Raw genomic sequence first — 56,671 nt, 5'->3', positions numbered from 1 at the left:
TGAAAAAGATGCTGCCCGCCATCAGCTTGCCAACCGACCTGCGGGAAACTTGACGAGACGTGGCGTCCGCCAGATAGTGTGAGGGCCTACCTTTTAAATCCTCACGTTTCAGGATCCTGCCCGTGTCACACATCATTCGCTCCATCGATGCCTTGGAGAACATCTATGGTCACCCGCAATTGGCTTCCACGGCCAAGGTCAGTGACCGGATTACCCCGAAGTACCGCGATCTGATCGAGGCCTCCTCTTTTTGCGCGGTGGCCACCGTAGGCCCGGAGGGTATGGACTGCTCACCGCGTGGTGACGAGGGGGCCTGTCTGATCGTGGAGGATGAGAAGACGCTTCTGTTGCCGGATCGGCGCGGCAACAACCGCATCGACTCCTTGCGCAACATTGTCCGCGACCCTCGTGTTGCCCTGATGATGCTCATTCCAGGCTCAGGAACCACCGTGCGGGTCAATGGCACGGCAGAACTCACCACCGATCCAGAATTGCTTGCCCGCTTTGCCAAGGAGGGGAACGCGCCGCGCTGCGTGGTTCGGATCACCATCAATGAACTCTATTTCCAGTGTGCCCGTGCCGTCATTCGGGCAGGCCTTTGGAACATGGAGACCCATGTTGACCCCAAGACGCTGCCCACGCCCGGATCGATCCTTCAGGAAATGTCGCAGCGAGAGATTGATGGCAAAAAGTACGACCGCGAGTGGCCAGAACGGGCTGCGAAAACCATGTGGTGAGGACGGGCAGGACAGGCCTTTGAAGGCCTTTGCGGCTTAAAATCGCCACAAATGACCGAGCGTTTTCCTTGAAAAATCAGAGGTGATGCCAAAAAAGCATCACCAAGCGCCAAAATTAATTCTTTCTCGATCAGTAATTTTACGGCTAATCTCTTGGCTAGGAGAGAGACGCGCAGAAAGCGCGCTTGAAAACCTAGCCAAAGAGAGACTTCGATGGGGCGCATCACCACGCACGTTCTCGATACGGCCCTTGGGCGGCCGGCTCAGAACCTGAAGATTACACTTCACAGGCTTGAGGGAGATGACCGGGATCTTCTCGGCACATTCACCACAAACAGTGATGGGCGCGTGGATACCCCCTTAATTGAGGGCGATGCCTTGAAGAGGGGCACCTATGAGCTGACGTTTCACGCTGGCGCCTATCTGCGCCATACCCGCGAGGGCTGTGACGCGGTTCTGTTCCTTGATGAAATTCCAATTCGGTTTGGAATTGAAGCGGCGGATCAGCATTATCATGTGCCGCTTCTGCTTTCTCCGTTCGGCTACAGCACATATCGGGGGAGTTGATCATGCGCCACAACATCCGCTTCTTATGGTCCGGCCAAGTGATCGAACTGAAGGATGTTGGGCCAACTGAAACTCTACTGGACTACATTCGGCTGAGAGCGCGGCAAACCGGCACCAAGGAAGGGTGCGGCGAGGGGGATTGCGGCGCATGCACGGTGGCTCTTGGCCGGCTGCGCAACGGTCAGCTGGTCTACGAACCGGTGAACAGCTGCATCCTTCTTCTGGCGCAGATCGATGGGTGCGAGCTGGTGACCATCGAAGACCTGTCGAGAGATGGTACGCTGCATCCAATCCAAAAGGCCTTCGTTGACGTTCACGCCTCACAGTGCGGGTTCTGCACACCCGGGTTCATCATGAACCTCTTTACCCTCTATCATCGAGATACGCCGGGCCTTGACCATCAGGATGTGGCCACGTGGCTTGCAGGCAATCTGTGCCGCTGTACGGGATACCGCCCCATTGTTGAGGCCGCGCTTGAGACCTGCCGGGACGCTGCAAACGACGCGTTCAGTGCTCGTGCCTCCAAGACCATCGCGGCTCTGGAAGACCTGAACGACGGCGATGACATCTTCATCCGGTCCAAGGATACGGGCTTTACGGTTTCTCCCAGCACCATTGCCAGCCTGTGCGCGGTCTATCTGCAGCACCCCGATGCCACACTCGTGTCTGGCGCAACAGATGTGGGGCTTTGGATCACCAAGCACATGAAGGAGCTTCCCAAGGTGATCCTGTTGAACCGCATTGCGGACATGCAGGAGATTAAGGAAAGCCCGATTGGTACCCACATCGGGGCCGGTGTCACCTTTGCTCAGGCTGCAACGGTTCTTGCCAAGCAAGACCCTGATCTTGGCGAAGTTCTTCGCCGCCTTGGCTCTGTGCAGGTCCGCGCCTCCGGTACCATCGGCGGAAACATTGCCAATGGCTCTCCCATCGGGGACAGTCCGCCGCTGCTTATAGCTCTCGGTGCCCGCATTACCCTGCGGCTGGGACGTGTGGAGCGGGAACTGCCTCTGGAAGATTTCTTCATCGACTACGGCAAGCAGGACATCGCAGAGAGCGAAGTGCTGACCGGCATTTTCGTGCCGCGTCTTGATGCAAATCAGGTCTTCCGCGCCTACAAGGTTTCCAAGCGGTTTGATCAGGACATTTCGGCGGTCATGGCAGCCTTCCGCTTCTCTTTGGTCAAGGACCGGGTGGTGGATGCGCGGATCGCCTACGGGGGCATGGCAGGAACGCCCAAACGTGCGGCCCATTGCGAAACCGCTCTGATCGGGGCCTCCATAAGCAACGAAGCCTCGTGGCAAAGCGCCGTTACGGCGCTGGAAAGCGACTTTACGCCGCTCACGGATATGAGAGCGAGCAACACTTATCGGATGGATGTGGCCAAGGCCTTGCTCACCAAGGCACTGCTTGAGGTGGGGGGAAGCACAACAACGCAAACCCGCGTGACCGGGCACCGTGAACGGGAGGTGCGCGATGTTGCATAAGACCCACAGCACACAGGAAGCCATGGCCCTCACAGGAGGGCGCGAAACCGTCTCCGGCAAGGCTCTGCCTCATGACAGCGCCGTCAAACACGTTTCGGGCCACGCGACTTATGTGGACGACGTCCGTGAGCCGGAAGGGACGTTGCATCTGGCCCCGGCCTTTGCCCGCAACTGCGTTCACGGGCGCATTCTCTCGCTTGATCTGGACGCAGCTCTGGCAGTGCCCGGCGTTCTGGACATCCTCACCGCCAAAGACATTCCAGGTATCAACGATTGCTCGCCCTCCATGGGCGATGACCCGGTTCTTGCCGATGAGATCATCCACTTTCATGGTCAGGTTGTCTGCCTTGTTCTTGCAGAGACCCGAGAAGCGGCGCGCCGCGCGGCCTCTCGCGTTTCCATTGAAGTCGAGGACTTGCCAGCAGCTCTGACGGTTGATGATGCGCTGGCCAACAATGCGTCTCTTCTGCCTGATTATCAGTTCGAGCGCGGCGATCCTTCCGCAACCATCAAGGCCTCCGCATATCAAGTGGAAAGCCGGTTCTATATCGGCGGTCAGGAACACTTTTATCTGGAAGGGCAGGTGGCCATGGCGCTGCCCGGTGAAGATGGCGACATGACGGTCCTTTCGTCCACCCAGCATCCCAGTGAAGTCCAGCACTCCGTTGCCAAGGTTCTGAACACCATTGAGGCGGCGATCACCGTAGAGGTGCGGCGCATGGGCGGAGCGTTTGGCGGCAAGGAATCTCAAGCCAACCAATGGGCAGCGCTTGCAGCCCTTGCCGCTCACAAGACCGGACGCCCCTGCAAGCTACGTCTTGACCGGGATGACGACATGATCATGACCGGCAAGCGCCATGACTTTCGCGTGGATCTTGCGGCGGGGTTTGATGAAAACGGCAAGCTCACGGCCACCGAACTGCAGTTTGCCTCCCGATGCGGTTATTCGGCAGACCTGTCACTTGGCATCAACGACCGCACCATGTTCCACGCGGACAACTGCTACTATTATCCGCAAACAGCGATCCGCTCCAAGCGGCTGCGCACGAACACCGTCTCCAATACCGCGTTTCGCGGCTTCGGAGGGCCGCAGGGTATGCTTGCGGCGGAGCGCCTGATGGACACGGTTGCCATCACGCTTGGCAAAGACCCACTCGATGTGCGCTATGCCAATCTGTACAGCACGGGCCGTGATCTGACGCCCTATGGCATGGTGGTTGAAGAGCATGCCCTTTTGAAAGACCTTATGGAAACGCTGGAAGCGGACTGCGCGTATCGCACCCGCCGCGAAGAAGTCGCAGCATTCAACGGGGAAAACCGGTTTCTGAAAAAGGGACTTGCGCTGACCCCAGTCAAGTTCGGCATTTCCTTCACGCTCACCCATCTCAATCAGGCTGGCGCACTGGTCCATCTTTACAGGGATGGTTCGGTTCACCTCAATCACGGCGGCACGGAGATGGGGCAGGGCCTTTACCAGAAGGTCGCCCAAATCGCAGCGGACGATATGGGTGTCTCCCTGGACAAGGTGAAGATCACTGCCGCCAACACCTCGAAAGTGCCAAACACATCGCCCACGGCAGCATCCTCCGGCACCGATCTTAACGGTATGGCGGTGGTGCTGGCGTGCCGGGAGATCAAAGGGCGCATGCTCGCCTTTGCTGCCCGTCACTATGATGTGGTGGAAACCGAAATCCATCTGGAAGACAATCGGGTCTACTTTGAAGGTCAGGACAGCATGAGCGTGGCGGACCTTGCCCGCGCGGCTTACTCCGGCCGCGTGTCTCTGTCTGCTGCCGGATATTATGCCACTCCGAAGATCAACTGGGAGCGGGAGACCCAAAAGGGGCGGCCGTTCTTCTATTTTGCCTATGGCGCGGCCTGCGCCGAGGTCACAGTGGACACCCTGACCGGTGAGAACAGGGTCGACCGGGTGGACGTGATCCACGACGTTGGGCGCTCCATCAATCCAGCCATTGATATCGGTCAGATCGAGGGCGGGTTTGTTCAAGGCATGGGCTGGCTGACCACGGAAGAGCTGTGCTGGGACAAGCAGGGGCGTTTTCGCACCCATGCGCCGTCCACCTACAAGATCCCGACCGCCACGGACGTTCCAGAGGCCTTTCACGTCAAACTCTATGAATCCAAAGGCAACCCTGAGGAGACAGTGTTCAACTCGAAAGCGGTGGGCGAGCCGCCTTTGATGTTGCCAATATCAGTACATTGTGCCATCAATGATGCCATATCGAGCCTGAAACCCGGTTTCATCCCGCGTTTGAACGCTCCGGCAACCCCGGAAGCGATTCTTGCTGCTGTTCATGAGATTCGACGCGGAGTGGGCTCATGAACGTCTGGCAAGCTGTTTCACACGCATTATCCGTCGGCAAATCCTGTGCCCTTGTGACTATTTCACAGGTTCGTGGATCAGCCCCTCGTGAGGTTGGCGCGCGGATGGTGGTGCATGCAGACGGGCATTTTTCTGGCACCATTGGTGGCGGTCAGCTTGAGTATGATGTCATACATCAGGCTCAAACCTTGATGGCTAAAGAAGCCATCGGCCTCCACGCCACCAGCTTCTCTCTTGGGCCAGACCTTGGACAATGCTGTGGGGGTTGGGTTGAGGTCTATATTGAAATCGTCCCTCGCGTCTTTATTGGCTTAGCAAACAAACTTGAAGCGTTGGAGCAACGCGGTCCGTTTTCAACGCAGGCACAGATCCGCGAAGGCGAGCCGGTATTACGCGAAGTGACGCAGTGGGCACCACCTCGGGTTTTGAACCTTGAAAAGGGTGTTCTGAAAGAACAGTTCGGGCAAGCCTTCAGCCAGCTGTTTCTTTTTGGGGCAGGGCATGTGGGCCGCTCCATGATGCTGGCGCTCGCTCCTTTGCCGTTTAAGGTTCAATGGGTGGACAACAGGCGCGACCTTTTTCCCGCTCATGTCCCTAGCAATGTGAGCTGTATTCATCTAAACGACCCCGTAAACGCAATCGCATCGGTTCCAGCCGATGGATACGTTGTGGTGATGACGCATGACCACGCTCTGGATCAGAGATTGGCTGATGCAGCTCTTCGCCGGAACGACCTCGCTTACGTGGGGATGATTGGCAGCAAAACCAAACGAGCACGAGCACTAAGCAGACTTCGAAGCGCAGGCCTGACAGATGAGCAATTAGAACGGCTCGTGTGTCCTATTGGTATTCCCGGAATTTCCAGTAAGCAACCCGCCCAGATCGCCGCTTCAGTGGTCGCTCAGCTATTGCAGGTTGCTGATCAAAAACAGAGCAAGGAACGGTCAAACTTTGCGCTTGCCAAGTCGGGGACACCCGACCAATAAGGGCCTTTACGAAGGAGAGTTCGTGGCGTGAGCAAACAAGGGGTGCCTTCGTCGGATGCGGTTGACCAACCGGTTCTTGTGAAGGCTGTTTCGATATCCAAACGGTTCGGGGAAGTCCTGGCCAATGACAGTGTGGACCTGACAATCCGGGAGGGCGAAATTCACGCGCTTCTGGGTGAAAACGGTGCAGGCAAATCCACGCTGGTCAAGATCTTGTACGGCGCGCTGGAGCAAACTTCAGGTGATATCGTCTGGCGCGGAAATACCGTAAAAATAGCAAATCCTGCTGACGCCCGCACGCTGGGTGTCGGTATGGTGTTTCAGCATTTCTCGCTGTTTGAAGCTCTGAGTGTTGCTGACAACATCGCGCTCGCACTGCCCAAGGACACGGACCTCAAGGCCCTGCCAGAGCGCATCATTTCGGTTTCAAAGAAGTACGGCCTGCCGCTTGATCCCAATGCCATGGTGGCGGATTTGCCCGTTGGGGTGCGTCAGCGCATCGAGATCGTCCGCTGTCTGTTGCAGGAGCCGAGCCTCCTGATCATGGATGAGCCAACCTCGGTTCTGACCCCTCAGGAAGCTGACGAGCTGTTCAAGACACTTCAGCGTCTGGCCTCTGAAGGCTGCGCAATCCTTTACATCTCGCACCGGCTTGAGGAAGTGCAGCGCATCTGTCAACGTGCCACCATCATGCGGCACGGCAAGGTGGTGAACGAGTGCGATCCCCGTCAGGAAACGCCTGCAAGTCTGGCGCGCATGATGGTGGGTGCAGACGTACACGCAATTAAATCTACCTCTGAAATAACCACAGGCAACCCATTGATCACGCTGCGCGATCTGAACCTGCCAGCAGACAACGCCTTTGGTATTGAGCTCAAGGACATCAACCTTGAGGTCTTTGCAGGTGAGGTGGTCGGCATTGCAGGCATCGCGGCCAACGGTCAAAGTGAACTGTTCGATGCGATCTCTGGCGAGCGCCGTGTTGAGAACGTTCATGCCGTCAATCTTCTCGGCGTTCCGGTCGGCAAGAAGAAGATCAACCCACGGCGCAAACTGGGCGCAGCTTTTGTTCCTGAAGAACGTCTTGGCCATGGTGCTGTGCCGGGCTTCCGGCTGTCCGACAACGTGATGCTGACCCGGTTCAGCACCGAGCCCAGCCTGCTTTTGCGTGGCATCCTGAAGCGTGGCAACGCAGCGGAGATGGAACAGCGCATCAAGGTGAACTACGACGTGCGCATGACTCACGACAACCCCGAGGCACGCTCGCTGTCGGGGGGCAATCTGCAAAAGTTCGTTGTGGGTCGTGAACTGGACCGCAAGCCGCGCGTCATGGTCATCAACCAACCCACCTGGGGTGTTGATGCCGGTGCTGCGGCGCTGATCCGGCAAGCGCTGATTGATCTGGCGCGCACGGGGGCGGCGGTTCTCGTTATCTCTCAAGATCTTGATGAAATTTATGAGGTGAGTGATCGGATTGCGGTCATCTCCCGTGGCCAACTGTCTCCAGCAGAGCCTGCGAACGTGATGACACGCGAGCGCATCGGCATGCTGATGGCGGGCATGGGTGAAAAGAACGCCTCAAAATCGGACGAAGGGCAGGCACATGCGGCTCGAGCTTGAAAAACGTTCCGAGCACTCCGCGTTGATGACCGTGCTGTCGCCGGTCGTCGCTCTGGGTCTCACAGTTGTCGCGGGCGGCATCCTGTTTGCCGCCATGGGGTATAACCCCGGTGAAGCGCTTTATGCATTCTTCATTGAACCACTGACCAACCAGTGGTCCATTGAAGAGCTGCTGGTCAAGGCCGGTCCGCTCATCCTCATCGCGGTGGGGCTATCGGTCTGTTTCCTTTCAAACAACTGGAACATTGGCGCAGAGGGTCAGTTCACCATCGGTGCGCTTGCCGGGTCCATGATCCCAATTCTGTTTCATGAATACACCGGGCCAATGGCCATGCCTCTCATGGTCCTCATGGGGGCGCTTGGCGGCATGGTCTGGGCTTCCGTACCCGCGTTTCTGAAGACGCGGTTCGGCACCAACGAGATCCTGACCAGCCTCATGCTGGTCTATGTGGCTCAGTTCCTGCTCGACTATCTGGTGCGCGGCCCATGGCGCGATCCGGATGGCTTCAATTTCCCCGAAAGCCGCATTTTCGACGATGCACACACGCTCATGACCCTTGGGGATGGCCGTTTGCATCTGGGCTTCGTGTTTGCGCTCGTGGCTGTCTTCGTGATCTGGTTCATGCTGTCGCAGACCCTGAAAGGCTTTGAAATCAAGGTCATGGGTGAAACGCCGCGGGCAGGGCGCTTTGCGGGCTTTTCCCATAGGGGCATTGTGTGGTTCGGCTTCATGGTTTCTGGCGCTTTTGCCGGCATTGCTGGCATGGCCGAAGTCTCCGGTTCCATCGGCCAGCTCACTCCCGTCATTTCGCCGGGCTACGGCTTTACCGCGATCATCGTTGCCTTCCTTGGCCGTTTGAATCCGATCGGGATCGTGTTTGCAGGCTTGCTTCTGGCGCTGTCTTACATCGGTGGTGAATCCGCGCAGGTGGCCCTCGGCCTGTCTGACAAGATCACGCGCGTTTTCCAGGGCATGCTGCTGTTCTTCGTTCTGGCCTGTGACACCCTCATTCTTTACCGCATCCGGCTGATCAAGTCGGCACCAAAGGCAGGAGGCGCTCATGAGCGCGCTTGAACCTATTCTGCTGACCATCATCACCGCATCAACGCCGCTGCTGCTCGCCGCTATCGGTGAACTCATCACCGAGCGCTCCGGGGTTCTCAATCTGGGCGTCGAGGGCATGATGATCGTTGGCGCCGTCATGGGCTTTGCCATCACCGCCATGAGCGGCTCGCCTTACCTTGGCGTGGTGGCCTCCATGTTCGCTGGCATGGCCATGGCCTTGCTGTTCGGGTTCTTGACCTTGAACCTCATGACCAATCAGGTGGCAACCGGTCTGGCGCTAACCATTCTCGGTCTTGGCCTTTCGGGCATGCTGGGTGAAGCGTTCATTGGCCAGCCGGGCATCAAATTGCCGGTGCTGCACATCCCCGGTCTTTCCGATATCCCGTTTATCGGCACGGTGCTGCTGTCTCAGGACATTCTGGTTTACATCTCGCTGGCGCTGGTCGCGGCTGTTTACTACTTCCTGTTCAAGACGCGGGCAGGGCTTGTCATCCGCGCTGTGGGTGACAACCACACCTCAGCCCACGCTCTTGGCTACTCCGTATTGAAAGTACGCTATCTGGCGGTTTTGTTTGGCGGTGCGTGTTCCGGTCTTGCCGGCGGCTACCTGTCTCTCGTCTACACCCCGCAGTGGGTGGAGGGGATGACCGCAGGCCGCGGCTGGATCGCGCTGGCGCTTGTTGTGTTTGCAAGCTGGCGCCCGCTGCGTCTTCTCGTTGGTGCTTATCTGTTTGGTGCGGTTTCGGTGCTTCAGTTCCACGCCCAAGCGGCTGGCATCGGCCTGCCGTCTCAGCTCATGTCGGCTCTGCCATATCTGGCGACTATCGTTGTTCTGGTCATCATCTCCCGCAATCAGGCGGTGACCCGAGCCAACACGCCAGCCTGCCTTGGCAGACCATTCTCGCCCGATCGATAGGGCCCTCACTGGCCAGCGGTACGGTCCATGCCGGTGGCCAGCATCTTCCTCCAGTGGACCCAATGACTAGATGGGATCGTGCATCCATGCGCAAACTATCAAAATTTCTCGTTACTGCTGCACTGGCACTCGGTTTGGGTGCCGGAACATCCGTTGCCGACGAAGCGCTGAAAGTCGGCTTCGTTTACGTCGGACCGGTATCCGATCATGGCTACTCCTACCAGCATGACCTTGCCCGCAAGGCCGTTGAAGTCCATTTCGGCAACAAGGTGGAAACCACATTCATCGAGAACGTGCCGGGTGGCGCAGACGCCGAACGGGCCGTTGAACGCCTTGCGCGTTCTGGCCACGACCTGATTTTCTCGACTTCCTTCGGTTTCATGAACCCGACCCTGAAAGTGGCGAAGCGGTTCCCGAAAGTGAAGTTCGAGCACGCCACCGGCTTCAAGCGCGCCAAGAACATGGCGACCTACAATGGCCGCTTTTACGAAGCCCGCTATGTGATGGGCCAGATCGCGGCCAAAGCCTCCGAAACCGGAACGGCTGGCTACATTGGCGCCTACCCAATCCCAGAGGTGGTGCGCGGCATGAACGCCTTCATGCTGGGTGCTCAGTCCGTAAACCCTGAGTTCAAGGTTAAAGTTGTTTGGGTCAACTCCTGGTATGATCCGGGCCGTGAAGCTGATGCGGCCAAGGCTCTGGTAGATCAGGGCGTTGATGTCATTCTCCAGCATACGGACAGCCCGGCACCATTGCAGATTGCGCAGGAGCGCGGCGTTCTGGCATTTGCGCAGGCCTCTGACAACATCAAGTTCGCAGAGACCTCTCAGGCTTCTGCACTCCTTAACGACTGGACGCCATACTACATCGAGCGTGTACAGGCGGTGCTTGATGGCACATGGGAGCCGACAGACACTTGGGGTGGCATCGACACCGGCATGGTGAAACTGGCCCCGATCCGCAACGTGTCCGATGAGGTCAAGGAAGCGGCAGAAGCAACCATTGCCAAGCTGGAATCCGGCGAGTTCGAGCCCTTCACTGGTCCAATCTACAAGCAGGATGGCACGCTGTTTCTCGAAGAAGGTGTTACAATCACCGATGAGCAACTGCTAGGCATGAACTTCTTCGTCAAAGGTTTTGACGCGGCCCTGCCGAACTGATCGAGAGCTGCCCCAAGCAGCCCGAACGACATGGTCCCAAAGGACTGCCCCGCGCGGTCCTTTGGCACCCGAAACAACAAAAGACCGGCTCACGTTGATGGCGAAGGAGAGCGCTCATCCGTGACGATAAGATCGGTCTCAGGAGATTTGGCTATTCTTCCCGAACCGGGTTGCAGTCCGACTGGTTCAGGAAGGCCTCAAAAATTTTGGACTGCCGTTTAGAGAGGGGAGGCGCATAATGCGCAAACTGTTGAGCCTGGCCGCAACGGCTACTCTTGCACTTGGTCTTACTGCGGGTATTGCCTCTGCAGAAGATCCACTCAAGGTTGGCTTTATCTATGTTGGTCCGGTTTCCGACCACGGTTGGTCTTACCAGCACGATCAGGGCCGTCTAGCGATCGAAGAGCACTTCGGTGACAAGGTGGAAACCACCTTCATCGAAAGCGTGTCTGAAGGACCAGATGCGGAACGTGCGATTGAACGTCTTGCTCGCTCCGGCCATGATCTGATCTTCACCACTTCCTTCGGCTACATGAACCCGACTGTGAAGGTTGCCAAGCGTTTCCCAGATGTGAAGTTTGAGCACGCCACCGGTTACAAGCAGGCTGAAAACGTCGCCACCTACGGCGCCCGTTTTTATGAAGGCCGCTACATCATCGGTCAGATTGCAGCAAAGGTTTCTGAAACCGGCACTGCAGGCTACATCGGCTCATTCCCAATCCCGGAAGTTGTGCGCGGCATCAACGCCTTCATGCTGGGTGCTCAGTCTGTAGACCCGGACTTCAAGGTGAAGATCGTATGGGTAAACTCCTGGTACGACCCGGGCCGCGAAGCTGACGCTGCCAAGGCACTGGTTGATCAGGGCGTGGACATCATGGTCCAGCACACCGACAGTCCTGCGCCGCTTCAGGTTGCTGAAGAACGTGGCATCAAGGGCTTCGGTCAGGCATCCGACATGATCAAGTTTGCGCCAAACGCGCAGATGACAGCCATTGTCGATGACTGGTCCGAGTACTACATCGCACGCGTTCAGGCGGTGATGGACGGCACTTGGGAAGGTGGCGACACCTGGGGCGGTCTGGACCAGAAGCTGGTTCACATTGCACCCTTCACCAACCTGCCAGAAGAAGTGGCAGCAGAAGCTGCAGCAACCACAGAAGCAATCCGCAAGGGTGAACTGGTTCCGTTCAGAGGTCCAATCACCAAGCAGGACGGTTCTGTGTTCCTGGAAGAAGGTCAGCAGGCGACCGACGAACAGCTTCTGGGCATGAACTTCTACATCAAAGGCGTTGACGACCAGCTTCCAAAGTAAGCTGCTCAACCAATCTACATTCCAGTTTCAAAAACAGCCTGGGCGGCGTACCACCGCCGCCCTGGATCTGGACCATGCCAAGTTTCACAGAAAAGCAGAGCCATGACCGTCACATTTGCTATGGACTGGCTCAATCTGCTGTTCCGATGGGCTCACTTGATCGTCGGCGTTGGTTGGATTGGGACGTCCTTTTATTTCATTGCACTGGATCTCTCCCTCAAAAAACGGGAGAAAATGAACCCGGGTGTCGCAGGCACCGCTTGGGAAGTTCATGGTGGCGGCTTTTATCATGTCGAAAAGTACATGGTCGCGCCGAAGGAGCTTCCAAGTGACCTGATCTGGTACCGCTGGGAAGCCTATCTGACATGGGTCACGGGCTTTGCGCTTTTGGTTGTGCAGTACTACTTCAACGCCACAGCCTATCTGATCGATCCGAGCGTGATGGCAATCCATCCGTCAGAAGCAATCGTGATTTCCATCTTTTCCCTAGGCGTGGGGTGGGTGATCTATGACTTTTTGTGCCGCTCGCCAATTGGTCAGAACACGCCTGTATTGGCTGCCTGTCTTTTTGTTCTCATTGTCGGCGCGGCCTGGTTCTTCTCCCACGTGTTTTCCGGGAGAGGCGCACTTATCCACGTAGGGGCACTGGTCGGAACGATCATGGCCTTCAATGTGTTCCGGGTGATCATCCCGAACCAGAGGAAGATTACTGCAAGCCTTCTGGCGGGCCATGACCCTGACCCGCGTCTGGGACAAATTGGCAAACAGCGCTCCGTTCACAACAACTATCTCACGCTGCCCGTGTTGTTGATGATGGTCTCCAACCACTATCCCATGCTCACGGGCCATCCGCAGATCTGGCTTGTCACTGCGCTCATTCTGATCATGGGCGGGATGCTGCGCCACTTCATAAACCGCCACGATGCGCACGACAATTTCGCCCGGTTCTGGTGGAGCTTGCCAGCGGCGGCCGTGGCGCTTGTTGCCGCCATCATCTACACCGCACCGCGAGATGTCAGCTCAGCAGAACGCATTGCCGACATTGAGGCGGTTTCACTGGCCCAGACCCATTGCGCTGCCTGTCACGCGGCCTCACCAAGCGATCCGGCCTTCGAGGAGGCACCCAAGGGCATTGTTCTGGAAACCGCGGCGGACTTGCGACGCTACAGCGATCTGGTCATGGCCCAAGCAGTTCATTCCGATGCCATGCCCCTTGGCAACATGACCGGCATGACACGGGAGGAGCGGGACAAGCTTGGCGCTTGGCTTTTGAGCAAGTAAGCTGGCCGGGTTAGCCGGACAACAAAATCAAGTCGGCGAGGAGGGGCATGAGCTATTCACTGGTTGAAGTCAATCAAATGGACAAGGAAACGTTCGTTGCTGACTTTGGGCACGTGGCCGAACATTCCCCCTGGGTCGCAGAAAAGGCTTATGAGCTGGGACCATTTCGGGTCCGTGATGATCTGGCGGACGCTTTTACCAAGGCGATGGACACAGCCCCGCAAGCTGACCAGCTGGCGCTTATACGCGCCCATCCTGATCTTGCAGGAAAAGCTGCGCTGGCGGGAGAGCTTGCGGAAAGTTCGAGAGACGAACAGGCCGGAGCCGGGCTGGATCGGCTCACCCGGGAAGAGTTCGCGCGCTTTTGCGCGCTTAATGACGCGTACAAGAACAGGTTCGGCTTCCCCTTCATTTTTGCGGTAAAAGGCGCAACCAAGACGCAAATCCTTGCAGCGTTCGAGCCGAGGTTGCACAATAGCCCGTCTGAGGAATTTTCTGAAGCGCTTCGGCAGATCGCCCGGATCTTCCGCTTTCGTCTGGAAGCGCTTGTCGAGGCTCCCCACTAGAGAGGATCGGAAGGATGACACTGGCTGTATCGGAGACCGTCCGCGCGCTTGGCAATCGCTCTGAAGAGATGATCCGCGCCCTTGCAGAGATCACCGAAACGGAGGGCCAGATCACCCGCCTTTTCCTGAGCCCTGAACACAAGCGGGCCGCCGCTTTGGTTTCCGACTGGATGGAGCAGGCGGGCTTGACGGTGTCCCACGATGCCATTGGCACGGTGTGTGGCATCCTTCCTGCCAACAGGTCTTCTTCCAACAAGACGCTACTGATTGGCTCCCACATTGATACCGTGATCAACGCGGGCGCTTATGACGGCCCGTTTGGGGTGGTGGCCGGTATTCTGGCTGTGAGTGAAATCCAGAAGCGCGGCATCGAGCTACCGTTTGCCCTTGAAGTGCTTGCCTTTGGCGACGAGGAGGGCGTGCGTTTTCCATCTACGCTGCTGTCCTCCAGCGCGGTTGCAGGCGTGGCAAAGCCCGAAGATCTGGAAGCCACCGACGCCGACGGCATTCGCCTTTGCGATGCCTTGAAGGACTTCGGAGGCGATCCTGCTGCCACAGCTAAGGCGGCTCGCGACCCTGACAGTGTGCTTGGCTACCTTGAGGTTCATATCGAGCAAGGCCCAGTGCTTGAAGCTGAGCGCCTGAGCGTTGGGATTGTTACGTCCATTGCCGGTGCCAACCGCTACCGCGTTACGCTCTCGGGCATGGCCGGGCATGCGGGCACTGTTCCCATGCATTTGCGCAGTGACGCCCTTGTGGGGGCTGCAGAGCTGATTTGCGCCATCAATCAGATCGCCCACGAGGCCAATGATCACGGTGTTGTTGCCACCGTGGGTGAGCTTTCCGTGGAGCCGGGCGCTGTGAACGTGATCCCGGCGGAAGTGGTGCTGTCGCTTGATCTGCGCGCAGCAACTGACGAACCGCGCCATGAAGCGGCACGGGCGATCAAGCAAGCGGCGGACAAGATTGCGGCTAAGCATGGCCTTTCTGTCGGCTTCGAGCAGTATCATGAGGTCAGCACATGCTTGTGTGCGGATCGTTTTCAGAACACCGCCGAAAAGGCGATCAAGTCGCTGGGGCTGCGCCCGCTGCGCCTCATGTCCGGTGCCGGGCATGATGGTCAGGCCATGTCCCAGCTAACCGATATCGGTATGATGTTCGTCCGTTGTCAGGGCGGCATCAGCCACAACCCGCTAGAATATGTAGAACCCCACGATATGGGGCTCGCCGTCGAGGCTCTGGTTCGATGGATCGAGACGATTGCCGAGGAGGAAAGGGCAAAATCATGAAGGCCTTAATAGAGGCGCGCTTTGAAGAGCAGGTGAAGTTCCTGCGCAAGCTGGTCAAGGTACCGAGCGACAATCCCCCCGGTGATACAGAGCCCCATGCAATGAAAGCCGCCAAGCTTCTGGAAAAGCTTGGTTTTGTGGTCGAGCAACATCCGGTACCGGAACCGTTCGTGCGCCAGAACGGCATGGTCTCCGTCACCAACCTGATTGTCCGGGAAACCTTCGGCAAGGGAAAGGGGCCGGTGATTGCCCTTAACGCCCATGGGGACGTGGTGCCTCCCGGCGATGGCTGGACCAAGGATCCCTATGGCGCGGAAATCGACAATGGCGCAATGTATGGCCGCGGTGTCGCCGTCTCCAAGTCTGACTTTGCCACATACGCCTTTGCGCTTCTGGCGCTCAAGGAAAACGCCAAGCGCCTTAACGGCACCGTCGAGCTGCACCTGACCTATGATGAGGAAGCTGGCGGGTTCGTTGGGCCGAAATGGATCCTGGAGCAGGATCTTTCCAAACCCGACATGGCGATCTCCGCAGGCTTTTCCTACGCCATCACCACAGCCCACAACGGGTGCCTTCACATGGAGGTCATCCTGCGAGGCAAGCAAGCCCATGCGGCCATGCCTGAAACCGGTCACGATGCACTTGAAGCGGCCACGCACGTGCTTCAGGCGGTCTATAGCGAGCGCGCCCGCCTTGCCAAGATCAAGAGCGCGCAGAAGGGCATCGATACGCCCAAAATCACCGTGGGCCTGATCTCGGGCGGCATCAACACCAACGTGGTGCCAGACCGTGTTGCCCTGCGCCTTGATCGCCGGCTGATCCCGGAGGAAAACGGCGAGCAGGTCGAGGACGCTTTGATTGAGCTGATCGAGGGTGCGTTGCCGAAAGGCTCCAAGGTTGAGGTGGAGTGCCGCCGCATCATGTTGGCGGAGCCTTTGCGTGAGCTTCCGGGCGTTGAGAAGATGGTCGCGGCCATTCAAAAGCCCGCCAAGGCAGAGCTCGGCGTGAAGGTGCAGCCCACAGGGGTGCCGCTTTACACCGATGCCCGGCATTACAGCGAGGCTGGCATTCCGACGATCCTTTACGGGGCTGGTCCGCGCTCGATCCTGGAGGCCAATGCCCATGGCGCGGATGAACATCTGCAGCTTAGCGACCTGAAGTCAGCAACGGTAATTGTGGCGGAGGCCTTGTCTGAACTCTTGAAGTAGCCACAACGGGCGCGGCGACAAAGTGGCGGACGCCGCGCCCTCATCAGCCCTTGCCATCAGCCCGTGCATGTCACAGGGGCCTGTCAGACAGCACGGCGCATGCCAATGGCAGAGCACTTCCTGCGGGCTGTTGGTTGGCTTTCTGGTGTGTTGCCTTGGGCGAGGGGGCATTTGCCTTGCAGCCCCCAATGCGCCCCCCGAGGCGCCCGCCATGTACCCCAATGCACCTAGGTGGATCAGCGTCTTCAGCTGATCAGCGCGCGAACCGGCGTTTAGTGAACGACCTTGGCCACCAGTTCAGCGACGGGAACAAAATGCTCCTCACGGATCGGCTTGTTTGCGTCCACGCTGGTGTAGAGCTGCATGGCAAGCCCTGTGCTCTTGAAAACCGGGATGTCCAGTTCACGTGCGATTTCGAGGATCTTTACGCCCTTCACCTCTTTGCCCTTGATGGTTACCAGCGGCGTTGCGCTGCTTCCATGTTCATACCGAAGGGCAACTGCCGTGTGGTTTGGCGTCGCAATGACAATGGTGGAGCGGTTCAGGATTTGCTTGTAGCGTTTACGCTCTTCCTTGCGCAGCTTTTCAGTGACCGGATGACCGGCATGAACCGGATCATAGTTGCGCCGAGGGCGCTGACTGCCTGCAAAGGAGCGAGGGCCGTTGTGGCGTGGCCCAGAAGGAAGAGGGGCCGCCACGGTTGCCGCGCGGGTTTTCACGATGTGCGTTACCATGAGTGCACATGTCATCAGACCAAGTGTGGCGATGACGAGGAATTCACCAAGAGACTCTGCCAGTTCTATGATCATGTTTGTACGCCGCCCATAACGTAAAACTCAATGAGGCGCCCAGATGGGTCGGACACCTGCTGGTCAGAGACAGTCCCGAAAGTGGTTCTTCCGCTTCTCGGGATGCTTTCGTTTTGCGGGGCTCTCAAACCTTGAACCAAACGATTACAATTTGTCTCAAGTTTAAGAGGCTTTCTGCAAACGTCAGCTATTTGCCTCGATTTTTAATTTATCTGTTTGGAACCGACGATAAAAGTAAACCAAAACCTAAATTCACATAATAATCTTGAATGTTTGGCCCCAAAATTACGTAGAAAAATCAAATATGTATCAAAATGAAGCAAAAATAGGGCAATTACAATTTTAATAAAATGCAATTACAAATATTTATCTCTAATTTTCTTCAATATATGCACTGAACAGGCTTCAAGACTTGTTTCACCTCAGAATCATCAGGCTTTCTTCGCCCTCTAACCTCGAAAACATTGAGTTTTCGATGGTTTCTCTCCGGGCTCCTCAGCAAGAACAGGAGGGGTCAGGCGAGGGCTCCTCAAAATAGACCAATCAGTCTATAGAGCTTGACAAAAAGTAGACGACTGGTCTATTTTGGATCCCGGACGCAGGTTTTGCCGCGGGGATTGATGCAAACCACCGCGCCAAGGCCGCACAGACCCAGGGGCTGTGGAGGCACCTTTCAAGCAAAGACCTGGTCGGAGCAGGGAGCGTGCGCTCCCAAGGAAACCGAGAATGCGCCAGAAGGAAGCAAGGTGTTTTCATGCCGACAGGCGTAAAAGAAGCCCAAAACACAGCCAAGGGACTGCAGACCCGAGAGAAGATTTTCGACGCGGCCGAGCAGTTGATCCTTGCCAAGAGTTTCAATGGCATTGGCCTCTCTGAAATCCTGAAGGCATCGCACATACCAAAGGGCTCGTTCTATCACTACTTCGCGTCCAAAGAGGACTTCGGCGCTCGGTTGATAGAGCACTACGCAGCACAGAAGGGGCCGCAGGTACACAAGCAGCTTTTTGAGGCCGGCGGCACCGCGCGCGATCGCGTGTTGGGCATCATCAAGGCCGAGATGGAAAAGACAAAGAGCGCGTCGTTCCGGATCTCTTGTCTGGTGGTCAAACTCTCTGGTGAAATTGCCACGACGAGTGAACCCATGCGCACAGCGCTAGAGGAGGCATCCGCCAGCTGGATCAAGAAGTATGCAGATGTGGTGCGACAAGGCCACCTTGATGGTTCCATGCCATCTGCACTTGATCCAGATGCAACTGGTCAGGTGATCCACCTGGGCCTTTCAGGAGCCATGATGCAGGCGTCGATCCAGAACTCAACCGAGCCTTACGACGCCTTTATGAAGACAATGGAGCGGTTGACTGCGGCTTGAAGCCCCGTCTTACTCAACCGGGCTTGGACACCACCTCAAGTGGCCCATGATCATCGCAGTGGCCATCATGTGGGTGGTGGAGGCGCCCATTGACGAGATAGCAGATGTGGCCGCCGTGCGGCACTGCTTCATGGCCGCATCCGGGTCCATGCACATGGCCTGGCTCATGCCCCAGATCATCTGCGCTCAGGGGCGCACACTTTTCAGGGTTCTTGTCGGAGACCTCGATAACGTGCTCTTCAACATCATCGCCATTTTGGTGATGCAGGTGGCCATCGTGCAGATAGTCCACGTGGTCACCGTGCCTTACGGCCGTATGCCCACACTTGGGTCCATGCACATGATCGTGGTGTGTATCCTTGGTATGTTTGGTGCTCACTGCGTTCTCTCTGTTTTTGTTGTTGTCGAGCGCATCTCTAAGTCATCCAAGAAGGCTTAGTGCCCGTCTGTTACGATAGTGACCGAGAAGCACAGTCTGCTTCCAATCCGAATTCGTTGCAAGTCCATCAGGCGAAGGCTCGAGAAACGATCAGCCAGACTTGGTGCGCACATGAGAGATCAAAACTATGATCCGCGAAGACCATAGAGCGCCGTCGCAGCAACACATTTGTAAGGAGAGCAAAGTCTTGTTTGAGAGGCAGAAAAGGCAATTCTGGTACAGCAAGAGTGGACCAACAACCGATAAGACCTCGCCAAATCCATATTTCGCATAAGCTAGATTATGGAACCTAAGCATATCATAAGGATATCTGAGCGCTCATTGTGCCTAGGATTGAGCTTACGAGGATAACACTCTTTGAAGCTGTCAGACTACGGCGCCAACAGACTGGACATGAGCCAACTGTCAGGATCACACAAATCATCGATCACCGTGAAATGGTTCTTGCCGATTGCTTCGTGCTTGGACACGGTCATATCAAAACCACGCCACACTTCGTATAGCGCCGCATTCTGACGACGGAACTCATAGAGCTCATCGGCACCCACCCAACACATCAAGGATGAGCCTTCGACTGGGTCGCACAATATGGGGCTCTCAGATCGGGCGTCCTCAGGGCTCAAGCCCAGGACCTCGTTCATTTGCGTCTTGAGCAACGGCCTGAGGTCCTGAACACCGCTAATGGAAACCACTCTGCGAAGCCGTGCTGAAACGTCATCGGACAGTTTTACATCCTTACACAACAAACGGCTGACCAAATGTCCACCTGCTGAGTGTCCAGCCACGTAGATGGGTCCATCTACCTTGCGGGCGGCAGCTTCCAAAGCCATGACAATTTCGGCAGTAATCTCAGAGATGCGCGCTTGCGGACACAAGGTGTAACTGGGCAAAACCGCAGTAAACCCGCGTTTTACAGCCCCTTGTGCCACGTGACTGAACGCGTTTTTGTCAAGCGCCTTCCAGTAGCCGCCATGGACATAAAAGAACAGTCCTCGCGCCTTGTGCTCAGGTCGGAACAGATCAAAGCGATGGCGCTCTCCTGGGCCATACGGACAATCCGCAGATTTATTGGCGGTTGCCTTGAACTCGATTGCCATGGCTTGCCGCTGGGCAAAATAGGCGTCGACTTCCGGAAATGCGCCGCTGTTATCGTAGGCCCTATCCCAATCTCGCACGGTCATCCGATCAACTCCCGAAAATGTTCACGTTTTGTCTGTGCCATCATCTGGGGTTGCTGTCAACGCGCTTGAGCTATCTAGGATATCGATCTCAGGGTCTTGTTGAGGAACTCGGTTTCTGCCCCATCAAAGCAACCAAGCAGTTCGTCCACCCAGCATTCATAATGGGCAGAAATGATCTCATAGCTTCTGCGGCCTTCTGCTGTGAGACGCACCAGATGCGTACGCTTATCTCCATCACGTGAGCGTCTTTCAGCTAAACCGTTGCTAACCAGCCGCTCAACGATGCCAGTAACGTTGCCATTGGAGACCATCAGGCTCCTGGAGAGCTGAGACATCAAAAGCCCCTCCGGCTCCTCATAGAGAGCGGCCAAAACGTCATAGCGCGGCAATGTTACGCCTGCGAAATGAATTCGCATACGTTCACGCAGTTCAGCTTCAATGCGCGCACTTGCACGCGACAGGCCAGACCAGAGCCGTAGGCGTTCATGTTTCAATTTCTGTTGGTCCAGAGACTGACCGGCAACGTGGTTCTCTCTCATGGTCTCCCTTCCGAGGGGCAAATTCAGCCCCAAGACCCCAATGGGCATTTATTTCAAAAATTGCATGAATAATGCAAATATAAAATCAATTATGGCCATTAGGATAGCCAAAATTTGCGCAACCGCTGCGCACATGGCGCCCATCAACAAGTAATGATCTCCTTGCGGCATCATCGGTTTTGCAGAGGTTGGAAAGCGAAAACCCTGAACTGCCTTTCTAAATCACCGAAAACATGTAGGTATTAGTCGCTGAACGTGCCATTCAAACGCTCCCCAAAACATAATCAATAATCGATCCTTGTTTCGGAATGTTCTCAGGGTCATCCTCCGGGTTCACCCAAAGGAATCAGCAGTTTGTCACTGACAGAAGCGCGAGATTTTATCATCACAAAATTCATTTCGAATACGGTATGATGTGAGCTGAAAATCGTTTGGCGGAACCTTCAAAGCCCATAGATGCAACAAGCATGAGTTTGATCTGATGCGTTGATTAGACGCCTATATAAATGCACTTGGTTTTTGTTGCAATCGACGTAAATCGCAGACGCGACTCACGGCTTCTGACTGGCAGAGGCGTAAATCATGGTCAGAACGGCGTTTTCCGGCTGTTGGACAGATGATCCTGTGCGTTTTTGAAAGCCGCCTCAAGATTTCTTCAAATTCATCTATATTTTTTTAGCGTATCGCCTAGCTGATGTCCTGATAAAGGGTCATACCGTCAAATGCGGGCTCCACCCCCTCGGGGACCTCTGCCGATAGCGCGTTGTAGTCCAGATCGCAGTGCAGATTGGTCAGAACTGTATGCCCTGGTGCGAACCGTGCTGACCATCTCAGCGCGTCTTCCACGTTGAAATGCGACTGGTGCGGCTTGTGGCGCAGCGCATCGATGATCCAGATGTTCAAGCCCTCCAGCGCGCTAAAGGCGGCCTCGGGAATGTCGTTGACATCCGGCGAATAGGCCAGATCGCCAAACCGGAACCCGAGAGCGGTGATGTCGCCATGTTGAAGCCGGAATGGGAGTGCCTGGATTGAACCACCCTTCCCTTCGACAACGATGGGCTCGCCCTCCGTTATGCGGTGCTCCTCAAGAATGGGCGGATATCCGGAACCGGGAGGTGTTGTAAAGCAGTACTCAAACGCGGTGCGCACCCGGTTGGAGGTTGGTTCATCCATGTGAACGGGTACGCGTGCGCGCTGCATCAGTGCAAAGAAGCGAAGATCGTCAATGCCATGAATGTGGTCTGCATGCGGATGTGTGTAGAGCACCGCATCCAGCGCCTTCACATCCGCGGATATCATTTGTTCCCGCAGATCAGCGCCCGTGTCCACGACCAAGGTAGTGCGGCCGGTCTGCGAGATGCGCTCCACCAGCAAGGAACATCTGCGCCGGCGGTTCTTTGGCTCCAGTGGGTCGCATGCGCCCCAATCCCCGCCAATGCGCGGCACGCCGGTTGAGGATCCGCATCCAAGTATCGTGAATTTCAGCTGATCGGCCATATGGAGTTTTATCCTTCAGAGCGAATGTGCAGCTCCTGAGGCACCTTCGAGAAGAGCTTAAAGAAATTATCGGTTGTTTGGGTCGCCATGGTTTCCTCAGAGACACCATGGACCTGCGCCAAAATCTTGTTGGTGTGGGCAACATAAGCTGGCTCGTTCCGCTTGCCGCGCCACGGCTGCGGCGCCAGATACGGCGCATCGGTTTCAACGAGCAACCGATCCATCGGCAGGTCAGCAACGATCTCACGCAGTTCCGCAGACCTCTTAAAGGTCAGAATACCGGAGAGCGAGTAATAGGCACCCAGATCCTTTGCACGCATGGCCAGCTCACGGCCAGAGGAAAAGCAGTGCAGCAGGAACTTGAACGCCCCCTTCCCCATTTCCTCTTCCAGGATGCGCGCCATGTCCTCGTCCGCGTCGCGGGTATGAATGGCAAGCGGCAATCCGGTCTCGCGGGCAACGGCAATGTGCCGGCGGAACACGGTCTGCTGTTCATCACGCGGAGAGTTGTCGTAGTAGTAATCGAGACCCGCCTCACCGATCGCGATCACCTTCGGCTCCGCGCTCAGTTTCAAGATCTCGTCGGCGCTCACATCGATCTCTTCTGCGGCGTTGTGGGGGTGCGTGCCCACCGAACAGAAGACCGACGCATAATTATTCGCAATCTCACGAATTTGTTCAAACCGACGCACGCGCGTGCAAATGGTGACCATCAGCTTTACATCAGCTTCATGGGCGCGCGTGATGATCTCATCGCGTTCTTCGGCAAAGTCCGGAAAGTCCAAATGGCAATGGCTGTCGATCAGCATGGTCGAAGTCGAGTCCTATCAATTCCAAGGCCCATATGCGCCGAAATGCGCGCAGTTTCCAGAGGCCCATCCGTGTTTACACGCAAAAAAGGGGTGTCGGAACACCCCTTCAATAGTTGCAGGAAACCAAAGGGCGATTACTCTGCAGTTTCCGATTCCACATAGCGTGGGAACACGCCCTGTGGCTTTGGCAGCTCCTTGCCCGGCACCAGACGGCCCTGCGCTCCCAGCTTGTCAAACTGACGTTCATCTTCAGAAAGAACGAGCAAATCCAACAGCTTGGAAGCTGATCCCGGCATCACAGGCTGAGCCAGAATACCCACCTGGCGGATGATTTCAGCCGTGACATAAAGCACGGTTGCCATGCGCTCAGGGTCGGTTTTCTTCAGCGCCCAAGGTTCTTGAGAGGCGAAGTAGCGGTTCGCTTCACCCACAGTTGCCCACACACAGCCAAGCGCCTGATGGATTTCCTGACGCGCCATGGCAGCACGGCAAGTCTTAAGCATCGCATCGGCCTGATCCAGAATGGCTTTGTCAGCCTCTTGCAGTTCGCCAGGCTGCGGCAGCTTCGCCTCACAATTCTTGTGAATCATGGAGAGCGAGCGCTGCGCCAAGTTACCGAGATCATTGGCCAAATCCGCGTTGATGCGATTGACCATGGCCTCATGATTGTAGTTGCCGTCCTGTCCGAATGGTACTTCACGCAGGAAGAAGTAACGGATCTGATCCAGCCCGTAGTTCTCCACCAGATCAGCTGGAGCGATCACGTTGCCCAATGACTTGGACATCTTCTCACCAGAGTTGAACAGGAAGCCGTGAGCGAACACGCGGTTCGGCACAGGAACACCGGCGGACATGAGGAAAGCCGGCCAGTAAACAGCATGAAAGCGAATGATGTCCTTGCCGATGATGTGAACATTGGCAGGCCAAAACTTATCCATCATGCCATCCATCTCTGGATAGCCGAGCGCCGTGATGTAGTTGGTCAGGGCGTCAACCCACACATACATCACGTGTTTTTCGTCACCGGGAACCGGGATACCCCAATCAAACGTGGTGCGTGAAATAGAAAGGTCCTTCAGGCCACCCTTGACGAAGCTCATCACTTCGTTCCGGCGTGTAGATGGGCCGATGAAGTCTGGCTGGCTTTCATAAAGCTCGATGAGCTTGTCCTGATAGGCAGAGAGACGGAAGAAATAGCTTTCTTCTTCCACCCACTCAACAGGTGTTCCCTGCGGCCCATAGCGCACGCCATCTTCGCGCAGTTCCGTTTCGCCTTCCTGATAGTAGGCTTCATCGCGCACGGAGTACCAACCGGCGTAGCTATCCTTGTAGATGTCGCCGTTTTCCTGCATTTTCAACCAGATAGCCTTGCTGGCCTCGTAGTGGCGCGGCTCATTTGTCTGGATGAAATCGTCGTTGGAACACCCCAGAACCTCTACCATTTCGCGGAAGCGCTTGGAGTTCATATCAGCGAGATCGGAGGGTGACATGCCTTCCTTGACGGCGGTCTGAAGCATCTTCTGGCCATGTACATCGGTACCGGTCAGAAAGTGTACTTCACGGCCGTCCAGTCTCTGGAATCGGGCCAGCACGTCAGTTGCGATTGCCTCATAGGCGTGGCCGATGTGCGGCGCGCCATTGGGGTAGGAAATCGCTGTCGTAATATAGAAAGGCGATTTATCTGTCATGTTGTTCGATCGATCTCGAAGGGTTGGATCGTAAGGCACTAAAAGCTCCCGCGTTTTATACGGAAGCCTTCGACGAGGGATTGACCGGCGTGCAGAAGCGAATCAGCCCCGCAGATCCTTCAGGAAGTTGAGGACAACCTGCTTACGATCAAGGTTCAAAGCATCAGCAGCTGCCGCCGCTTGGCCCACCTTTTCCCACACCTCGGCCCACCTGACAAGAGAGCGTGCCCCGTGTTGCGCATCTTTCCGGACCTGTTCCGATAGAAAACTGCGAGCCAAATCAAGGAAGGTAGCCCAGGCATCGTCAGCTCCCCGGCTCGCAACCAGATCTGCAAACCGGTGCCCTTCACTCATGTCCACATGCGGTAAAGAAGAGACTAGCTGGAAGAACCTTGTTGCCACCTCTTGCCCCTCACCGCCAATGGCCAGCATGGCGTGGCGCGGACTGCCATCGGCCATTGCCATCAGTGCCTCCGAGTAGGTTTCGCCGGAATCCGGCGGAAAACCGAAGGTATGGAGCGCCTTATACATCTCCTGATTTTCAAGGCGGCGCAGTTCAAGTCGACGGCAACGAGACCTGATTGTTGGCAGCAACCGGCCCGGATTGTGGGAGAGCACAAGGAACAAGCAGCGTTCGGGCGGCTCCTCCAGCACCTTCAACAGGGCATTGGCCGCGCTTGCATTCATGTCGTCGGCGGCATCGACGATGCAGATGCGCCATGTGCCACCTGCAGAGGTAGAGCCGAAGAAAGATACGGTTCGCCGCACCTCATCAACAGGCAGTTCTTTCTTGAAACGCTTGCCTTTTTCGTCCCATGGACGCTTCAGGTGCAGCAGGTCCGCGTGAGATCCGGCTGCGATCATTCGGGCAGCATGGCTGTCCTCGGGCACGGCCAACGAGGTAGCCTGCGCCACTTCAGGAGCATTTCGGTCCGGATGAGTCAGTACAAAGCGGGCAAAGCGGAATGCAAGGGTTGCCTTGCCTACGCCTTTTGGGCCACCCAGTATCCACGCATGATGCATGCGCGTGGAGCGGTAGGCATCCAGAAGCTCCTGTTCCGCCTCTTTGTGGCCGAAAAGATGGCCATGCTCACGGGGAAGCGGCACGCCATCGATTGAATCGAGAATGGGAATTTCTTGTATTGCGGGCGCTCTAGCCATTTTCTGCGGCTCCCTGCGCCTCGCCTGCTGGCGTCTTTGCCTTCAAGAAACGATCTTCTACCGCCTGCCAGATCGCCTGCTCTACCGCGTCCAGGGATTGACTGCCGTCAATCACCACAAACCGGTGTGCGGCATTTTCCGCAATCTTTAGAAACAGTTGTCGGCGGCGCTCATGGGTTTCAATCGTATCCTGCTCAAACCGGTCTGGAGCATGCTCTGCGCCTTTTTCCGAGCGCTGTGTAACGCGTGCAAGCCCCACCTCGGTGGGCACGTCAATGAGAAGGGTCAGATCCGGCTCATGGCCATCGATAGCAACTTCCTGCAGCTGGTCGATCAGCGCATCAGATACCCCAGCCTCGCCCTGATAAACGCGAGATGAATCCGCAAATCGGTCGCAAAGCACCCACTTGTCCGCCTGAAGCGCAGGCTTGATCAACGTATCCACGTGATCAGCCCGCGCAGCGTTGAAAAGAACCGCCTCGGCTTCCGGGCCATAAAGGCGTGCCGCGCCGGACAGGAGAACAGAGCGCACGATTTCAGCGCCAGCCGTACCTCCGGGTTCGCGTGTTGCGATCACATCCACGCCGGACTTTTCAAGCCTTTCTTTCAGACGGGCAATCTGAGTGGACTTGCCTGCGCCCTCACCGCCTTCAAAGGTGATAAATTTTCCGGCCACGCTACCTCAATCCCTTGGTCAATCTCACGTAAGAGACCGGACCTTAAAACAATTTCCAGAACAGCTCAGCAATAGCGTCCATGCTGCGCTGTTGCAATGTTCCTTTCTGGACCGACTCCCCTGTAATCAGCGGGCTTGTGAAAATAACCGTGTCTTCTGCGAGCAGTTGAAGCTCTCCAACCTGCTTGCCCGCCTGGACCGGGGCCGGCAACGGCCCGTCGTATACAACACGCAGGCCATACTCTTCCTTCTTTGAGATATCCAGCAGAGCATGGAGCGCGCCCGGCGTCACCAGCGCCACTGTTGGCTGCTTTCCGCCATAAACTCGGGCTCTTGCTACTTCTTCGCCCTTCAAGAAAACTGGCCGTATGCTAAGCCCGGAGAAGGTTGAAACAAGAAGGGTTTTCAGGTCCTCAAGCCGCTCCTCCTCATTGCGAGCGCCAGCAACAGCGGCCACATAGCGGTTGCCATGCACCAGCCGTGTGCCAATGCCTGAGTAACCGGAGGTTTCCGCAAAACCCGCGGTGAAGCCATCAAGCCCTTCAATTTCCCGCAGGAGCGGGTTTTTGTTGCGCTGAGTTATGTTGTTCCAAGTGAATCGGTCCACACCAAAAAGACCGTGCAGCTCTGGCTCTTCCTTGATGATGTGCAACACCAGCTTCAACTGGTCCGCCAATGTGGTGGTATTGTTTGGATTCGGATACCCCGTTGCGTTGGCGTAGGTTGTATTGGTCATGCCCAGTTCTTGGGCTTTTTCGGTCATGCGCTGCGCAAATGCGGCCTCATCCCCGGCAATGCCTTGAGCAAGGGCGATAGCTGCATCATTGGCGCCATGAACAACCAGCCCCTTGAGCAAATTCTCGACGGAGACCGAACTGCGCACATTCGCGAACATGGTCGTAACGCGTGCAGGTGCCCCACCCCGTCGCCATGCATCTTCGCTGATGGGAAGCTCTGTTGAAGCGGCTACCTGCTCTGCACGGATCGCATCAAGGACGACGAGCGCCGTCATGAGTTTCGTCAGGTTTGCAGGTGCAAAGGGGGTCTGCGCATTCTTGGAGTAAACCAGCGCATTGCGGTCCGCGTCATACAAAAAGGCAGAGGTAGAGTTCAACTCGACCGCTTGCGTTGCGGTCAGACTCATCATGAGAGCAGTGAGGCTTAGAAAAGCCCACCTTAGAAATACGCGAGGAGTATCCATTCAACCAAGGCACCTGAGTGTTTTCTTTGGTTCAAGATACTCCTCGAGAATTATTCAACAAGGGTTACTGTTGCCCTTTTGCAGTTGCAATTAGCAGTCTTTTCAACCCCATTCCGCCTGAGACATTGTCAAAAGCATCATGTGCTGTGGCGACGCGGTCCTCTGCGGCGAAGGAAGAGACTGCGTTTCCTGGTGTCCATGTTGGCTGAACCGGACCGGACGATGGCGGCGGCAGAAGGCCACTGTTGAAGCTTGGCTGCGCTGGTTGATACGTTGGCTGGGGTGCTGGCGCTCGATAGGCGGTTGGCGTTTGCTGGCGCTGCAGCGCCTCTTGAACCTGATTTGTGAAGCCGTTGTTGGACGCCACCTGAATGGTCGCAGCGCTCTGCTCGAACACGATGCCCGGATCAAGAGAAGCGACTTGCTGCGTTGGATATCCAGTCGGACTGGCGGATGCGACAAGAGAAGGCGCAGCGTATGGGCGCATTTTTGGTGCTGGAACCGGGCCGGTTATGCGTGTGGATGGCCGGTTGAAGGCCAGCATGGTACCTGGTCGGGTTGCACCCGGCGCAACGGAGCCCGGCCCCGTGTAGGACGCCATGAGATAACTCTCGTCCTGGCCATGCAAAGGAGCGCGGCCAATGTACTCGACCTTTACCTTTGCAACACCATGCTTCTTGGTATCCAGCATTGTCGCAACGCGCTCTGACAAGTCGATAACGCGATTGCCGTGGAATGGGCCACGGTCATTTACGCGCACGATCATGGAACGGCCATTGGTGACGTTGGTTACGCGCGCATAGGATGGCAGCGGCATGGTGGTGTGCGCAGCGGTAAGTCCATTGCGGTCAAAAATCTCACCGTTTGCGGTCATGCGTCCGTGAAATGTCGGCCCATACCAAGAGGCCATACCCACCTTGCGGTAGTTCGGATCATCCTTGGGGTAATACCATTTGCCAGCGATCTTGTAGGGCTTGCCTACAACGGCACGGCCACCCCCTTTGGGGACCGGTTTGGCGTCAGTCACCATACGCGGACTGGCTTTCACGCCATAATCAGATTCGCTGAACTTCACCTTGCTGGAATCACCGCCGCAGGCTGCAAGCACAAGACAGCTTGCCGCTACCAGCAGGATGGATCGTGTCTGCTTGGCAGACGTGGTTCCACGTCCTGTCTTTGCTTTTGCAAAAACAAGGGCTTGCCCGCTCTTGGCAGGTGTACACAGAGCATTATTCATCGCGTTTGACTCAATACATTCACGCTGTTGGGGAGATGACGGATACAGTGCAGCAATCCCCGTTCATGAGTGCAGTTTTCACATAAAAACATTAACCAGTTGCAAACCTAAGTGCGCCCCTTGGGTTTTCGCGGGTTAATTGCGGTGATGCGATCCGTGCTACCAGCTTTGCCGGGGCATATCTAGAGTTAACTAACCCCTTCGCTTTATTCACAGTCTCGTTGGGGAGTAGAAAAGAAATGCGCTTGACTTATGCCGTGTGATGATCGAAAAGGTGCCCCACCACGAAGGCCGGAGAGGTGGCAGAGTGGTTGAATGCACCGGTCTTGAAAACCGGCGGGCGTGGAAGCGTCTCGTGGGTTCGAATCCCACCCTCTCCGCCAATTTCCCCATTCCTAAACAGCAGAAACTAGCGGTCTTTAAGCTTTTTCAGCACAAAAAACCACGCGCTGGGCCACATCTGCGTAACATGCTGCGTAACATTTTCGCGGCAGGGATGGTTTAAAAGGACGCCTGATACACTCACCTTGGTGCCGCCTATTTCTGCCTTGTTGTCGACCGGTTAAATGCGCGCTTTTTACGGAGCGACAAATTTAATGCTGCCAAGGCGCTCCTGTATTCGCCCGAGACCTCCACTCTCGGCCAGCCGGATACATAACCTCCATTTTATTTCAATGAACTGACGGGATGGCGTTGCTCCCGCGTTTCGCTGGGCCCGGTTGGTTTCGCTGCCGAGGGAGACACGACACGGGCGGCGTGGTGGCAGAGTGGTTAAATGCACAGTCTTGAAAACCGGAGGGCGTGGAAGCGTCTCGCGGGTTCGAATCCCACACATTCCGCCATATTATGCAGCGCAACTTACATCAGCGTGGTGTTGCGACAAAAATAACATTGATTTACAAGCGCTTTTGGGGCTTCATAATCCTTAGTATAGAGTTTGCGAAGGGTTCGAATTTCCGTGCTTCGCCCTCTCTATAGACGCTTTCTCATATAAAATCTGCTTGGGAAAAACCATCTAAAGTACGGGAAATGCTTGGTTTTAAAACCCGTACCTCGGTTTCTATGGTACGGGTTAACGCTTCGAACTAATTTCACTGATAACCAGCCTGATTTGTGGCAAGATGAATTTTTGCCACTGCTCGTTAGACATTTTTTCTAGATCTGGATTATCTAAAATTTTCAAAGTTATCGGATAATATTCTTTGTATTCGAGTATTAGCCATGCAGAGGCTATTTGCTCTGTCATACATATTGAAGCATCCTTACTATCCTTTGATCCAGAAAGCACTCTAATCAATTGGATATATTTATCGTATCGCTCATTCTTTAATTTTAGCGTTCTAGCATCGAGCCACTTCACAAATCCGAATAAGCCAGCAAAGATAGCAATCAATAGTGTTATATTATCAGAGTTTGCAGATATAAATTCAAACATATACAACGCCTTTTATTTAGTTTTTTAATACTGCCGCCCATTGGAAACCCACACGCCCTCAGCGTAAATTATTATCCAGTCATGGCAACCACTTAGCCAATGGCGCATAGAGATTTTTCAGTGATTTCTCAGTCTATGAACCGCCATACTTCCAACGCGAGAGCGTTCCCAGAATCCGGCCTAGGCCGGATTTTTGCGTTTAAAGCGCCTTGACGAGCTGATACATAGCCTTGGTGCCAGTTAGCTCGAACGATGTACCTCAGTGCCGATAGTCAAAGGACTTAATCACCGCACTGATTTCATCTTCTCCCGCAAGAAACAAATCATATTGACCAATGCGCAGTTGATCTTCACCGCGACGGGACTCTTTAAGCGCTGCATTTTCTCTCACAGCACCCCGGCTACTCCGAGAACAACGAGGGTCAATGGTCAACCTGGCTGGCGATGACGTCACCAAGGATGGCGCAGACTTGTTCCGGCCGTTCGGCGACGGAGATATGCTTGCCATCAACGGGCTCAAGGTGCGCTATGGCGCAAGGAAAACCGCTTCTGCCTGCATCGGGATGGGATAGATATCGTCTTTTTCCAGCAATCACGAGGGGCTGCCCCTTCGGCCGGTTAGACTATTCATGTTTCAACGGAAACTAACGGCCCTACGGCATTTCTTGCCCTAAACGATAAAGGAAACTGCGGTCATTAGTGCTGAGCCAAGGCCGCCATCGCAGGGTCAAGCTGCGCTTCCAGCTGCTCCCGGCTCAAGCCATCGCGCGCCTGCATCGAAATTGTCTGCATCATTCCACTGTAAAAGCGCGCAAGCACAGGAATGTCCACGTCCGGCGCAACATCACCTTCCTCGCGCCCACGCATCAGACGCTTTTCAATTAGGGCGAAACTTTCCTGCCGAATGCTTTTGAGGAGCTCTGAAAGCGGGGCGCTCTCTGGTTGACAACTCATGACGCCTGTAATCAGCATACAGCCAGCGGAATTGGGCGAACAAACTGCCACGTCAATACTGGCTTTAAGCATGGCACGGATGCTGTCCTGTGCCGTTTCCCCGGTTTCAAGGGCGCCCAGGAACACCGAAGCCGTTGTTGCCTTGTAAAGGTCGACCGCCTCACGGAAGGCCGCCTCCTTCGATCCGAAGGCAGCATAAAAACTCGGTGGTGTTATGCCAATCGCCGCTGTCATGTCGTTAAGTTGAGCGGCTTCATACCCCTTTTCCCAAAACACTTTCATCACGGTTCGCAAAGCGTCGTGACGGTCGAAGCTGCGGGGGCGTCCTCTTGATACAGCCATCCTCACCCTTTCTGTAGTAGGAATTATATAAATTCCTTGACCCTTTCTGACAAGCCCGATAGTGATTTATGTAGTCATAATTATATAAAAGGAATTTTTGATCATGTCATGCGAAACGGCGGGCACTTGCACCGGCAGCGCAATGGAAAATGTCCCGGCCCGTCAAGGAATGAGCCTCCCCATTGTTGTCTATGTTTTGGGGCTGACAATCTTTGTCCTTACGACTTCCGAATTCATGGTCGCGGGGATGATGCCCTCCCTGTCTGCCGCTTTCGGTGTAGGCCTGGGAGATGTGGGGTACCTGATTTCGCTCTACGCAGCTGGAATGGTTGTAGGCGGTCCGGTCTTAACCGCGGTGTTGCTGCGCCTGCGTGTCCCGAACAAGCGCGCGCTGATCTCGCTTCTGGGTCTTTATGTGGCAGGTGGCACGATCGCAGCAACCGCTGCTGACTACGAGATCATGGCATTTGCCCGTGTGGTGACCGGGGTGGCGGGATCGGCGTGCTTTGGCGTCTCCCTTACGATATGCGCAGAACTGGTAGCGCCCGACGCGCGTGGGCGGGCATCATCCATCGTACTCGGAGGCCTTATGCTGGCAACGGTCTTGGGCGTGCCGTTCGCCACCATTGTCGACCAGAATTTCGGCTGGCAGGTCAGTTTCTGGATCGTCGCTCTACTCGCCTTGGCATGTGCACTGGCCGTTATGTTCCTTGTCCCAGCGTCACGAGTGTCGGCAGGGGTAAGCCTGCGCGAAGAACTCGCCTCGTTTCGAAAGGGACGACTGTGGGCTGCTTATGCCACCAGCGGCCTGATCATCGGCGCGACCTTTGCAGCCTTCAGCTACTTCTCGCCAATCTTCACCGAAATTTCGGGCTTCGCACCCGGCGCCATCCCTCTCCTGCTCGCCGTCTATGGCGCGGCTAACGTGATCGGCAACATCGTTGTCGGGCGTTATGCTGATCGCTATACATTCCTCATTCTGATCGGGGGGCTTGTTCTTCTCGCCATCGGGCTTTCGGCGTTCGCTCTCTTTGCTTGGAGCCCGGTCCTCAGCGTTGCAGCGTTTATCGTCATCGGCTTTGTCGGGGTCCCTATGAACCCGGCCATGGTGGTGCGCGTCATGCATGCCGCCCATCCGGGGCCGCTGGTAAACACCGTGCATACCTCCGTCATCAACATCGGTCTGGGCTTCGGAGCTTGGGCCGGCGGCTTGGGCATCGAGGCGGGATATGGCCTTGTGTCTCCGCTCTGGATTGGCGTTGGCCTGGCACTGATTGGCTTGCTCTCCCTTGCCCCGGCAGGTGCAAGGCGGCTTGATCCGTAAGCGACACATTCGGTTGCAAGCAGACCACAAGACCCGACGGCGCTCCCTGCCCGCTTTACGGCGGACAGGGAGCGTTTTTTTTGTGGGGCGACTAGGTGCCTTTTGGCTGAAATTCCAATGCCTTTTGCCGCTCTTCCTTACTGCGGCGATCCACTCCAAGCATGAGCACAATGTTCTTCGCCACGTAAAGTGAGGAATAGGTGCCGATGACCACGCCGAAGGTAATCGCAAAGACAAAGCCGCGGATCACATCGCCGCCAAGGACGAGCAGCGCAATCAACGCCACCAGCGTTGTCAGTGAAGTCATCATGGTACGGCTGAGTGTTTCATTTGCAGAAAGGTTCAGCAGATCGCGCAATGGCATCTTCTTGTAACGGCGAAGGTTTTCTCTAACCCGGTCAAACACCACAACCGTATCGTTGATTGAATAACCAAGGATGGTGAGAAGCGCAGCAACGGTCGTGAGATCCACTTTCAGGCCGAACAAGGCGAAGACCCCAAGCGTGACGACAATGTCGTGTACAAGAGCTGCAACGGCACCCAGAGCGAACTGCCACTCGAAACGGAACCAGATGTAGACAAGGATCGCAACGATCCCCCCGCCAATTGCCCAGAGCGCGGCGCTGACGAGTTCTGGCGACACCTTGCCCCCGATGCTTTCGACTGAAGAAAAGGAAAGCTCAGGATCAACGCTCAGCAACGCTTCCTTCACCTGTGCCAGCCCCCCTTCGGCGGCCTCGCTGTCCCCAGCAAGGCGGATTGACGCCACATGGCTCGTGGTTGCGCTGTCAGCGGTGAAGACCTCAGAGATCACCACATCCTCATAGCCCAGCTCGGCAAGAGCGCCGCGGTAGGCTGGCAACTGCAGCTCATGCTGTGTTTCCACGCGCATGCTGGTGCCCCCGGTAAAGTCGATGCCCAGGTTAAGCCCGGCGGTGAAGACCAGCACCAAGGCAGCAACGACTGCAATCGCTGAAAGACCAAAGGTCGCCCACTGGACCCGGAAGAAGTCTATGCTCGTTTTTTCCGGTAGATACCGCAGGAGACCCGTGACCTTGAGCTTGGCCGTGCCGCGCCAATGCAACCAGGATTGAAGCACCAGTTTGGTGACAAACACGGCCGTAAACATGGAAGTCATGATGCCAAGGCCCATGGTGACCGCAAAACCGCGCACCGGTCCAACGCCTAGCCAGAACATGAGCCCGGCAGTCAGAAGGCCCGTAAGGTTTGAGTCCAGAATTGCCGAAAACGCATGATCAAACCCACGACCAACGGCCCGCCACGTGTTCTTGTCGGCACGCATTTCTTCGCGAATACGCTCAAAAATGAGAACGTTGGCATCAACCGCCATACCGATTGTAAGCACGATACCAGCGATGCCCGGCAATGTGAGCGTGGAGCCGATGAGCGACAGCAAGCCGATCAATAGGGTCATGTTTACGATTAGCCCAAAGGTGGCGACCAACCCGATCGAGCCGTAGCAAGCAACCATGAGCACACAGACCGCGATGATGCCGACTATGGCCGCTTGAGCCCCTGAGTTGATGCTATCTTGCCCAAGCTCTGGCCCAACGGTCCGTTCCTCAAGGAAATTGAGTTCGGCGGGCAGAGCCCCTGCCCGAAGCAATGTTGAAAGCTCAACGGTCTCCTTCACCGAGAAATTGCCGGTGATGATACCGCTGCCGCCGGGGATGTGGCCCTGGATGACCGGCGCGGACAGCACCTTGTCATCAAGTACAATGGCAAACGGTGCCCCAACATTCCGCGCGGTGTACTCGCTGAAGGCTCGTGTACCACTTGCATCGAAGCGGAACGAGACGGCGGGCTGACTGTTCTGATCAAAGCTCGCATGAGCGTCCACCAACTGTTCGCCCGTCACCACAGCTCTCGGATCGAGCTGATAGTAAACATCCGGGGTATTGGCTGCTGGCAGCACCAAACCGTTGGCGGCGACGCTGCGGCCCATATCAAGGACTGGATGGAAAGACAGGTGAGCTGTTGTACCAATAAGGCTCTTGAGAGCCTCTGCATCGAAGATGCCAGGTACTTCAATCACAATCCGGTCAGACCCCTGCCGCACAATGGTTGGCTCTCGGGTACCAGCCTCATCAATACGCTTGCGGATCACCTCCAAACTCTGAGCCACGACGCGGTCGCGCAATTCTTGCAGACCTGCCTCCGAGTACTTTAGCGTGATGCGGCCGTTTTCCTCTGACACCACAAAGCGCCGGTCTGCGGTGCCAGTTACAATGCCCTGCGCGTTTGCAAATGTGGTTGCCGCCTCCTTTGCAAAATCAGTGTGGCTTGTGTCTGAAAGCATCAGGCGCAGTTCGCCTTCTGGTGCCTCAAGACGGCGGAAACCGCCGATCTGGTCACGCTGCTCGCGGAGCGCGGTCCGAAGCTCTGGCCACATGGCGTCCATATGGCGTTTTGCAACGCCCTGCACATCCACTTCAGCCATCAGATGCGCACCGCCGCGTAGGTCGAGCCCCAAGTTGACCAAGCGCGAAGATAGCCAGCTGGGCCAGTTGACCTCCTGATTGGCGGCGACGCTCTGCCCCTGCTCTATCAGGTCGTTGTGGCGTTCTACATGAGAGTAAAATGCATTTGGCAAGGCAAGCCAAAGGCACAAGATACAGATGCCCCACACCGTGAGGCGTTTGAATAACGTTGGTCTTTGCATGAAATCCCCATGGCGCAGTTCATTGGCTCAGCCAAGAAAAGCGCCGCATACTCTTAATTTTTGAGGTTTTGCCGCCTGCAACAACCGAGATGATCCGTGCAGCGGCTGGGAATTCAAGCGAAAGGTGGTGCGCGGGGTTGGTTGGCTTGTCCGCAGCGTCCAAACAGAAACACTTGATCTGCGGCGAGCTGAAGCTTTTTCCGCAAAAACTGCGGCACCCCATCTGCAAGGGCTACGGCCTTCAGAACAGGCTCAGAGCTGCCCTGAGAAAGCGTGGTCGCCCGTTCATAGCGGGTTTCGGCAAGCTTGTGGCTGGCGTTGGTTCCTGCGGACGGTGAGCCCGCTTGAGTGCTGGCAAGCTCTGCAGTTTGCAATAGTGATCGTGGCCCGGCTGGCAGCTGCCCGCCCAGGGCAACCGACAGGACCACAAAGAAGCCAAGGACGGCTTTCAGCGATCGGTTCACTATTGCAAGATCATGTTTCACGAGCGCCATCTACGCGCTTTGATGGGAGGCTGTCAACGCAGTGCTAACGCTGCTCCCATTCAAAGGCCTTATACCCTTTACAGGACGGTATGCCGAATAGGCGCCGACAAATGGCGACATGATGTTGCTGCTATCAGCTCTTGGGATGTGAACCGCAATGCCTGAAACGTATTGATGCATGAACTCCCGCATCCAGCTGCGCTGTTTTGGTGACCCAAGCCCGGCCAATCCCCACTGCGCAGCTTTATAATGACCAATTGGTCACAATAAATTGACGGGAGGATTGCAGCTGCGCCATAGTGCCCTGCGAAGCGACAAGGAGCAGACATGAAAACCGTCGTAATTGCCGGGGCAACAGGATATTTGGGGCGACACTTGGTGTGGCGCTATTTGGAAGAAGAATGGCACGTGCGTGCGCTGGTGCGCGATGCAACACGCGCAGCTCGTTTGGACCTCGGCCGTGCAGAACTGGTGGAAGCACAGGCCACCAAACCACAGACCTTAAAAGGGGTTCTTGACGGTGCGGATCTGGTGATCTCAAGCCTTGGTATCACACGGCAGCGAGATGGCCTCACTTATCAGGATGTTGATTATCAGGCGAATGCCAATCTGCTTGAGGAAGCCCTGGCAGCGGGCGTTCCCCAATTTGGTTACATTCATGTCATCGGCGCAAAGCTTATGAAAGGCGTTCCGCTGGTTGACGCCAAGCAGGCCTTTGTAGACCGCCTGCAGACCGCCCCAATTCGATCCACGGTGGTCGCCCCTTCAGGCTTTTTCTCCGACATGAAGGACTTTCTGGAGATGGCGCGCGCTGGCCGCGTGTGGCTGTTCGGCGATGGGTATTTAAAACTCAACCCCATACACGGTGAGGATTTGGCCGCGGCGGTTTTCAACGCGGTAGAAGCAGAACAGCCCTTCTTTGAGGTGGGCGGTCCCGACATTTTTACCCATGAAGAACTGGCCCAGCTCGCCTTTGCGGTAATCGGAAAGCCTCAGAAGATTGCGCATTTACCAGACGGACTTCGGCGCTTTTTGATCAAGATACTGCCGTGGGTAACGCCCGCACATATCCATGGGCCAGCCAAATTCTTTTTATCGGCAATGGGATCCAACATGGTTGGACAGCCAATGGGAACTCATCACCTCAAGTCCTATTTCGAAGAACTGACTTAGGGCACTAGTCCCAACGGGCTTCATTTTCTCTGCGCGAGAAAAACACCTGTTCTCCGGTCGTTAGGAGCTGGCTGATCCGTTTCGGGCCGCCGTTCTCGTCAAATTCCACCAGACCTATGCCACTGGCGTTGAGCAAACGACGCCCGTGAGGCATGCCCTCGGGTTTTCGAGGAATGACCTTCATGCCACGGCGCCGTGTTAGCCAGTTTAGTGGTGAGCGTGGTGAATAAAGCCAGCGGTTCAGGTGATCCAGCTTGCTCAGCAGCGACGCGGGAAATTCGTTCTTGATGCCGCTGCTGCAGATCTGCCAAATGTCGGGGCCGCCAGAACGCCCCCGCAACTCCACATCATAGACAAAGGAGTAATGCACATCTCCTGACAGAATGGTGAAACGGTCAGGCGTCTTGCGATGGCGGAAAACATTCAAGATGCCGTCAGCGGTGCCCGGGTGAGCCATCCAGTATTCAGCATCGACCATCAACGGTTTGCCCAAATAGGTCATCAGCTTTTGCAGCGTCTCGATGAGTTTGACGCCAAAGATCGGCGCAGCGGACACAAGCATGACGCTGTCCCTGCCCCTCAGCTCCCGCTGCAGGTCCGTTACCGCTTCCCAGTCCAGCAGACCTGAGGGCTTGTAACCTGCGCTTTCTGAACGCCAACGCCGGGTGCGGGTATCAAGCACAATCAATGGCGGATCTGTTGGCCACAGATAATCCCATTTTTCGAAATCGTAGAGATCGTCCAAGAACGCGTCGTGGGCTGGCGTGCCGGGCGCGGCAAGCGTTTGATGCAACGCCTCCATGTACTTTGGCTCGAACACTTCCGGCCGATTGCCCCAGCCTTGATTGAGCATGTAGGCCGCCAACGCATTTCCAATGATCCGCCGCGAAAACGGATGGCTATATGCCGTTTCTTCCCAATCGCGGTTGAGATTCCAGTCGTCGGTTACATCATGATCATCAAAGATCATAGCAACTGGCAGGTGGGCGAACAGGCGGCGTACCTGCCCCAGCCCTTCCACAAACCCTTCGATCACTTTTCGCTCTTTTTCATAGAGCGCGGCATGTTCTGCACTCAGGTTCTCCGGCGCTTCCACAGACAAGCCTTGCCAAACTGCAGGCGACCAGATGAGCAGATACATGCACAGAAATTCGGAGAGCGTAATCAGATGGTTGTGGGCGTGATCGGCTGTAAAGATCGGCTTTTCGACACCGCCAAACAACACCATCCAAAGGGCACGGTTTTTCTCCAGATTGGGTAGAAAGTTCTCGCGTTTGTAATAGGTGTCGTGGTGGGCAAAGAGGTCTTCAGCGGTTGGCGGAATCCGACTTTCCAACTCGCCAAGCTTTTCACCGTGAACACCAAGGCGATTTATCAACTGATGGATGGCCTTGAGCATGGGGCCCGCCACATCATCGGCGTAGACCTGATCGCCGCTCATCACAAGTACGGCAGGCCACTGTTCGCGTGCCTTGGGACCTCGGCCAGCTTCCATTAGGCCTTGCAAGTGTGCATCGGCAGCAACAAGTCCATCGCCGCCATCATAGTGAGGTTTGCGGCAAGACCCATGAAGCAACGTCCCTAATCTCGATTTGATCATGAAGCCGGGCAGTTTCTGCCCCTCATAGGTCAGGTCCGGGGCCCAAACAGAATGATCTTGCCAACCGGCCTCCTCGTCATCCTCCATGAGCAACGACAGGCGATAGCTGACCCATTCATCGAGCGGGAGCTGCTTGTCCAGCGACACGTTCAAGAGAAGGTAATGAAGATTGGTTCCGGCAGACAGAAGCTGCAGTTCAGAGGTGCCAGGCACCAGTCCGATGGACTGTGGCTCGCCAGACTCCGGATAAAGCTCCAAGCGCACCTTTGCAGGCGCGCGGGTTGCAACCCAAATGGTCAGTTGCTCTGGACGCATCCGGCGAAGGATCGGACCGGCAAGAACTGGTGGTGTGTACGCGGGATCTGGCATATTCCAATGAAAGTTTTTCAAGACGTGTTTTTATAATGTAGGTGTACAAAATGCGCTAACAACCGTTAGAGCAGAGATAAGCGCTTACAATAAAAACCAAAACTCATCAGAGTATTTACATTATCAATAATTTTAAGATGTAACGAAATAAATTATTACAAAAATAATGACTATATCATAAATGTTATTGATCTATAAAAATCCATAATGAGAAAATGAAGTATTAGCATGCGGTCCGCACACGATTATATACGGAGACCGACATGTCCAACTACAAGTATTTACTGAATAAAACTTCAGCGATTTGCAGCTCCTTACTACATCTCACATTTACTACAGCAGCCAGCCTCTTGCTTCTTGCTAGTCATGCGCCCTCGATGGCGGAGGATAGTGCCAGTATTGAATGGGGGGAAATAAAACTATTTCGCGCAGACGGACAAACACCTGGCCGGATCATTACTATGGTCAATGAACATGATAGGCCGGCTGGCCTGCTCACCGCAGGCGATACGATCCTTCAAACATTTAACAGCACGCAGGAGATTGCAGACTACATCGCACGAATGCCATTACATTTTAGGCGTTTTTTTAAGGTTGTAGACCTGAATGGCAAGACATTGATGCCTGGCTTTGTAGAGCCTCACGTCCACCTGCCTCTGATGGTTAACTTCTCCGCCGGTGCCGATCTTTCAACCTGTCTACCTGAACCCTACCACTACCGTCTTTACGGCGATGACACGATGATGGTTGATGGTCGAGAGGTTTCTACCTGCGGCGACTTTCCAAATTTTAAAGATGACCAAGGCAACTACTATACGAGCGACGGCTGGCAAGCTGAGAACCCCCACCTAACAGTTCTCGATTGGACAATGACAGTCCTGAATGAAAGCGAAAGTCGCCTGATCGGCGGCAAGAATGGCAAAACCGAATGGATCGTGGGCAATGGAATTGATCCTGCGCGCTTTGGGGTAACCGAAGAAGCGATCGAGATGACACAGGCTTTTCGTCAAAATCCGGCAGTTTCCATTGAGGAAAATGTAAAAGGCGCAGGCCCTGGTGAGTTACCTGTTTTCCTTCTCGACCAATCTGGACACGTTGCCTACGTAAATGGACAAGCGTTCATCGCATCAGGCATTTGCGAACGCTGGCCGTGTGGTCCTGATGATGCCAAAAAGGACCCTCCCGTTCTGGGAAAATGGGCTGTAGGTGATGATGGAAACTACACCGGCCTACTTCAGGAAGAAGATGCATACGCTTTGTTCCTAAAGGCTGTTCAGGAAGCAGTCGGGGCTGATGAGAGCAGCCCGTTCTACTTCATGAATAAGAAAGATGGTGTAGAGGCGACTGGCAAAATCGTCCAGAGGATCGCAGAAAAGGGTGTGACCACCTTGATCGATGCGGGCGGTTTTTCCGAGCCAATGATCCAGTATTTGGGGGCTGTTGCCGTAGGCAGCGAAAAGGTTGGCTATGAAGGAAACATGAAGGCCGCTCCCTTCCGCATCCGTACTCTGGTTGCTTCGAACGTAAACCACAGCAACAGCGAGGAAGCCGCCAAGATTGCTGAGCGCTTGTACACCGGGCCATGGCCTGAAAAAGTGACGATCAATGGCAAAACGATTGACAACGAGCTGGGCACCTTTGGCGTCAATGGCATCAAGTTCTGGATCGATGGCTCGACGCAAGGCTGCAGCGCCTTTCTGGTAGATTCTTACGCATCGAATGGGATCTGCACTGAAGCTGGCGAAGGTGTGCATGGCTCTCATGGTGCGAACTACATTGTCTTCGCGAACGCAGCCCATGATGGCACTCAACATCCAGACAACAATGCAGCTGCACTTACTGCTTCCATCTACACCGGACCGGACTCCGATGAGGGCGTGGCCTTTTACAATGCCATGAAGCCCTTTGTTGAGAAGGGAATGCAAATTCAAGTGCATGCAAATGGTGACAAGGCCATGATAGGCGCTGCGAGAACAGCTCAAAAGCTTGTCGAGGATTGCCACTGGAAATTTGACGACGGATCCCTTCCGATGATCTTACACCATGCAACCGTTGGAGGCGGATTTGCGCAGAGCTATGGACGCACCCCTGTTGCAGAGCTGTTGAGCAAAATTCGTGGGGAGACACGAGACGTTGAATGCGACGGCGAGAAAGTCGCGCAAAAATATGACATCGGCCTATCCCATACATCTGGGCACGTCGCCTACTGGGGCGGCGGCTTCTTGAGCTTGCTTGACGGCAAAGTCAACTTTACAGCACTCGGGACAGACAGCGATGAGGAAGGCCGCGCTCCGTGGCTGGATGCAAACAAAGCGGAACTGGGGGGCGACAAAGCATCTGATGAAAGCGCTCAGAACAGCTACGAACCCTTTGACGTTTCCTTCCATAGCGATGCGCCGATTACACCTGTGAGCCCGCTTTGGTATGTTTCCCAAATGGTGACGAGAAATACTTGGACATACCCAGATATCAAGTCCGATGCCAGCTATGAGCTCCCTTCACCGGGCAGCGATCTGGTTCAGAAAATCGATGTTTATCAGGCGCTCAAAGGCATAACCACGATCCCCGCCAAGCAAAATGGTCTTGATCCGTACATTGGGAGTCTGGAACCAGGCAAACGAGCTGACCTCGTAATACTGGACAGTGATCCTCTGTCAGTTAACAAGATGGACCTACCTTACATCAAGGTTTGCGCCACCTACCTCAATGGTGAAGAGTGGAAACCAGAAAAAACGAGCGAAAAGTGTAAATAATAGGCATTTATAGCCATTGTTTTGCTTGAGGAAGAGAGCCCGCAGACGTTGCTGCGGGCTTTTTTCTATTTATAACTTCAACGCATCTGGGTTGTCATTATTTGTCGCCAAGGAGTTTATGGATCTGAAACCATATGGCATACCAGATATCACAGGCTAGCAACCTCCAACGTCTCTCCTGCTGCCATCAACACAAGGAGGTTCGTTATGGCTCCAATCAAATCCCCATTGAAAACGGCTGGCATCTCACTGCTCGCAGGCTTGCTGAGTTGCAGCTCTGCGTTTGCAGAAGGGGCCGTACTTCTTACCAAACAGATTTGTGCGAACCCAGCGGACATTATGGTTTCGCATTGGGCAGCGACAAAGGGCGCTACAGACGTTTTCTTCATGGCAAGCGATGGCACTGTGTCCAAAGTAAAGACCGACAAAAGCTTTGATGACTTCAGCACGGTCTACATTTCCGCCCACAGCAGCCCTGAAAACGTTGGCGGCATCGCTAACGCAGACTTTGCCACATACTTCAAGGCGGCTCACGCCAGCACACCGGAAACCGTGTTCTTCAGTGGCTGCTATACAGGATCAGGAAATGCGCGCAGCAAGCTGAACGCCGAGTATGACGACAACATCAATTCACTATACGGCCCCAAGGGTCCTTGTGCGCTGGTTGGCGATGGCAGCGCCGTGCTCTCGGAAGCCAAGGATCTATACGATGTCACGAATTCGAACAACGCGGGTTTCAACAAGGTCGTCGACAACATCATGAAGATCTGGTCAGGTGATACCAATGCGAGCGAGTACAACCAGACTGGAAAAAACTGGCAAAAAGCCTGTGAAGCATACACGGACCCATTGAATGCGGCCAAGCTCTCTGAATTTCACGATGAGGTGCTGAAGATGTTCGTCACCGACGCCGCCACAGATCCAGAGGAAGACAGCTACAACTACGGCCTTCTGATCAAATGGAACAACGCTGGCACCGCGTTCTCTGTATGCGGCAAAGAGCACGACGCGTGCTGAAACGTTTGCGTAAAATCTTATGAACAAGTCCCGCCAAACCTAACCTCTTGGCGGGCCTTACCTAATCGTAAATAAAAGTATTTATTTTCGCGATAACAGTTATTTAGCTCGATTTTGCAAACAGGATAACGTAAGGTCACCACGTTAGAGACAAGAAGCTTCATGGAAGGAGCTCCCTATGCAGGTCAAGAACCTCGTCTTCACAACCGCCGCCTACGCTGCCATGTTTTCATCAGTCGGCTTTCTTCTCCTCATTACCACAAAGATTATCGGCTAGGATCTGTTCCAAGGACACAGCTCAGAAAAGCTCTCCTGCCCTTTTCCGGACAAGAGAGCCTTCCTATGTGCGTGTCATGAGGTGAAACGCTGGCTCACTCAATGGTTGTGAGGCTCTTCAGGTTGTCAGCAATCGACTTGCCGCTCTTGAAGACCGCACTGCCGCTGACAATGATATCCGCCTGCATGGCCGCGGCCATTGGAAATGTTGTTGGCGTGATGCCGCCGTCTATGCAGACAAGCGGATCAACGCCCGCCTCTCTTGCCATGGTCCGGATCGCTTTGACTTTTTCGGCCGTCGCCTCGTTGGGGGATCCCCCGCTCCAACCCGGATCAACGGCGATCAAGGTCACCATTTCAAGCGATCGTATCACTGGCCGCACAAGCTCTGCTGAGCTTCCGGGGTTGAGGGCAACGGAACGAATAATCTTGCGGTCGCTTTTCGCTCCAACTACGGGCACATCCAACTCGACCAGCGCGCGATGCAAATGGCGGGTGCCTTCTGCATGCACATGAACGATATCCGCACCAGCCGTGATAAATGCCTGAATGTGGCTCAGCGGATCATCCACCATCAGGTGAACGTCCTTGAGCATGGTTGTTTCAGTTGCTTTGACAAGACCGGCGCCCGCTGTCATTTGCGGACAGAAAACACCGTCCATGACATCGTAATGCAAGAGGTTGACTCCTGCCTGCTCCAATTCTGAGACTGCGGCACCATAGGCCATGGCATTGGCCGCCATCAGCCCGACGCTCAAATGAGGAGCAGCGCTGCGCAACCATGCGACCAGAGCTTCGCGGGAGATCAGATCCTGAGGGCCAGGACGTTGGTGTGATGAACCGGATTGCATGAGCTGGGCCCCTTAAACTTCTGGCAGAATGCCTTTAAAGACGCGGTGTGTGCGCGGACCGGTCATAATGTCTTCCAGCTCAGCCTTCACCTTCAGATAATGAGGCGTCTGCTTGTGCGCCAGAACGGCATCCTGGTCGACATAGGCTTCATAGATGGAAAACTTGGTGGGATCTTCCGGGTCTTGCAGAACGTCAAACCGCAGGCAGCCCGGTTCCTGAATGGACCCTTCATGATTTGGGCGAAAGACGCGCAGAAAGTCTTCGATGCGGTCTGGCTTTACCTGAATTTCGACGAGGGTTACGTGCATGGGTTCAAGTCCTTTGCTGCCCGACAAGGGCACAGTTTTTTGACGTGAGGAGGCGCTGGATGCGCCTCCCCTTGCCGATGAGTTGTGGAGATTGAAAAGCCTCGATTAGAAATCGAAGTTGTCGATGTTTTCCTTGTTGAAGACCTGACGTTCTGGCAGCAGGATGATGCCATTGCCGTCAGCTTCGTACTCGTAGCCCTGAACGCTGTTCGGGCTGACTTCGATGGTGCCAACGCCCGGAATGTCCATGGTGTCACCAACGTTCATTGGGCCTTCATTGAGAAGATGCTCAGCAACGAAGGTGGAGATGCGGCCTTGCTTGGTCACGTCCCACAGCCCAAACTGCTTGACGGTGTCGCGCTTGACATAAGGACGCATGACGTTTGGCGTGGAGAAACCAACGATGATCACTTCACCAGCGCGTCCAAGGTTTTCTGCAGCTTGTGCAGCGGCAGGCAGTGCGTTTGCATCTGGCGCGATGATGATGTCCAAATCCTTGTAGGCCTGAAGAATACCTTCACCGGTCTGCAAAGACTTTTGTGCATCATTGTAGCCAAACTGGGTTGTCACGACTTCCCAACCCGGATGCTCAGCTGCGATCTTCTCCTTTGCCGCCTTTACCCAGGCGTTCTGATCGGTCACCGTCGGGCTTGAGTAGAAAAAGGCAACCTTCGCCTTCTCTTCCTTGTGCTGGTCTGCCGCCATATCCACCAGAAGGGTACCAAGTTGCGCTGGTGTGCCCTGATTGATGTAGTAGCTACGGCATTCTGGGTTCACGTCGGAATCCCACGTCAGAACCTTTACGCCACGCTTCATGGCGCGCTTCAGGGCCGGACACAGGCCATCTGGAGAGACGGCGGAAATAGAGATTGCGTCATAGCCCTGATTGGCGAAGGTGTTGATGTACTGGACCTGTCCGGATACCGAAGGTTCGGTTGGCCCATCATAGGTCACGGTCACGCCAAGCTCCTTGCCAGCCTCGACAGCCCCCTGACCGCCGGAAGTGAAGAAGCCAACGCCGACCAGCTTTGGAATGAACGCAATGCGCTTTTCCGCAGCATTTGCGGTGGTGAGCATGGTGGATGCTGCAAATGCCAATGCCAGTGCTGTAGAAATCGTACCTAGGCGTTTCATAGTGTTTCTCCCGAAGTTTGATTATGTAACCCGCATCCCTGCCAGCTCTCCCAGAAGGCGTGCGGACCGTCTCCCATTGGTGCGCTGGATCAGCTTGTCTGCTGCCCAACGCTCTTGAGCACGCGCCACTGGAGGTAATAAGCGCGTCCCATCTCACTCAGGCTGCGCAGGGCAACCACCAACACCAGCAACCCGCCAGAGAGCGCGTTGGAGACGTGACTGGAAACCCCGATGATTTGCAGACCTGTTTGAAAGTAGCCGACCAGCAATGCTGCCAATGCTGTGCCAAGAATGGTGCCAGAGCCGCCGTAGATGCTGGTCCCACCCAGAACCACTGCGGTGATGGCGGGCATCAGCGCCGCAGAGCCAAAATCTGAACGGGCTGAGCCGAAGTAGCTTGCCAGTACCAGCCCCGAAAGCGCTGCCATGATACCGGTAAGGGCATAGGCAATGGTGAGCGTGCGGAACTGAGGCACCCCTGCATACCGTGCTGCCCGGTCGTTCTGGCCGATCAGATAGATGTAGCGACCAAAGCGGGTGCGATGCAGGATGACCATGAAGATCCCGGTCGCCACAAAGAAGATGACAAGCGGAAATGGCAGGCCGAGGACCTCCAGGTTCGCCAATTCCACAAAGCTTGCATCAAAGCCGCTGATGCCCTCATAGCCGGAGGCCCCACCAAGACCGGACAGAACCAGTGCTGCGCCACTGAACAAGAAGCTTGATCCAAGCGTAATCACAAGCGGGTTGACCTTGGCCACGTGAATGGCCACCGAGTTAAGAACACCGGTTGCACAGCCAACACAAAGGGCACCAAGGCAGGCGATCCAAATGTTGACGCCATTCACCCAAAGCAGCCCAAGAGTGATCGCTGCAAGCCCCATTACAGCCCCGATGGAAAGGTCAATGCCGCCGGTGATGATCACCAGAGTAAGGGCAAGAGCCACAATGCCGATATGAACGAAGTCGCTCGTTGAAAACAGCAATGTTGAAGGGCGCAGGAAGGCCGGATTGATGGCGCCAAACACCAGAATTTCGCCAACCAGGAGGATAGCCAGCACTGTCTCCCAGCGCTTCAAGAAGTGGAGCCTGTTCATTTGCGCACCTCACCGAGTTCCTTGATGGTTGGAGTTTCGACGGACTTGTCGTTCTGGGCGTCTGTCTCAATGAACTTGCGGTACTTCTGGTAACGCAGAGCGGACCCCATGGCTTCGCGGATCTTTCCGTCGGCGATCAGGACCACCAGAAGGATGCCGCCCGCGATCATGTCGTTCCAGAAAGCATCGAGGCGCAGCATGACCAGAACACTGTCGATGGAGGTCATGAAGTAGGCCCCAAGGCCAGCGCCGATGACCGTTCCGGTGCCACCAAGCAGGCTCACGCCACCCAGGACACTTGAGGCAATTGCGCGCATTTCCATGCCGTTGCCAGCGGTGTTTGGAATAAAGCCGATCTGGGCTGCGAAGATGATGCCGGCAAGAGCTGCAAGAACGCCGTTGATCGCATAAGCAGTGAGCTGAACCTGCCTTACCTTGATACCCAGCAAGCGGGCCCCTTCACGATTGTCACCAACGGCGAAAAGCGAGCGACCAAAGGCGGTGTACCGAAGCCAGCAGTGGGTGCCGACAAGCAGGAACAGAACAATCCATGCAAAGGCTGAGAGCCCCAGAAAGCCTGCATGAGACAGGCCTTTGAAACCCTCCGGCAAGCCTTCGATCCAGCTGCCGCTTGTAACCAGATGCACAAGACCGCGATAGAGACCGAGTGTGCCAAGGGTAGCCACGATGGCAGGCACCCGCAAAATGGCAACCATGAAGCCATTGAAGAGACCGCAAAGCAGACCAACGAACAATGCGATGGCAATGCTTGGGCCGATACCGAATTGCCCGTTCATCAGTATTCCCGCCACAGCGGCGGACAGACCCATGATCGAGCCGATGGAGACATCCAACCCGCGGGTTGCCATGACCAGTGTGGCGCCGATGGCAATGACCAGCAGGATCAGGCTGTTGTTGTAGATTGACAGTACCGTCTCGAAGGAGAGATACGATGTATCCACCACCCCCAGCACGACGAATAGCAGCAGGATGATGACCGCAACAGAAGCTTCGCGGTTGGTTTGCAAGAACCGTATCAACATTGTTTGGCCTCCTGTTCTGCGGTAACGCCGAAGGACAGCTGTGCGATGGCATCGACGGTGATTTCCGCTCCCCTGAGCTCTCCGCCTGGATGGCCGTGATCCATGACCAGAACTCGATTGCTCAAGCGCTGGACTTCTTCATGGTCCGAAGAGATCAAAAGGATGGCGACACCACGCGCGGCAAGGTCATCAATCAACCTATAGATGTCGGCGCGAACGGCCACATCTACGCCGCGGGTGGGCTCATCAAGGATCAAAACCTTGGGGTTTGCCGCAAGGCATTTGGCCAGAAGGATCTTCTGTTGATTGCCACCGGAAAGGGTGCGCACAGCCTGGGAGGAAGATGCGCAGACAATTCCGAGCGACTTCACATAGTCTTGGAAGCGCTGCTCTTCCGCGCCCAGACGAAGCCATGCGGGCTCGCGATACAAGACCAGCGAGGATGAGTTCCAGCACAGCGATGCATCGACAAACAGGCCACTGGATTGACGGTCCTCCGGAAGATAGACCACGCCATGGTCAAGGCTCTTGATCGGCGAGGTTTCTGTCAGATCCAAACCGTCAACTGTGATGCGGCCTCGGGCAGCTTTTCGGATGCCATAAAGCGTTTCGGCAAGCTCGGTGCGGCCGGAGCCAACAACGCCCGCCAACCCCAAGACTTCACCCGCATGCAAGCTGAAAGATATATGGGCGAAGCCCTCGCCGCACAGATTTTGAACCCTGAGCACTTCCATGCCTTCGGTGAACTCTGGCCGAGCTTCATCAATCTCGAAGGCAGACTTGCCTTCAATCTGAGTCATGGCTCGCACGATTTCGGCATCAGAGAAGCTCTTGGGTGGGCCTGCGAGCACGACCTTGCCGTCACGCAGGATGCTAACCGTCTCGGCGATCTCCCGAATTTCGCCAAGCTTGTGGCTAATGAAAAAGATGCCGACGCCCTGGGCAGAGAGTGCCCGCATGCGGGTAAACAGCTTGGCCACTTCCCGCGGTGTCAAAGCCGATGTGGGTTCATCCAGTATAAGGATCCTGGCATTGCGAATGAGGCCGCGCAGGATCTCCACCATCTGTTGATCAGCCACTTCAAGCTGGCCAGCTGGTGTGTGCAATTCTAGGGATGATCCGACCTCTTTGATCAGGTCGATCAGCCGGGACTTCAACTCGGCCCGATTGCCGGGCATGTGCATCAGCACATTTTCTTCTACCGTGAGGTTTGGGAACAGCATGGGCTCCTGAGGAACCAGATGAATGCCCAATTGCCGTGAAAGAACTGGTGTTAGATTGTTCGCCTTTACGCCGCCCACATAAAGATCACCGCGATCAACCGGATGCAATCCGGCGATGATTTTCATCAACGTGGACTTGCCAGCGCCATTTCCTCCCAAAAGTGCATGGATTTGACCTGACTCAAGCGTGAGATCCACGCCTTTCAGAACCGACACGCTTCCGAAGAATTTCCAGATGGCATCGGCTTTGATGAGTGTTTCGCGTAGAGTAGACGGTATTTGTTCCGTCATGTCGAACGCACTCCCTGGTTTTGAGCAGTTTCCCGCTATTCTCCCCTATCGCGGAGAGGCTCCCCTCTCCGCGTGTTGTGTCGTTGGGCCAACGGCCGGGCTCCTCAGAGCGGCGAAAGGCAACGGTCACCCGTCTCCCAACCTTTCGCGTTCTGCTGGAGCACTTCTCGATTACTCAGCGGCTTGTGCTTGAGCGGCCTTTTCAGCCTCATAGAGTTCGATGGCTTTCTCTGGCTTCTCGCCATCGTGAACAACAGCGCGTACCGCCTTGATCATCCCAACCGGGCTGTCGGACTGGAAGATATTCCGGCCCATATCAACGCCATGCGCGCCCTGATCGATCGCCTTGTAAGCCATGTAGAGCGCATCCATTTCCGGCAGCTTCTTGCCGCCTGCAATCACGATCGGCACGGGACACCCTGCGACAACTTTCTCGAAACCCTCTTCCACAAAGTATGTCTTGATGATGTGCGAGCCGAGTTCGGCACAGATGCGTGTTGCGAGGCCGAAATAGCGAGCGTCGCGTGCCATGTCCTTGCCAACCCCGGTTACGGCCATTGTGGGAACGCCGTACCGATTGCCGGTGTCAATCAGCTTCACAAGGTTTGCCAGAGACTGGTGTTCGTACTCCGCACCGACATACACATTGGTGGTGATGGCAGAAGCATTCAGACGCACAGCGTCTTCAATATCGACCGCAACCAGCTCGTTTGAAAGTTCTGTGAGAACGCTCATGCCGCCAGAGCAGCGCAGAACCACCGGCTTACGGCTATCTGCAGGCATGGTGGCGCGCAGACCACCGCGGGTGCACATCAAAACATCGGTGTAAGGAACCAGCGGGCGAATGGTGAGATCCAGACGCTCCAACCCTGTTGCCGGACCCTGAAAGTATCCGTGGTCAAACGCCAGCATGACCGTGTTGCCACTCTTTTCCTGAAAAATGCGCGCCATACGGTCCTGCATCCCCCAGTCCAGCGCGTTGGAACCTCGGATAGGAAACGGCTTCACTTCAACCGGAATGTCCTCACAAAAGTTCTTGCCTTCTTTTACATCGTCCATGTCAGCCATAACGCTCTCCGCTCATTGTTGTTAGGCCGCATTCACTCCTCACCGAGAAGCGTCGTTCATGTGAACAGCGACTCATCAATTGCTCACCTGAGTATTGCTGCTGAGAGGCATAGGTCAACCCGATTCACGTTACAAAAATGCGCGCACCGAAACATATGATCACTATCCACTATGGTGAAATTTCACTCAAACCCTTCCAAAAGCGAGGGAAATTCATTTAAAATTTTCAAAATTACGGGATAATCCGGATATATGAAAAACTCATTCCGCAATGAAAGCTTGATCATTTATCTTTGAAGTGATCATATGCACAGCAACAGGGCAGTTGGAGAGACGCTGTGAACGAGATGACCGAAGACCAGACATTTGAACCTCAGGAAGAGGAGCTCATGAGCCGCGTGGCGTGGTACTACTACCACGACGGCATGACGCAGAGCGAAATCGGCACGCGTCTAAATCTGTCACGTATCAAGGTATCGCGCATGCTTGAGCGCGGCCGCCGTATGGGCTTAATCCATATTCATATTAATTCCAGTTATGGCGGGTGTTTTGAACTCGAAAATCGCCTTCAGCAGCTCTATGGGCTGACTGAAGTGCGCGTCATTCCTGCGAACTCCCAGGAAAATTCCGGAGACAGGCTCTCGGAAGCGGCCAGCCAATACTTCATGGGAAAGCTCAAGAAGTCAGACCTCTTGGCGGTCGGCTGGGGAGCCATGGTAATGGGCGCCTTGCAGAGACTGGCGCAGACGTTGTCGCATCGCGACATCTCACTTGTAAGCCTTACGGGCGGGGTTGCTGCTTACATTGAAGGTATTGCTTCTGGGCGCACTTCTCAAAACGTGCACCTGATCCCTGCCCCATTGCTGGTCTCAAACCCGGATCTGGCAGCAAGCTTGCGCAACGAGCGTCATGTCATGGACGTGATGAGCATGGCAAAAACGGCCAATTACGCTCTTGTTGGCGTCGGCTCAGTGGCCAATCAGGCGACCTTGATCACATCAGGCTATGCAACAGGTTCGCAGTTTGAGGCGTTTCGCCGCCAAGGCGCTGTCGGCGATATCATAGCTGTATTTTACGATGAAAACGGTGAGGTTCTCGACCTGCCGTTTCACAACACTCTTGTCGGGCTGGATTTGGAGGCTCTGCGCAACATTCCTCAGGTGGTTGCTGCAGCATGCGGTCAAGACAAGGTGGACGCCATTCGGGCTGCGGCCAAAGGCAAGCACTTCAATGTGCTGATCACAGATGAGCCGACGGCGCAGGCCATCATCAAGGGAGAAACATCATGAGTCAAAACCAGGGCTATGTCCTGGCTATTGACGCCGGAACGGGCAGCGGGAGAGCTGTCATTTTCGACGCCGAAGGCAGACAGGTTGCCGTGGGGCAGGAAGAGTGGAGCCATTTGAGCGATCCGCAATTCCCGGGCTCCATGGCTTTCGACTGCGAAGCCAATTGGGCTTTGCTGTGTCGCTGCATAAAGAAGGCTTTGGGAGAAGCCAAACTGAAGGCCAGCGACATCCGAGCCGTAAGCGCCACCAGCATGCGCGAGGGTATCGTTCTTTATAGTAAGGATGGTTCTGAACTGTGGGCCTGCGCTAACGTGGACTCAAGGGCCGCCGAAGAAGTGCGCGCTTTGCAGGTCGAGGCTCCGGATCTCGAAAAAGACGCCTACCGGATTTCAGGCCAGACTTTTGCCCTCGGCGCGATACCGCGTTTGAAGTGGATCGAAAAACACTTGCCGCAGGTCTATGAGCAGACAGACAAGATGTCCATGCTCTCGGACTGGATGCTGGCACGCCTTTCCGGTGTCATTGCCTCCGATCCATCCAACGCTGGAACAACCGGCATCTTTTCTCTAGAAACCCGTGACTGGTGCCCCGACATCGCAGCCCGCGCTGGTATCAAAAATACAATCTTTCCGCCTGTTGTCGAAACAGGCACGCCAATAGGTGACGTCACCGCCAAGGCCTCAGCGGAAACCGGGCTCGCAACGGGAACCCCCGTCATTATGGGCGGCGGTGATGTGCAACTGGGTGCGCTGGGCCTTGGTGTGTCCCGCCCCGGTCAGGCGGCTGTTCTTGGTGGCACTTTCTGGCAGGAAGTGGTGAACATGGGCAGCGCCAAGACAGATCCGGAAATGCGTATTCGTGTCAATCCACATGTGGTGCCCGGCGTAAGTCAGGCAGAAGGTATTGCCTTCATGGTGGGCATGACCACGCGCTGGTTCCGGGACGCCTTCTGCCAAGAAGAACAGCGTGTTGCTCAGGAACGTGGTCTGGACGTCTATGAACTACTCGAGGCCATGTCCAGCGCTGTTCCAGTTGGGGCTGGTGGCATCCTTCCCGTCTATACGGACGTGATGAACTACGGCTCTTGGTATCATGCAGCCCCGTCTCTACTGAACCTTTCACTGGACGCCACTACCTGCGGCAAGGCAGAGATTTTCCGCGCGCTACAAGAAAACGCTGCGATCGTTGCAAATGAAAACCTTCGTCTGGCAGCAAACATGGCTGATGTCGAACTTGACGAGATCGTGTTTGCAGGGGGGGCATCCAAGGGCAAGCTTTGGTGCCAGATCCTGTCCGACGCAACCGGCATGCCTGTTAAGGTGCCGGAAGTGACTGAAGCGACTGCATTTGCGGCAGGGCTAGCGGCTTGGGTTGGCATTGGTGTCTATGGTTCGCTGATGGAAGCGGCAGACAAGACCGTGCGGTGGAAGCGCCGCTACACCCCTGACCTGGCTAATCACGCGCTTTACGGCGAGATCACCGAGAAATGGCGCACCGCCTACGCAGCGCAGCGTGCGCTGGTTGATCAAAACATCACCCGGTCCATGTGGAAGGCCCCTGGGCTTTAAGAACGAGGAGGAAGGCGTGGCAATCCTCGGTTTGCGCAGGCGCCTCAAGTAATCATGTTTAAAACAAGCGAAAGCGATCATTCCTATCGGTTTGAAGATCATGGCCCAAAGTACCTGCAACGCGGACCTCGATCTGACATTGGCGTTGTGACCTTGCAGCCCGGCCAGCATTTTCCAGCCCACAAGCACTGCCGCATCGAAGAGAATTTTCTGACCATTGCTGGTGAAGTACACATGTATGTGGACGGCACTCTTCATGTGCTCGGCGTTGGCGATTTTCTCCGCTGTGAGCCCGGAGAAGCCCACTACGTGGAGAACAAAGGCGACGTGCCGTGGAAGGCGGTGTTTATCAAGGCACCTTTCGATCCCAAAGATGGTGTTCCGGTGAATTGGAAGCCAGGGGACGCTGCCTAGTTTGCAGCCCCACCAACAATCAAGGCCGCCGTCATGGCGGTCTTTTTGTTTTCTTGTCTGCGGCTGGTCTTCAAACAACCAAGTGCTCAATTGACGCCCTCACCCCAAAGCCGTTCGCATTTCATGAACAGTCATTCAACCAGACCTGTTGGTGCCCTGCCCACCCAAAAGAGCTACACTTGTTCCGGAGTGAAATGCCGAACTGGAGAGTGTCATGGGCAAGCTTGTCGAAGGGAAATGGGTCACCGGCGAAGTTGGCGCGGCGAAGGAAGACGGCGCGTTCAAGCGAGCAGATGCCGTCTGCCGTGACTGGATCAAGGCCGATGGCTCCACCAAGTTCGCACCGGAAGTTGGCCGTTATCACCTCTACGTGGCGGACGCCTGTCCGTGGGCCCACAGGACACGTATTTTTCGCAAGCTGAAAGGCCTGGAAGACGCCATTTCGCTCTCTGTTGTGGACCCCTACATGGGCGAAAACGGCTGGTGGTTTTCAGGGAAAAATGGGACCGATCCAGACCCGATTAACGGCTTTACCTATCTTCATGAAGTCTACACAAAAGGGGACTCCGACTACACAGGTCGCGTAACGGTTCCAGTGCTTTGGGACAAGAAGCTCAACGTTGTTGTGAGCAATGAGTCTTCAGAGATCATTCGCATGTTGAACTCGGAATTTGTAGGCGTTGCCGGTAACGACATCGACTTTTATCCAGAACACCTTCGCGAGAAGATTGATGAGCTCAATGCCTGGATCTACCCGACCATCAACAACGGCGTCTATCGCTCAGGTTTTGCACGCTCTCAAGAGGCTTATGAGACAGCTGTTTCAGAGGTTTTTCAATCCCTCGACAGGCTGGAAGACATTCTCTCATCTCAACGCTATCTGGCGGGTGATACCATAACAGAGGCGGATTGGCGTTTGTTCGCGACCTTACTGCGGTTTGATGCCGTTTATGTTTGCCTATTCAAGACCAACTTGCGCCGCATCAGCGACTACCCAGTCATCTCTGCCTACCTCCGCGAGTTGTATCAATGGGAAGGCATAACTGAAACGATCCACATGGAGAATATCAAGGCGCACTACTTCAAGTCACTGAGGACGATCAACCCATTCGGTATTGTTGCCAAAGGGCCTGATGGCATTGATTTTACAGCGCCTCACGACCGTAGCCAGATGCCTTCACAGGTGGCACGGTTCTGAGCATCGGTTTGTGGAAGCGGAACAGGGGCGATGCTGGGGCACGCTCTGGTTCACTTGATCTCGTCGTTTGAACGCATTTCAGATTGGCGCATCGGCATGGCATCAATGATTGCGAACAGATCAGGCGCTTCGATTACCCCCTCGCGCCTGTGCTTTACGCCTCCGTCTTTGCCAATCAATACGACCTGCTTTTCTTGGCTTTCCACACTCAATAGGGATCTTAACTTCGCCGCATCCATCTCAGGCGCAGGCTTTCCGATGACACGGGCCCTGTCCTTGGCGACTTCAAAAAACAGAAGATCCCGCTCCTTCATATCAGCCTGGTTTTCATCATAGATCTTGCGTTGTGTGCGCAGCAAAGCCGCGTCCTTACTATCGTCAAAAACCAATAGCAGGCGGTTTTTCCATTGAAACTCTGAGAGGTCGGCATAAACGGCACTGCTTGTTGCAAATACCGCTAGCGCACTCAGTCCGATCATCCATGAGGCAGTCCGTTTGGAAGGCATATAAGCTCCTTGGTTTGATCTGCATTACGGAGAGCGGCGGATTGGGGTTCATTTTTGCCGCAAAATCCGCTGCCTAATCTTTCAAGTTTCAAATATGTTCCATATTTGTTCCAATCTCCTTTTGGTTGTGCTAGATACAAGCCTCTTGCACTAAGGAGAGCGCGAAATGGTTGTGGTCAGGCACCTGGAAAAAACAGACCTGGATGAGCTTTTTGCTGTTTCGGTAACGGAAGAGCAGCTTAAATTTGTTGGCACCACGCAGGAGATCGTGGAAGCAGCGCCGGACACAAGCCACCTGCACGTGATTGTCGACGGGGACAAGATCGTCGGTATGTTCAACCTCGACACCGCCTACCCCAATACCTACGACTTCGCGAAGACAGGTGAGCTGGGCTTCAGAGCGTTCTTGATCGGCCATGAGTACCAAGGGCGCGGACTGGCAAAAAAAGCCATGGAAGCCCTTCGAAAGCACCTGGAGGCCCACTACGCCAAGCACGGATCCATAGTCTTGACGGTGAACTGCAAAAACCCAGTGGCCTATAGACTATACCTAGCCACCGGTTTCGAGGATACGGGCGAGCTCTATCATGGAGGTGCGGCGGGACCGCAACATATCCTTCGCATGGTCTATGCAAAGAACAGCGACTGAAACAAAAACGCCGACCTCATTTCGAGGTCGGCGTGATGAATGCCTATCATTTGTTCCGATCAGCTTTCGCGCAGTGCGTGGGCAATCTGATCACGAAGCGGCTTCAGCAGATAAGATAGAACCGTGCGAGAGCTGGTCCTGATGAATCCTTCAACCGGCATTCCGGGCACCAGAATTTGACCCTCGAGCCGCTCGAGCTCGTCCTCACTGATCTCCAGCCGCACCTTGTAATACTGCTCGCCGGTTTTCTCATCCTGTGTCAGGTCTGGCGCAACGTGCTTGACCGTGGCAAACAGCTCCGGCGTTACGCGCTGATCCAGCGCAGCAAGGCGCACCCGCGCCTCCTGCCCGATTGTGACCTGATCCACATCAGTTGGACGCACCCGTGTTTCAACAACAAGGTCTACCGTGTCGGGAACGATCAGCATCAACAAAGCACCTGCCCCAACAACGCCGCCCTCGGTATTGACTT

51 protein-coding genes and 1 tRNA gene (2 of these 52 cut by a window edge) are annotated in these 56,671 nt (G+C 55.3%); 28 read left to right on the top strand and 24 right to left on the bottom strand.

Features of this window, described 5'->3' with window-relative positions; all coding sequences use genetic code 11:
* From Q3Y58_RS09960 to Q3Y58_RS09890, 15 genes are all read left to right on the top strand, one after another.
* Positions 1-53, top strand: partial view of a LysR family transcriptional regulator gene (locus Q3Y58_RS09960; RefSeq protein ID WP_319622113.1) — the 3' end only. The gene continues 898 nt to the left of window position 1, outside the view; only the last 53 of its 951 coding nucleotides appear in the window; its start codon lies beyond the left edge, outside the window; it ends in the stop codon at positions 51-53.
* A 69-nt stretch (positions 54-122) separates the two neighbouring features.
* On the top strand, positions 123-737 hold the full coding sequence (locus Q3Y58_RS09955; RefSeq protein ID WP_319622112.1) for a pyridoxamine 5'-phosphate oxidase family protein: 615 nt from the start codon (positions 123-125) through the stop codon (positions 735-737).
* A gap of 213 nt (positions 738-950) precedes the next feature.
* Positions 951-1,304: a hydroxyisourate hydrolase gene (uraH, locus tag Q3Y58_RS09950; RefSeq protein ID WP_319622111.1), complete on the top strand. Its 354-nt coding sequence runs from the start codon at positions 951-953 to the stop codon at positions 1,302-1,304.
* A gap of 2 nt (positions 1,305-1,306) precedes the next feature.
* Positions 1,307-2,791 (top strand): xanthine dehydrogenase small subunit, encoded by a 1,485-nt coding sequence (gene xdhA, locus Q3Y58_RS09945; protein ID WP_319622110.1) that lies wholly within the window; start codon positions 1,307-1,309, stop codon positions 2,789-2,791.
* 22 nt (positions 2,792-2,813) lie between these two features.
* Positions 2,814-5,135, top strand: coding sequence for a xanthine dehydrogenase molybdopterin binding subunit (gene xdhB, locus Q3Y58_RS09940; RefSeq protein ID WP_319622130.1), 2,322 nt, complete (start codon positions 2,814-2,816; stop codon positions 5,133-5,135).
* A complete protein-coding gene (gene xdhC / locus Q3Y58_RS09935; protein ID WP_319622109.1) occupies positions 5,132-6,121 on the top strand; it encodes a xanthine dehydrogenase accessory protein XdhC in 990 nt (329 codons plus the stop codon). Before xdhB ends, xdhC begins: the two co-directional genes overlap by 4 nt.
* Positions 6,122-6,148: 27 nt before the next feature.
* Positions 6,149-7,741 (top strand): ABC transporter ATP-binding protein, encoded by a 1,593-nt coding sequence (locus Q3Y58_RS09930; RefSeq protein WP_319622108.1) that lies wholly within the window; start codon positions 6,149-6,151, stop codon positions 7,739-7,741.
* Positions 7,725-8,816 (top strand): ABC transporter permease, encoded by a 1,092-nt coding sequence (locus Q3Y58_RS09925; protein ID WP_274216897.1) that lies wholly within the window; start codon positions 7,725-7,727, stop codon positions 8,814-8,816. Before Q3Y58_RS09930 ends, Q3Y58_RS09925 begins: the two co-directional genes overlap by 17 nt.
* Positions 8,803-9,723 (top strand): ABC transporter permease, encoded by a 921-nt coding sequence (locus Q3Y58_RS09920; RefSeq protein ID WP_274216898.1) that lies wholly within the window; start codon positions 8,803-8,805, stop codon positions 9,721-9,723. The genes Q3Y58_RS09925 and Q3Y58_RS09920 overlap by 14 nt, the downstream gene beginning before the upstream one ends.
* A gap of 86 nt (positions 9,724-9,809) precedes the next feature.
* Entirely contained in the window at positions 9,810-10,883 is a 1,074-nt protein-coding gene (locus tag Q3Y58_RS09915) for a BMP family ABC transporter substrate-binding protein (protein WP_319622107.1), read from the top strand.
* Positions 10,884-11,121: 238 nt separating this feature from the next.
* Entirely contained in the window at positions 11,122-12,195 is a 1,074-nt protein-coding gene (locus Q3Y58_RS09910; RefSeq protein ID WP_319622106.1) for a BMP family ABC transporter substrate-binding protein, read from the top strand.
* 102 nt (positions 12,196-12,297) lie between these two features.
* The gene (locus Q3Y58_RS09905) at positions 12,298-13,476 is read left to right on the top strand and encodes a urate hydroxylase PuuD (protein WP_319622105.1); all 1,179 of its coding nucleotides are present in this window, start codon (positions 12,298-12,300) and stop codon (positions 13,474-13,476) included.
* A 47-nt stretch (positions 13,477-13,523) separates the two neighbouring features.
* Positions 13,524-14,042 (top strand): 2-oxo-4-hydroxy-4-carboxy-5-ureidoimidazoline decarboxylase, encoded by a 519-nt coding sequence (gene uraD, locus Q3Y58_RS09900; protein ID WP_319622104.1) that lies wholly within the window; start codon positions 13,524-13,526, stop codon positions 14,040-14,042.
* 14 nt (positions 14,043-14,056) lie between these two features.
* Positions 14,057-15,331 carry an allantoate amidohydrolase gene (locus Q3Y58_RS09895; RefSeq protein WP_319622103.1) on the top strand — a complete coding sequence of 425 codons (1,275 nt, stop codon included), beginning with the start codon at positions 14,057-14,059 and terminating at the stop codon, positions 15,329-15,331.
* Complete coding sequence (locus Q3Y58_RS09890; RefSeq protein WP_319622102.1) at positions 15,328-16,539, top strand: ArgE/DapE family deacylase; 1,212 nt, start codon at positions 15,328-15,330, stop codon at positions 16,537-16,539. The genes Q3Y58_RS09895 and Q3Y58_RS09890 overlap by 4 nt, the downstream gene beginning before the upstream one ends.
* Positions 16,540-16,811: 272 nt before the next feature.
* Here Q3Y58_RS09890 and Q3Y58_RS09885 read toward each other — a convergent pair whose 3' ends face one another.
* Positions 16,812-17,348, bottom strand: a complete 537-nt coding sequence (locus Q3Y58_RS09885; RefSeq protein ID WP_319622101.1) for an EscU/YscU/HrcU family type III secretion system export apparatus switch protein — start codon at positions 17,346-17,348, stop codon at positions 16,812-16,814.
* A gap of 754 nt (positions 17,349-18,102) precedes the next feature.
* On the opposite strand from Q3Y58_RS09885, the gene Q3Y58_RS09880 reads away from it, so the two are divergent.
* Positions 18,103-18,717: a TetR/AcrR family transcriptional regulator gene (locus Q3Y58_RS09880; RefSeq protein ID WP_319622100.1), complete on the top strand. Its 615-nt coding sequence runs from the start codon at positions 18,103-18,105 to the stop codon at positions 18,715-18,717.
* Positions 18,718-18,763: 46 nt separating this feature from the next.
* Entirely contained in the window at positions 18,764-19,156 is a 393-nt protein-coding gene (locus Q3Y58_RS09875) for a hypothetical protein (RefSeq protein WP_319622099.1), read from the top strand.
* A gap of 371 nt (positions 19,157-19,527) precedes the next feature.
* Here Q3Y58_RS09875 and Q3Y58_RS09870 read toward each other — a convergent pair whose 3' ends face one another.
* The 9 genes from Q3Y58_RS09870 to Q3Y58_RS09830 form a co-directional block, all read right to left on the bottom strand.
* On the bottom strand, positions 19,528-20,337 hold the full coding sequence (locus Q3Y58_RS09870; RefSeq protein ID WP_319622098.1) for an alpha/beta hydrolase: 810 nt from the start codon (positions 20,335-20,337) through the stop codon (positions 19,528-19,530).
* 74 nt (positions 20,338-20,411) lie between these two features.
* Complete coding sequence (locus Q3Y58_RS09865; protein WP_319622097.1) at positions 20,412-20,876, bottom strand: MarR family winged helix-turn-helix transcriptional regulator; 465 nt, start codon at positions 20,874-20,876, stop codon at positions 20,412-20,414.
* Between the two features lie 687 nt (positions 20,877-21,563).
* The gene (locus tag Q3Y58_RS09860) at positions 21,564-22,373 is read right to left on the bottom strand and encodes an MBL fold metallo-hydrolase (protein WP_319622096.1); all 810 of its coding nucleotides are present in this window, start codon (positions 22,371-22,373) and stop codon (positions 21,564-21,566) included.
* Between the two features lie 8 nt (positions 22,374-22,381).
* Entirely contained in the window at positions 22,382-23,182 is an 801-nt protein-coding gene (locus Q3Y58_RS09855) for a TatD family hydrolase (protein WP_319622095.1), read from the bottom strand.
* Positions 23,183-23,319: 137 nt separating this feature from the next.
* Positions 23,320-24,873, bottom strand: a complete 1,554-nt coding sequence (gene metG, locus Q3Y58_RS09850) for a methionine--tRNA ligase (protein ID WP_319622129.1) — start codon at positions 24,871-24,873, stop codon at positions 23,320-23,322.
* Between the two features lie 102 nt (positions 24,874-24,975).
* Positions 24,976-26,034 (bottom strand): DNA polymerase III subunit delta', encoded by a 1,059-nt coding sequence (locus Q3Y58_RS09845; RefSeq protein WP_319622094.1) that lies wholly within the window; start codon positions 26,032-26,034, stop codon positions 24,976-24,978.
* On the bottom strand, positions 26,027-26,710 hold the full coding sequence (gene tmk, locus Q3Y58_RS09840; RefSeq protein ID WP_319622093.1) for a dTMP kinase: 684 nt from the start codon (positions 26,708-26,710) through the stop codon (positions 26,027-26,029). Before tmk ends, Q3Y58_RS09845 begins: the two co-directional genes overlap by 8 nt.
* 43 nt (positions 26,711-26,753) lie before the next feature.
* Positions 26,754-27,857 (bottom strand): D-alanyl-D-alanine carboxypeptidase family protein, encoded by a 1,104-nt coding sequence (locus Q3Y58_RS09835; RefSeq protein WP_319622092.1) that lies wholly within the window; start codon positions 27,855-27,857, stop codon positions 26,754-26,756.
* Positions 27,858-27,975: 118 nt separating this feature from the next.
* Positions 27,976-29,148 (bottom strand): septal ring lytic transglycosylase RlpA family protein, encoded by a 1,173-nt coding sequence (locus tag Q3Y58_RS09830; protein WP_319622091.1) that lies wholly within the window; start codon positions 29,146-29,148, stop codon positions 27,976-27,978.
* A 293-nt stretch (positions 29,149-29,441) separates the two neighbouring features.
* Between Q3Y58_RS09830 and Q3Y58_RS09825 the strand changes: the two genes are divergently transcribed.
* Positions 29,442-29,531, top strand: a tRNA-Ser gene (locus tag Q3Y58_RS09825).
* Positions 29,532-30,220: 689 nt separating this feature from the next.
* Here Q3Y58_RS09825 and Q3Y58_RS09820 read toward each other — a convergent pair.
* Entirely contained in the window at positions 30,221-30,583 is a 363-nt protein-coding gene (locus Q3Y58_RS09820; RefSeq protein ID WP_319622090.1) for a hypothetical protein, read from the bottom strand.
* A gap of 425 nt (positions 30,584-31,008) precedes the next feature.
* Between Q3Y58_RS09820 and Q3Y58_RS09815 the strand changes: the two genes are divergently transcribed.
* On the top strand, positions 31,009-31,155 hold the full coding sequence (locus Q3Y58_RS09815; protein ID WP_319622089.1) for a hypothetical protein: 147 nt from the start codon (positions 31,009-31,011) through the stop codon (positions 31,153-31,155).
* Positions 31,156-31,279: 124 nt separating this feature from the next.
* Here the strand turns inward: Q3Y58_RS09815 and Q3Y58_RS09810 are convergent, their stop codons facing one another.
* Complete coding sequence (locus tag Q3Y58_RS09810; protein WP_319622088.1) at positions 31,280-31,879, bottom strand: TetR/AcrR family transcriptional regulator; 600 nt, start codon at positions 31,877-31,879, stop codon at positions 31,280-31,282.
* Between the two features lie 103 nt (positions 31,880-31,982).
* Here Q3Y58_RS09810 and Q3Y58_RS09805 point away from each other — a divergent pair, with 103 nt between their 5' ends.
* Positions 31,983-33,203 (top strand): MFS transporter, encoded by a 1,221-nt coding sequence (locus tag Q3Y58_RS09805; protein WP_319622087.1) that lies wholly within the window; start codon positions 31,983-31,985, stop codon positions 33,201-33,203.
* A gap of 91 nt (positions 33,204-33,294) precedes the next feature.
* Here Q3Y58_RS09805 and secD read toward each other — a convergent pair whose 3' ends face one another.
* The gene (secD, locus tag Q3Y58_RS09800; protein WP_319622086.1) at positions 33,295-35,886 is read right to left on the bottom strand and encodes a protein translocase subunit SecD; all 2,592 of its coding nucleotides are present in this window, start codon (positions 35,884-35,886) and stop codon (positions 33,295-33,297) included.
* Between the two features lie 113 nt (positions 35,887-35,999).
* On the bottom strand, positions 36,000-36,380 hold the full coding sequence (locus tag Q3Y58_RS09795) for a hypothetical protein (protein WP_319622085.1): 381 nt from the start codon (positions 36,378-36,380) through the stop codon (positions 36,000-36,002).
* A gap of 318 nt (positions 36,381-36,698) precedes the next feature.
* Here Q3Y58_RS09795 and Q3Y58_RS09790 point away from each other — a divergent pair, with 318 nt between their 5' ends.
* A complete protein-coding gene (locus Q3Y58_RS09790) occupies positions 36,699-37,544 on the top strand; it encodes an SDR family oxidoreductase (RefSeq protein WP_319622084.1) in 846 nt (281 codons plus the stop codon).
* Positions 37,545-37,548: 4 nt separating this feature from the next.
* On the opposite strand, the gene Q3Y58_RS09785 is transcribed toward Q3Y58_RS09790, so the two are convergent.
* Entirely contained in the window at positions 37,549-39,513 is a 1,965-nt protein-coding gene (locus tag Q3Y58_RS09785) for a metallophosphoesterase family protein (protein WP_319622083.1), read from the bottom strand.
* 263 nt (positions 39,514-39,776) lie between these two features.
* On the opposite strand from Q3Y58_RS09785, the gene Q3Y58_RS09780 reads away from it, so the two are divergent.
* Positions 39,777-42,266 carry an amidohydrolase family protein gene (locus tag Q3Y58_RS09780; RefSeq protein ID WP_319622082.1) on the top strand — a complete coding sequence of 830 codons (2,490 nt, stop codon included), beginning with the start codon at positions 39,777-39,779 and terminating at the stop codon, positions 42,264-42,266.
* Between the two features lie 207 nt (positions 42,267-42,473).
* Positions 42,474-43,283, top strand: coding sequence for a hypothetical protein (locus tag Q3Y58_RS09775; RefSeq protein ID WP_319622081.1), 810 nt, complete (start codon positions 42,474-42,476; stop codon positions 43,281-43,283).
* 371 nt (positions 43,284-43,654) lie between these two features.
* Here the strand turns inward: Q3Y58_RS09775 and Q3Y58_RS09770 are convergent, their stop codons facing one another.
* The 7 genes from Q3Y58_RS09770 to lsrF all read right to left on the bottom strand — a co-directional run bounded on the left by Q3Y58_RS09770 (position 43,655) and on the right by lsrF (position 50,575).
* Complete coding sequence (locus Q3Y58_RS09770; RefSeq protein WP_274216926.1) at positions 43,655-44,410, bottom strand: ribulose-phosphate 3-epimerase; 756 nt, start codon at positions 44,408-44,410, stop codon at positions 43,655-43,657.
* Between the two features lie 12 nt (positions 44,411-44,422).
* Positions 44,423-44,719, bottom strand: coding sequence for a (4S)-4-hydroxy-5-phosphonooxypentane-2,3-dione isomerase (gene lsrG, locus Q3Y58_RS09765; protein WP_274216927.1), 297 nt, complete (start codon positions 44,717-44,719; stop codon positions 44,423-44,425).
* Between the two features lie 105 nt (positions 44,720-44,824).
* Positions 44,825-45,853: an autoinducer 2 ABC transporter substrate-binding protein LsrB gene (gene lsrB, locus Q3Y58_RS09760; protein WP_274216928.1), complete on the bottom strand. Its 1,029-nt coding sequence runs from the start codon at positions 45,851-45,853 to the stop codon at positions 44,825-44,827.
* A gap of 89 nt (positions 45,854-45,942) precedes the next feature.
* Positions 45,943-46,950 (bottom strand): ABC transporter permease subunit, encoded by a 1,008-nt coding sequence (locus Q3Y58_RS09755; protein WP_319622080.1) that lies wholly within the window; start codon positions 46,948-46,950, stop codon positions 45,943-45,945.
* Positions 46,947-47,993, bottom strand: coding sequence for an autoinducer 2 ABC transporter permease LsrC (gene lsrC, locus Q3Y58_RS09750; RefSeq protein WP_274216930.1), 1,047 nt, complete (start codon positions 47,991-47,993; stop codon positions 46,947-46,949). Before lsrC ends, Q3Y58_RS09755 begins: the two co-directional genes overlap by 4 nt.
* Positions 47,987-49,507 carry an autoinducer 2 ABC transporter ATP-binding protein LsrA gene (gene lsrA / locus Q3Y58_RS09745; protein WP_319622079.1) on the bottom strand — a complete coding sequence of 507 codons (1,521 nt, stop codon included), beginning with the start codon at positions 49,505-49,507 and terminating at the stop codon, positions 47,987-47,989. Before lsrA ends, lsrC begins: the two co-directional genes overlap by 7 nt.
* A gap of 171 nt (positions 49,508-49,678) precedes the next feature.
* Positions 49,679-50,575 (bottom strand): 3-hydroxy-5-phosphonooxypentane-2,4-dione thiolase, encoded by an 897-nt coding sequence (gene lsrF, locus Q3Y58_RS09740; RefSeq protein WP_319622078.1) that lies wholly within the window; start codon positions 50,573-50,575, stop codon positions 49,679-49,681.
* 347 nt (positions 50,576-50,922) lie between these two features.
* Between lsrF and Q3Y58_RS09735 the strand changes: the two genes are divergently transcribed.
* From Q3Y58_RS09735 to Q3Y58_RS09720, 4 genes are all read left to right on the top strand, one after another.
* Complete coding sequence (locus Q3Y58_RS09735) at positions 50,923-51,864, top strand: sugar-binding domain-containing protein (RefSeq protein WP_319622128.1); 942 nt, start codon at positions 50,923-50,925, stop codon at positions 51,862-51,864.
* Positions 51,861-53,432 carry an autoinducer-2 kinase gene (gene lsrK, locus Q3Y58_RS09730; RefSeq protein ID WP_319622077.1) on the top strand — a complete coding sequence of 524 codons (1,572 nt, stop codon included), beginning with the start codon at positions 51,861-51,863 and terminating at the stop codon, positions 53,430-53,432. Before Q3Y58_RS09735 ends, lsrK begins: the two co-directional genes overlap by 4 nt.
* Positions 53,433-53,486: 54 nt before the next feature.
* A complete protein-coding gene (locus Q3Y58_RS09725; protein WP_319622076.1) occupies positions 53,487-53,846 on the top strand; it encodes a cupin domain-containing protein in 360 nt (119 codons plus the stop codon).
* Between the two features lie 214 nt (positions 53,847-54,060).
* Entirely contained in the window at positions 54,061-55,044 is a 984-nt protein-coding gene (locus Q3Y58_RS09720; RefSeq protein ID WP_319622075.1) for a glutathione S-transferase family protein, read from the top strand.
* Positions 55,045-55,094: 50 nt separating this feature from the next.
* Here the strand turns inward: Q3Y58_RS09720 and Q3Y58_RS09715 are convergent, their stop codons facing one another.
* Positions 55,095-55,550 (bottom strand): DUF4174 domain-containing protein, encoded by a 456-nt coding sequence (locus Q3Y58_RS09715; RefSeq protein ID WP_319622074.1) that lies wholly within the window; start codon positions 55,548-55,550, stop codon positions 55,095-55,097.
* Between the two features lie 166 nt (positions 55,551-55,716).
* Here Q3Y58_RS09715 and Q3Y58_RS09710 point away from each other — a divergent pair, with 166 nt between their 5' ends.
* The gene (locus Q3Y58_RS09710) at positions 55,717-56,199 is read left to right on the top strand and encodes a GNAT family N-acetyltransferase (RefSeq protein WP_274216937.1); all 483 of its coding nucleotides are present in this window, start codon (positions 55,717-55,719) and stop codon (positions 56,197-56,199) included.
* A 59-nt stretch (positions 56,200-56,258) separates the two neighbouring features.
* On the opposite strand, the gene Q3Y58_RS09705 is transcribed toward Q3Y58_RS09710, so the two are convergent.
* Positions 56,259-56,671: the 3' portion of an HlyD family type I secretion periplasmic adaptor subunit gene (locus tag Q3Y58_RS09705; protein ID WP_274216938.1), read on the bottom strand. Its footprint extends 904 nt past the window's final position; only the last 413 of its 1,317 coding nucleotides appear in the window; its start codon lies beyond the right edge, outside the window; the stop codon is at positions 56,259-56,261.

Origin of the sequence: Nesiotobacter zosterae (assembly GCF_033843645.1) — a bacterium.
Classification (GTDB): Bacteria; Pseudomonadota; Alphaproteobacteria; order Rhizobiales; family Stappiaceae; genus Pseudovibrio; species Pseudovibrio zosterae.
This window is presented reverse-complemented; position numbering and strand designations above follow the sequence as displayed.

What these genes read in the sequence shown, in the direction of transcription:
- uraH (WP_319622111.1), top strand. Translation starts at nt 951, where the DNA reads ATGGGGCGCATCACCACGCACGTTCTCGATACGGCCCTTGGGCGGCCG.
- xdhA (WP_319622110.1), top strand. Translation starts at nt 1,307, where the DNA reads ATGCGCCACAACATCCGCTTCTTATGGTCCGGCCAAGTGATCGAACTG.
- xdhB (WP_319622130.1), top strand. Translation starts at nt 2,814, where the DNA reads ATGGCCCTCACAGGAGGGCGCGAAACCGTCTCCGGCAAGGCTCTGCCT.
- xdhC (WP_319622109.1), top strand. Translation starts at nt 5,132, where the DNA reads ATGAACGTCTGGCAAGCTGTTTCACACGCATTATCCGTCGGCAAATCC.
- Q3Y58_RS09925 (WP_274216897.1), top strand. Translation starts at nt 7,725, where the DNA reads ATGCGGCTCGAGCTTGAAAAACGTTCCGAGCACTCCGCGTTGATGACC.
- Q3Y58_RS09920 (WP_274216898.1), top strand. Translation starts at nt 8,803, where the DNA reads ATGAGCGCGCTTGAACCTATTCTGCTGACCATCATCACCGCATCAACG.
- Q3Y58_RS09915 (WP_319622107.1), top strand. Translation starts at nt 9,810, where the DNA reads ATGCGCAAACTATCAAAATTTCTCGTTACTGCTGCACTGGCACTCGGT.
- Q3Y58_RS09910 (WP_319622106.1), top strand. Translation starts at nt 11,122, where the DNA reads ATGCGCAAACTGTTGAGCCTGGCCGCAACGGCTACTCTTGCACTTGGT.
- Q3Y58_RS09905 (WP_319622105.1), top strand. Translation starts at nt 12,298, where the DNA reads ATGACCGTCACATTTGCTATGGACTGGCTCAATCTGCTGTTCCGATGG.
- uraD (WP_319622104.1), top strand. Translation starts at nt 13,524, where the DNA reads ATGAGCTATTCACTGGTTGAAGTCAATCAAATGGACAAGGAAACGTTC.
- Q3Y58_RS09895 (WP_319622103.1), top strand. Translation starts at nt 14,057, where the DNA reads ATGACACTGGCTGTATCGGAGACCGTCCGCGCGCTTGGCAATCGCTCT.
- Q3Y58_RS09890 (WP_319622102.1), top strand. Translation starts at nt 15,328, where the DNA reads ATGAAGGCCTTAATAGAGGCGCGCTTTGAAGAGCAGGTGAAGTTCCTG.
- Q3Y58_RS09885 (WP_319622101.1), bottom strand. Translation starts at nt 17,348, where the DNA reads ATGATCATAGAACTGGCAGAGTCTCTTGGTGAATTCCTCGTCATCGCC.
- Q3Y58_RS09880 (WP_319622100.1), top strand. Translation starts at nt 18,103, where the DNA reads ATGCCGACAGGCGTAAAAGAAGCCCAAAACACAGCCAAGGGACTGCAG.
- Q3Y58_RS09875 (WP_319622099.1), top strand. Translation starts at nt 18,764, where the DNA reads ATGATCATCGCAGTGGCCATCATGTGGGTGGTGGAGGCGCCCATTGAC.
- Q3Y58_RS09870 (WP_319622098.1), bottom strand. Translation starts at nt 20,337, where the DNA reads ATGACCGTGCGAGATTGGGATAGGGCCTACGATAACAGCGGCGCATTT.
- Q3Y58_RS09865 (WP_319622097.1), bottom strand. Translation starts at nt 20,876, where the DNA reads ATGAGAGAGAACCACGTTGCCGGTCAGTCTCTGGACCAACAGAAATTG.
- Q3Y58_RS09860 (WP_319622096.1), bottom strand. Translation starts at nt 22,373, where the DNA reads ATGGCCGATCAGCTGAAATTCACGATACTTGGATGCGGATCCTCAACC.
- Q3Y58_RS09855 (WP_319622095.1), bottom strand. Translation starts at nt 23,182, where the DNA reads ATGCTGATCGACAGCCATTGCCATTTGGACTTTCCGGACTTTGCCGAA.
- metG (WP_319622129.1), bottom strand. Translation starts at nt 24,873, where the DNA reads ATGACAGATAAATCGCCTTTCTATATTACGACAGCGATTTCCTACCCC.
- Q3Y58_RS09845 (WP_319622094.1), bottom strand. Translation starts at nt 26,034, where the DNA reads ATGGCTAGAGCGCCCGCAATACAAGAAATTCCCATTCTCGATTCAATC.
- Q3Y58_RS09835 (WP_319622092.1), bottom strand. Translation starts at nt 27,857, where the DNA reads ATGATGAGTCTGACCGCAACGCAAGCGGTCGAGTTGAACTCTACCTCT.
- Q3Y58_RS09830 (WP_319622091.1), bottom strand. Translation starts at nt 29,148, where the DNA reads ATGAATAATGCTCTGTGTACACCTGCCAAGAGCGGGCAAGCCCTTGTT.
- Q3Y58_RS09820 (WP_319622090.1), bottom strand. Translation starts at nt 30,583, where the DNA reads ATGTTTGAATTTATATCTGCAAACTCTGATAATATAACACTATTGATT.
- Q3Y58_RS09815 (WP_319622089.1), top strand. Translation starts at nt 31,009, where the DNA reads ATGGTCAACCTGGCTGGCGATGACGTCACCAAGGATGGCGCAGACTTG.
- Q3Y58_RS09810 (WP_319622088.1), bottom strand. Translation starts at nt 31,879, where the DNA reads ATGGCTGTATCAAGAGGACGCCCCCGCAGCTTCGACCGTCACGACGCT.
- Q3Y58_RS09805 (WP_319622087.1), top strand. Translation starts at nt 31,983, where the DNA reads ATGTCATGCGAAACGGCGGGCACTTGCACCGGCAGCGCAATGGAAAAT.
- secD (WP_319622086.1), bottom strand. Translation starts at nt 35,886, where the DNA reads ATGCAAAGACCAACGTTATTCAAACGCCTCACGGTGTGGGGCATCTGT.
- Q3Y58_RS09795 (WP_319622085.1), bottom strand. Translation starts at nt 36,380, where the DNA reads ATGGCGCTCGTGAAACATGATCTTGCAATAGTGAACCGATCGCTGAAA.
- Q3Y58_RS09790 (WP_319622084.1), top strand. Translation starts at nt 36,699, where the DNA reads ATGAAAACCGTCGTAATTGCCGGGGCAACAGGATATTTGGGGCGACAC.
- Q3Y58_RS09785 (WP_319622083.1), bottom strand. Translation starts at nt 39,513, where the DNA reads ATGCCAGATCCCGCGTACACACCACCAGTTCTTGCCGGTCCGATCCTT.
- Q3Y58_RS09780 (WP_319622082.1), top strand. Translation starts at nt 39,777, where the DNA reads ATGTCCAACTACAAGTATTTACTGAATAAAACTTCAGCGATTTGCAGC.
- Q3Y58_RS09775 (WP_319622081.1), top strand. Translation starts at nt 42,474, where the DNA reads ATGGCTCCAATCAAATCCCCATTGAAAACGGCTGGCATCTCACTGCTC.
- Q3Y58_RS09770 (WP_274216926.1), bottom strand. Translation starts at nt 44,410, where the DNA reads ATGCAATCCGGTTCATCACACCAACGTCCTGGCCCTCAGGATCTGATC.
- lsrG (WP_274216927.1), bottom strand. Translation starts at nt 44,719, where the DNA reads ATGCACGTAACCCTCGTCGAAATTCAGGTAAAGCCAGACCGCATCGAA.
- lsrB (WP_274216928.1), bottom strand. Translation starts at nt 45,853, where the DNA reads ATGAAACGCCTAGGTACGATTTCTACAGCACTGGCATTGGCATTTGCA.
- Q3Y58_RS09755 (WP_319622080.1), bottom strand. Translation starts at nt 46,950, where the DNA reads ATGAACAGGCTCCACTTCTTGAAGCGCTGGGAGACAGTGCTGGCTATC.
- lsrC (WP_274216930.1), bottom strand. Translation starts at nt 47,993, where the DNA reads ATGTTGATACGGTTCTTGCAAACCAACCGCGAAGCTTCTGTTGCGGTC.
- lsrA (WP_319622079.1), bottom strand. Translation starts at nt 49,507, where the DNA reads ATGACGGAACAAATACCGTCTACTCTACGCGAAACACTCATCAAAGCC.
- lsrF (WP_319622078.1), bottom strand. Translation starts at nt 50,575, where the DNA reads ATGGCTGACATGGACGATGTAAAAGAAGGCAAGAACTTTTGTGAGGAC.
- Q3Y58_RS09735 (WP_319622128.1), top strand. Translation starts at nt 50,923, where the DNA reads ATGACCGAAGACCAGACATTTGAACCTCAGGAAGAGGAGCTCATGAGC.
- lsrK (WP_319622077.1), top strand. Translation starts at nt 51,861, where the DNA reads ATGAGTCAAAACCAGGGCTATGTCCTGGCTATTGACGCCGGAACGGGC.
- Q3Y58_RS09725 (WP_319622076.1), top strand. Translation starts at nt 53,487, where the DNA reads ATGTTTAAAACAAGCGAAAGCGATCATTCCTATCGGTTTGAAGATCAT.
- Q3Y58_RS09720 (WP_319622075.1), top strand. Translation starts at nt 54,061, where the DNA reads ATGGGCAAGCTTGTCGAAGGGAAATGGGTCACCGGCGAAGTTGGCGCG.
- Q3Y58_RS09715 (WP_319622074.1), bottom strand. Translation starts at nt 55,550, where the DNA reads ATGCCTTCCAAACGGACTGCCTCATGGATGATCGGACTGAGTGCGCTA.
- Q3Y58_RS09710 (WP_274216937.1), top strand. Translation starts at nt 55,717, where the DNA reads ATGGTTGTGGTCAGGCACCTGGAAAAAACAGACCTGGATGAGCTTTTT.